Genomic DNA, 56,228 nt, shown 5'->3' with positions numbered 1-56,228 from the left:
CTCGACACCGCCGAACCGCCCGCCGGCGTGCAAGCGTTCAAACAAGCCATCGCCGCCTGCGACGGCATCGTCATCTGCTCGCCCGAATACAACTTCGGCATGCCCGGTGTGTTGAAGAACGCGCTGGACTGGGCCTCGCGCCCGGCGTTCGCATCGCCGCTGAAAGGCAAACCCGTGCTGTTGATGACCGCTTCGCCCGCCTTCACGGGCGGTGTCCGGGCCCAGGCCAACCTGCGCGAAGCGCTGTCCGGCACCCTGGCGCGCGTGATTGCCCGTCCGCCGGTGGTGATCGGCGCGGTGCACAGCAAAATCGCCAACGGCCGCCTGGCCGACGCCGCCAGCCTCGACTTCGCGCTGGCCGCGGTGCAAGACCTGGCGGCGGAAGTCCAGCTGCTGCGCGGCGCGGCGGCCGCTTAAGCATACGGCGCCACCCGCTACCCACCACCTGTTTCATCATCACCTTATCGCGAGGAACCTATGCTACCCGAAGTCAACCTGCGTCCGCCCTTCAACATCACCCGCGCCAGCCACGTCGTTCTGCACGTGGCCGACCTGGCACGGAGCCGGGATTTTTATGTGAACATCGTCGGCCTGGTGGTCTCCGACGAAGCCGACGGCATCTGCTACCTGCGCGGCTTGTCCGAAGCCTGCCACCACAGCCTGGTGCTGGTCCAGACCACGGGCCAGGCCACCTGCAAGCGGATCGGCTTCCGCGTGTTTCTCGAGGAAGACCTGGACCTGGCCTACGCTTTCTTCCGGGCCGAAGGCTTGCCGGCCGAGTGGGCCGACGTGCCATACCAGGGCCGCACCCTGCATGTGGAAGATCCGTACGGCACCAAGCTCGAACTGTGCGCCACCATGGAGACCCGGCCGCGCATGCACCTTGAAATAGAAAAGTTCAAGGGCGCGCACGCGAGCCGCCTGGACCATTACCAGATCTTCTCGCCGGACACTTACGCTTCCTGCGCCTTCTACAGCCGTCTGGGCTTCCGCAATTCCGAGTACCTGGCCCATGGCGACCGCCTGCTGGGGGCGTTCATGTACCGCAAGGGCACTTGCCTGGACCTGGCCATCGTGGAAAACGACGGTCCGTGCCTGCACCACTTCGCCTATACGGTCTCGGAATCGCACCAGATCTTTACCGCCTGCGACCTGGCCGGCATCTATGGCTATTCTACGGCGGTCGAGCGCGGCCCGGGCCGCCACGGCCCCGGTGGCATGCTGTTTGTGTACCTGCGCGACCCCGACGGCCACCGCGTGGAATTGTTCAACAGCCATTACCAGACCATCGATATTGAAATTGAACCGGTGCGCTGGGATGCGGCCACGCTCAGCACCAATGTGCGCTGGGGCTTGCCGGCGCCGCGTCGCTGGTATTTCGAAGCGACCCCGTTTGACAATGCGGACCTGATCGCCACCCTCAACCAGCCCAATCCCGAAACCCTGGAAAGCTACGTGGCAAAGCTTTCCGCCCATTTCTAACCGTTCCAACCATTCCAACCATTCCAACCCACACACAAAGGACACCCCCATGGCACGCGTCAAATACCTGCAGCGCTCCGACTTTTCCGGCAGCCAGGACGCCCTGTTCGACCGCCTCGAACGCGAACGCAAGGTTCCCACGGCGAACATTTTCCGCGCCCTGGCCCATGCGCCCCTGATCCTGGACCAGTTCCTGTCGTACGCAAACGCGATCCGCGCATCGGAAATCAGCCCCAAGCTGCGCGAACTGGCCATCCTCACGGTCGGCCATTGCACCGACTCGGAGTATGAAGTCGCACACCACCAGTCGCACGCTTTAAAGGCCGGCGTCAGTCCGGAACAGTTGAAGGCCATCGGCCAGTTCGAACACTCGCCGCTGTTCGATGAAGAAGAACGCGCCGTGATGGCGCTGGCGCGCGAATCCACGCAGCGGGTCAACGTCAGCGACCACACCTGGAACCGGGTGGCCGCCTTCATGAACGAAAAGCAGCTGGTCGAGCTGGCGCTCAACGTCGCGTGGTACAACTCGGGCGTGCGCATCATGGGCTCGCTCGGCATCGAACTGGAAGCGTCCTACCGCTGAAGCGGGCCCCCCTGGAGGAGACCATCATGCAAAACAACAAAAACCATCAGCAACAGCGCCGTACTTTGCTGGCCAGCGGCGGCGCGCTGGCGCTGGCCGGTTGGCTGCCCGGCGCAGCCCGCGCGGCGGGAGCGCCGCTCCGGGTCGGCGCGACCCTGCCGCTGACCGGACCACTGGCCGCCGTCGGCGGCATCCACAAGATCGCCGCCGAAGTGTTCATCGAGCTGATCAACAAGCGTGGCGGCCTGCTGGGCCGCAAGGTTGAACTGGTGCTGCTGGACGACCAGTCGCAGCCGGCCAACGCCCGCACGCTGTACGAGCGGCTGGTCACGTCTGAAAAAGTCGATCTGCTGATGGGCCCGTATGGCACCGGGGCCATCATCGCGGCCATGGGCGTGGCGCAGCGCTTTGGCAAGCTGTTCATCCAAAGCAGCCTGGGCGACCCCAATCTGGCGCCATACGTCATGCAATTTCCGGCGTTGCCGCTCGGCCCGGACCCGCGCATCGCCGATACCGAAATCCTGCTGGACGCGTACGCCAGCACCGCAGCGCCGCCCAAGACCATTGCCTTCGTGACCAGCAAGTTCCCATCGGCGCTGGACCTGGCCAAGGGCGGCCAGGAAGTGGCGGCAAAACGCGGTCTGAAAACCATCCTGGCCCTGGAGTACGAATTCGGGACACGCGACTTCGGCGGCATCGCGGCGCGCATCAAGGACGCCAATCCGGACTTGCTGTGGTCCGGCGCCATCGGCCTGGAAGCAACCCAGTTGCTGGACGCGATGAAACGCATCGACTACCAGCCGCCGCGCCAGTTCCACCTGTTCCCGGCCCCGGGCCCCACCGTCGCCAACCAGAACGCCAACGGGCTGACCAGCCTGACCTGGTTCGAAGGCCATGCGCCGTTTTCCCAGTATCCCGGGGCGGCCGAGTTTATCGCGCTGTACACCGAGCGGGCCAAGGCGGCCGGCCTGCCATGGCCGCAAGTCGATTACCAGGCCGCGGCGGAATTCGCGGCGTGGCAAATCCTGGAAGCCGCCGCCACCGCGGTGGGCCGCCTCGACGAACCGGCCATGGCGGCCTGGCTGCGGAAGAACCAGGTGCAAACCGTACTGGGGCCGCGCACCTTTGACGGCAAGTTCAACAGCGGCACCGCCGCCACCAAGATCAAGCAAGTCCAGAACGGCAAATGGGTCACCGTCTGGCCGGCCAGTTTCCGGCCGCAGGGTGTCGCGTTCAACGCGCCCTGACCTGCACTGACTTCCCTTCGAAGCACCTTTTTCAAGAGAGACTATGATGGAAAAAATGATGGTTGCAGCCCGCCTGCACGCACTGGGCACCCCGATGTCGCTGGACACGATCCCGATTCCCAAACCCCGTCCCAACGACGTGCTGGTGAAAGTCAAGGCATGCGGCATCGTGCCGAACATGGCCAATGTGATTAACAACTGGCCAACCTGGTTCCCGCATCAGCCGCTGGCCAAATTCCCCGCGATTTTCGGCCTGGACGCCACCGGCGTGATCGAGGAAGTGGGCGAAGCGGTGATCAACGCCAAGCCCGGCGACCGCGTCTATGTCAGTCCGCTGCGCTCGTGCGGCTCGTGCCGCGCCTGCCGGGCCGGCAACCGCAGCCACTGCCAGTACTACACGCTGAACGGCTATTTCAGTACCAGCCGCGACGGCCAGCGCATCTTTGACCTGTATCCCTATGGCGGCTTCAGCGAATACATGACGGCGCCGGAGTATTCGCTGGTCAACCTCCCGGACAACCTGAGTTTCGAACAGGCGGGCCGCTTCGGCTACCTGGGCACGTCATATGGCGCGCTGAAGAACGCCAATGCCGGTCCGGGCCAGGTGGCGCTGATCGATGGCATTACCGGCACCCTGGGCGTGGCGGCCACCGTACTGGGACTGGCGATGGGACTGTCGCGCATCCTGGGCACCGGCCGCGACGAGCGCCTGCTGCAGCGGATCAAGGCGCTGGCGCCGGACCGGATCGAAGTCATGCGCCTGGGCGAAGGGTCCAGCGGCGAATGGGCCAAGTCCTTGACCGGCGGCGAAGGCGCGGATTTCGCCATCAGCGCGCTGGGCGCCAAGGCGCCGGCCGCGACCATGCTCGATTCCATGAAAGGGGTGCGCCGTGGCGGCCGGGTGGTCAATGTTGGCGGGGTGGCGGAAGATTTGCCGATCGACGTCAAATGGCTGATGGATGAACAGATCCAGCTGATTGGTTCGAACTGGTTCACCACGGCGCAAGGCCAGGAAATGGCGGAAATGGTGCGCACCGGCACCATCGACCTGTCCTACCTGGAACACCGCAAATTCGCGCTGGCCGACGTCAATGAAGCGATTTCCGGCTTGAAGGACCGCGACGGCGGTTTCAGCAACTATGTTGTGATTCCTTAAGCATTACGCCGCCCTGCCCGCCGCCCGCGGCCGCGTCATGCGGCCGCGGGCGTTTCCGCTGTACGGCTGTCAGCGGTACTGGCAGCTGTCCAGCCCAGCGCGCGCCGGATGGCGTCCGGTTCCGGCAGCGGCTGCCGGCTCGCCACGCGCTCCAACAGCCAGCGCCGCACCTGCTCCTTGCCCGGCCTGACGGCCCGCATCGCCGCATACTCCGCCTGGTTCCCCGTTTCCATGTCAACCTCCTTCGACGCGGTGCCGCCACCGCAAACGCAACGGCCTCCCGGACCGATCCTCCCGCACAGCCAGCCGCGTGGGACGAACCGGCCCCGGGAGGCCGTGGTCATGCTGGCGGGTCCGGTCAGAACGCGTGCATGATGCCGATTTCCACCCCGCTGGACGTGGCGCCCGCCACCGCCGCCGGCGGCGTGCCGACTTTGAAGGTGGCCTTGCCGCTGTTACTCAAGTGCGAATACGTGCCGTACAGCGCGGTGCGCTTGGACAAGCTATACACATAGCCCAACGCGGCCTGGCTGGCGTCGTTGGCATCGGTGCCGGCGCCGGAAGCGTTGGCGCGCTGGTAACTGGCTTTCAACAGTCCAGGTCCCAGCGGCGCGGTAACGCCCAGCAGCCAGCTGGTTTGCTTCAGCGCGCCATATTGCGCGCCGTTGAACAGCACCATGACCTTGGCCACGCCCGCGTCATACGACAGCCCCGCGTTCATCAGCTTGAACGGGTTCGAGGTGGCGGTGCCGGTATGCGCATACGCCGCCGCCGCGTTCCACGGGCCGGACTGATAGCCAATACGGGCGCCGCCGTAGCGATTGCCGGCAATGCCTTCGCCCGGGGCCACCTGCACCTGCCCGTACCAGCCGCCAAGATTGCCGGGCAGGTTGTAGCTGACCGCGTTGTCAGTGCGCAGCAGTGTGGCGGCGCCGCTGCCCAGATTGGTCACCAGGTTGAAGCTGGCGCCCACCCCGACCGCGCTGAATGGATCGAACACGGCCAGGTTGTAAAACGTCGGGTTCAAGTCGCGGCCCAGGCGCAGTTCGCCGGCGCCGGTGTACAAGCTGACCGTGGACCGGCGATGCCACAGTTTGCCGGACGGATACATCGCGCCCGTGTCGGCCACCGGCGCCATTTCCAGCCACGCACCGGCGCGCAGGCCGCTGCCCAGGTCTTCTTCGACGCGGAAACCGAGGCGCGAATTCTGCATGCCATCGGTGGCCATTTGCGTGGCCGAGAGCCCCCCCGTGCTGACCGACTTCAGGCTGACGTCGACCAGGCCCCACATCGTGATGTTGGCTTGCTGGGCTTGGGCGGTGACGGCCAGCGTCGCCATGGCGGCCGCCCCGGCCGCTTTATAAAGAGTGGTGTTCAAGATGTCTCCGTATTTTTTTGTGATCGAAAAGTGCATCCCGGGAGCCGATCACCCTGCCCGGCATGGTATGCGAAGTTCTGCGCAACGCGGCAATTTCAGTGCTATCGTTAGCATTACTTTCAGCATAGAATTGTTTAAACCAGATGTCAACCGGGTTTATTTTCCCCATAAACTGCATTTATTGGTGCTTGCAAATGAAAAACCGCTGTGCTAACGTTAGTGCAAACAAGCGCAAAATAATTTCAACCCACACAAGCACGGAGACACCTCATGAAACAAACGGTATTACTGACCGACTACGCCTGGCCCGACGACAGCGTGGAACGCGGCATCCTGGAAGCGGCCGGCCTGCGGCTGGTCAGCGGGCCGGCCGACCCGGCCCCGGCCGACGCCATCGAGGCCCTGGTGCGCGAGCACAAGCCGGCCGCGATCATGACGTGCTGGGCGCGCGTCTCGGACCAGGCCATCGCCGCGGCGCCGGACCTGGCGGTGGTGGCGCGCATGGGCGTCGGACTCGACAACATCGCGGTCGATGCCGCCAGCGCGCGCAACATCCCGGTCACCAACGTGCCGGATTACTGTGTCGAGGAAGTCTCCGATCATGCGGTGGGCTTTGCGCTGGCATGGACCCGGGGCCTGGTGCATTTCGACCGCGAAGTGCGGGCCGGGCGCTGGGCGCCATCGGACGCCAGGCTGCGCCGCCTGAGGACACTGACCTGCGGCATGATCGGCTTTGGCCGCATTGCCCGCGCCACCGCCCGCAAGCTGAGCGCCTTCGGTTGCCGCCTGCTGGCGCACGATCCCTACCTGACCGCGGAGGCCGCCGAAGCGGCCGGGGTGCAGGCGCATGCGCTGGACGTGCTGCTGGCGCAAAGCGACATCGTCATCGTGCACGCGCCGCTGACCGAGTCCACCCATCACTTGATCGGCCAGGCGCAACTGGCATTGATGCCGGCGGGCGGCCTGCTGATCAATGTCAGCCGCGGCCCGATCGTCGACACCGATGCGGTGGTGGCGGCGCTGGCCAGCGGCCACCTGTCCGCCGCCGCGCTGGACGTGCTGGAATCCGAACCCGCGGTGCCCGCCGCGCTGCTGGCGCAGTCCGGCGCCATGTGCACGCCCCACGTGGCATTTTCATCCGACGCCTCGCTGCTGGAATTGCGCCGCCGCGCCGCCGAGGAAGTCGTGCGGGTGCTCAGCGGCGAAGCGCCGCAGTATCCTTGCAATCTGCGCCAGATGCGCAACACCAACCAATGACCCGCGCGCCCCGACCATCATGAACGCCAACAACACCTTGCCGCCGCAGGCGGCCTGCCCCGACCCGGCACTGAACACCTTCCTGCTGGCGCAGAGCCTGGCACGGCCGGAAGAACCCGCGCGCTGGCACGCGCTGACCGGCGGCGTCTCGTCCGACATCTGGCGCGTCGACCTGCCAGGCCGCACGCTGTGCGTCAAGCGCGCACTGGCCAAACTCAAAGTGGCCGCCGACTGGGAGGCGCCGGTGTCGCGCAACGCCTACGAATGGGCATGGATGCAGTTCGCGTCCTGGCACTGTCCTGACAACGTGCCGCGCCCCCTGGCGCACGACCCGCAGGCCGGCCTGTTTGCCATGTCGTTCCTGGAACCGGCACGGCACCCGGTCTGGAAGCAGCAATTGATGGATGGCCATATCGATCCGGCCATGGCCGCCGATGTGGGTCGCCTGCTGGGCGTGCTGCACGCGGCCAGCGCCAATGACGGCGAAATCGCGGCCGCCTTCGATACCGGCGACAACTTCCACGCGCTGCGCCTGCAGCCGTATCTGCTGGCCACGGCGCAGCGCCATCCGACGCTGGCGCCGCGCCTGGAATTGCTGGCGCGGCGCACCGCCGGCATCCGCGCCGCGCTGGTGCATGGCGATGTCAGCCCGAAAAATATCCTGGCCGGCCCCGCCGGCCCGGTACTGCTCGATGCCGAATGCGCCTGGTACGGCGATCCCGCTTTCGACCTGGCGTTTTGCCTGAACCACCTGTTGCTGAAGTGCCTGGTGCATCCGGCATGCACACCGGAACTGGTCGCCTCGTACAAAGCACTGACCGAGGCGTATTTCGAGCATGCCGACTGGGAGCCGCGCGCCGGGCTGGAGGCGCGCGCGGCGGAACTGCTGCCGGCGCTGCTGCTGGCGCGCGTGGATGGCAAATCGCCGGTCGAATACCTGCCCCATGACCACCAGCGCGACCTGGTGCGGGCACTGGCGATTCCCCTGTTGCGCAACCCGGCCGAACACCTGGCCCAGGTGGCGTGGGCCTGGCAAGCCGCCGTCGCCCCGCTGCACTGCTGACCGGAGCGCCCGCCATGCCCACCCCTGCTTCCTCCAACAGCGCCGGCGCCGAATATGTGCTGGATGAGACCGACACCATCATCTCAAAAGGCGACCTGCACGGCAAAATCACGTACGTCAACCGCGACTTCGTGAAGATCAGCGGCTATAGCGAAGCGGAGGTCATGGGCGGGCCGCAAAGCGTGCTGGCCCATCCCGACACGCCGCCCCAGGTGTTCGAAGACTTCATGCGCACCTTGAAGGCCAACAAGACCTGGACCGGCGTGACCAAGGGGCGGCGCAAAAACGGCGATTACTTCTGGGTCGAGATGATTGCCGCGCCCATCTTTGAAAATCGGCGACCGGTCGGCTGCATCACCATCCGTACCAGGCCGTCGGCGGAAAAAATCCGTGCGGCCGAACTTGCCTACCAGGCCATGCGCAACGGTGGCGCGCTGGCGATGGACCAGGGGCGCATCGTCCAGCGCTCGCCACTGCGCCACTGGCGCGGCTGGTCGCGGCTGACGCTGGCGGCCCGGATGAACTGCCTGTCGGCCCTGCTGGCGCTACTGTTCCTGGCGTTGCTGGCGGCGCTGCTGCCGTCGGCGGACAGCCTGCCCGGCTGGTTGCCGCCGGCCTGCCTGCTGGGGGCGATGCTATGCCCGCTGGCCCCGCTGCTGCTGGCGCGCGGCATGGCCCGCCCGCTGGCGCAACTGCGGGGACTCATCGACGACATGAGCGAGGGGAACCTGGCCACCGGCATCGCCGCCCACGGCGACGGTGAAATCGACCGGCTGCACCATTCGCTGCGCATGCTGCAAACCAACCTGAAACTGCTGGTGTCGCAGATCAAGGAAACCACGGAACTGGTCAACGGCGGCGCGCTGCGCATCGCCTCCGACAATACCGACTTGTCGCACCGCACGGATGCGCAGGCGCAATCGCTGCGGCGCGCCACCGGCTCGCTGGAACGGCTGACCGCCACCGTCAGCCAAAACGCCGCCGCCGCGCACGAAGCCAATGAACTGGCGCGCGCCACGACCGGCAGCGCCGCCAACGGCCAGCGCGCGGTCGGCGCCGTGATCCAGACCATGGGCGCCATCAAGGACAGTTCGCGCCGCATTGCCGACATCATCGGCGTCATCGACGGCATCGCGTTCCAGACCAATATCCTGGCGCTGAACGCGGCGGTGGAAGCGGCCCGCGCCGGCGAACAGGGTCGCGGTTTCGCCGTGGTGGCCAGTGAGGTGCGCAGCCTGGCCGGACGCTCGGCCGACGCGGCCCGCGAAATCAAGGCGCTGATCGGCGATTCGGTGCGGCAGGTCGAGGCTGGCAGCAGGCTGGTCGACGATGCCGGGGCGGCCATCGGCGACATTGTCGACACGGTGGCCCGTGTCACCACCTTCATGCGGGACATTGCCTGCGCCAGTGGCGAACAGAAAATCGGTATCGGCGAAGTCAACGACGCCGTGGTGGGCATGGACCGCATGACGCGCCAAAATGCGCAGCTGGTGGGGCATGCTGAAACGGAATCGGCCCGCATGCGGGAGCAGGCCGGCAAGCTGGCCGAACTGGTCAGCGCGTTCAAACTGCGGGTGGCCGGGCTGCCTGCGGCGCCGGCGCCGGCGGCGCGGCAACTGGAAATGCGGCAAGATGAACGTTAGCACAAAACACCCGGGGATACGCCGGACTGCGCGCCAGGCACAGTACACGCCATGCTATGATTTCGTCCATCCTCCCCCCAGAACCAGACGCGCTATCGTTAGTGCAAAAATCAGTGCAACCAGAAAGTCAACCGCTCCACATGATCACCATTAAAGACATTGCCGCCCGCCTGCAAGTTTCCCCTTCCACCGTGGGCCGCGCGCTGGCCGACGACCCCCGCATCAGCGCCGCCATGAAGCAAAAGGTGCAGGAAGTCGCGGGTGAAATGGGCTATGTCGCCAACCGCGCCGCGCGCATGATGCGTGGCGTGTCGAGCAATCTGGTGGGACTGGTGGTGCCGGACATCCGCAACAGTTTTTACTCCACCATTGCCCACGCGCTGTCGAAGTGCCTGGAGCAGGAAGGTTATCAATTGACGCTGTCCGAGACCGATGACGACCGCATGACGGAGCTGCGCCAGATCCGCGAACTTTCCAGCGCCAACGTGGCCGGCATCATCATCGTACCGAGCGCCAAGCCCCATGCGGAAACCATCCGCCTGCTGGGTGCCACGCCGCACATCCAGCTGTTGCGCAAGCACGCCGCGCTGGGCGAGCAATGGTTTGGCATCGACGATGCCCAGGCGATTTACCAGCCAACCCGGCATTTGATTGAACTGGGTCACCAGCGCATCGCCTACATTGGCAGCCTGGCCGAATTGCCGACCGGCGCGGCGCGCCTGAAAGGTTTCCGCGACGCGCTGGCCGGCGCGGGCGGCGTCTGCGCCGGCATCGAGGAACTGGGGCCGCCCGGCTCGCGGGAATTCGCCCAGGATGCGCTGCGGCGCGTGCTGACCTTGCCGGCGCCCCCCACCGCCGTGGTCACCGGTTCCGTGCTGCATACCTTCGGCGTGCTGGAAGAGTTGCTCGACAGTGGCATCAGCGTGCCCAAACAGTTGTCGGTGGCCGGCTTCAGCGACGAACCGGCGTTCCGCTGGTGGGGGCCGGGACTGACCACGGTGGCGCTGCCGGTGTCGGAACTGGCGACCGCCTGCGGACTCTGGTTTGTGCACCGCATGAAGCAAAAATCCGCCAATAGCGCGCCCTACAGCGCCATTTCGCCGCCCACGCTGATCGTGCGCGGCAGTACGCAGCCGCCCCCGCCGGCGGCGTGAACCCCGCAGTTTTAATGAACCGGCGGGCGCCCTTGCCGGCGCGCGCCATTGCTTGCATCGGATCGCCATGCTCCCCGTTCTCGTCCATATCTCCCGCGCCGGCGAGGCGCCCTTTCCCGCCTTGTTGCTCCGTGAGCGCGCACTGGCGCTGACCTACTGGGGCCACGCGCCGCTGCGCGATGCGCATGCCATGGCCGCGCTGCTGCGGGAGTGGCCATCGTATGCCGAGGCGCTGCGGCAATTGTGCACCAGCCCGGCCACCGCCGAAGCCATCGAGCGCGATGGCGAGGCCATCGCCGGATACCAGCTCCACGCGCCGGCGGCGCCCGGGCAAGTGTATTGCACCATTGGCAATTACCGGACCCAGTTGCTGCAAGCGGCGCTCGATGGCGGCGATGGCCCCAACGGGCCGCAGGCCGCCACGCGGCTAGCCGCGGCGGAAGCGGCGATCGCCATCCGGAGGCGCGATGGCGCGCCCTACATCTGCATGAAGGGCAGCGCCTGCGTGGCAGGCCCGCATGATGACCTGCCGGTGCCGGAGGAACTCGGCACGCTGGACTGGGAAGTCGAAATCGGTGTCGTCATCGGGCGCACCGCGTGGCGCATCGAGCGCGCCGCCGCGCTGGACCATGTGGCAGGTTATTGCGTGGTCAACGACGTGACACTGCGCGGCAAGGTATTCCGAGCCGATCCGTCCATCATGGGCACCGACTGGCTGCAATCCAAAGCGCGCCCGGGCTGGCTGCCGACCGGTCCCTGGCTGGCGCCGGCCTGGAACATCGCCGATCCCGGCACGCTGGACCTGAGCCTGCGGCTGAACGGGGAATTGATGCAAAGCGGGAATGCCGGCGACATGCTGTTCGACATCGCCGGGCAAATCGCCTACCTGTCGCAGCACACGCGGCTCGAGCCCGGCGACTTGCTGTGCACCGGCTCGCCCGCCGGCTTTGGCAGCCATTACGGCCGCTACCTGCGCCCGGGCGACGTGGTCGAAGCCGGCGTGGACGGACTCGGCGTGCAACGGGTGCGTTGCGTGCCATAAGCCGCGCGGCAGGCGCTCAGCCCAGGCCCATGGCCGCGCTGTATTCACCCGCCTGCCGGCCCAGCCATTGGCGAAACGCCGTCAACGCCGGATTGCCGGCCTTGCCTTCCGGATAAATCAGGTAATACGAGCGCTCGTTCAGGTACTGGTGGCTGACCGCTTGCACCAGCACACCACGCCGCAATTCATCTTCCAGCAGAAAACGGGGAATCAGCGCCACTCCCATCCCATGGATGGCAGCCTCGGCCAGCATGGAAAACAATTCGAAGCGCGGTCCCGACATGTCGCCCGCCACTTGCATGCCGCGCGAAGCGAACCAGTCGCGCCAGGCATAGGGACGGGTGCTGAGCTGCAACAGCGTGGCGCGGCGCCAGTCGACGCGGCCCAGCGCGGGGCTGCACACGGCCACCAGGTTTTCCCGCATCAGGAACAGGCTGTCGGTGCCGGGCCAGGAGTCCGCACCGGCATAGATGGCAGCGTCAAACTGCGTTTCATCGAACAGGAACGGCCGGGTGCGCGCGCTCAGGTTGACCGTGATGTCGGGATGTTGAGCGGCGAACGCCGGCATGCGCGGCAACAGCCATTTGGTCGCAAAGGTCGGCACCACGCCCAGCTCCAGCGTTCCACCCTGCCCGCCCTTCGCCATCAGCGCCAGCGTATCGCGTTCCACCTCATCCAGCCGGGCGCTGATCTGCCGGCTATAAATCAAGCCCGCCTCGGTCAACGTCACACCGCGCCGCCCGCGCCGGAAAAGCTTTAAATCCAGGAACTCCTCCAGCACGGCAATCTGCCGGCAAATCGCGCTTTGCGTCACCGCCAGTTCGTCCGCCGCCTTGGTGAAACTTTGGTGGCGTGCCGCCGACTCGAACGCCGACAGCGCGGCGGTGGAAGGAATTTTTCGGCGCATCGGCATGTCCTGTTTTATAAGTGCGTTTTACGCACAATTCGGTGAAAACAAATCGTTTGTCTCGGAATGGGCCTAATTGTACATTAGGGACACAACTAACCAAGAGGAATACGAAATGAGCTCAAAGCATAATTACGCCGCCTTTCAGTGGGATGATCCTTTGCTGCTGGAACAGCAGCTGACAGACGAGGAGCGCATGGTGCGCGATTCCGCGCGGGCCTATTGCCAGGACCGGCTGCAACCGCGCGTGCTGGAAGCGTTCCGCCACGAGCAGACCGACAGCGCCATCTTCCGCGAAATGGGAGAGCTGGGCTTGCTGGGCGTGACGATCCCGGAAACGCATGGCGGGGCCGGTTTCAACGCGGTCTGCTACGGCCTGGTGGCGCGCGAAGTGGAGCGGGTCGATTCCGGCTACCGCTCCATGATGAGCGTGCAATCATCGCTGGTGATGGTGCCCATCAATGAGTTCGGCAACGAAGCCACCAAACAGAAATACCTGCCCAAGCTGGCCAGCGGAGAATGGATAGGCTGCTTTGGCTTGACCGAACCGAATCACGGTTCCGACCCTGGCGGCATGCTGACCCGCGCGCGCAAAGTCCCGGGCGGCTATGAGCTCAGCGGCAGCAAGATGTGGATCACCAACAGCCCGATCGCCGATGTCTTCGTGGTCTGGGCCAAGGATGACGACGGCGCCATCCGCGGCTTCGTGCTGGAAAAAGGCTGGCGTGGCTTATCGGCGCCGGCGATCCACGGCAAGGTCGGACTGCGCGCATCGATCACCGGCGAAATCGTGATGGACGCCGTATTTTGCCCGGAGGAGAACGCCTTCCCCGACGTGCGCGGCCTGAAGGGCCCATTCACCTGCCTGAACAGCGCGCGTTACGGCATCGCGTGGGGCGCCATGGGGGCGGCGGAGGATTGCTGGCACCGCGCGCGCCAGTATGTACTGGACCGCAAACAGTTTGGCAAGCCACTGGCGGCCAATCAGCTGATCCAGAAAAAACTGGCGGACATGCAGACCGAGATCACACTGGCGCTGCAGGGCTGCCTGCGCCTGGGCCGCATGAAGGACGAAGGCACGGCGGCGGTGGAAATCACGTCCATCATGAAGCGCAATTCCTGCGGCAAGGCGCTGGACATCGCCCGTCTTGCGCGGGACATGCTGGGTGGCAACGGCATCAGCGATGAATTCGGCGTCGCCCGTCACCTGGTCAACCTCGAAGTGGTCAACACCTACGAGGGGACGCACGACGTGCACGCGCTGATCCTGGGGCGCGCCATCACCGGCATCGCGGCGTTCTGATGGAAGCCACCGCACCAACCTCCCACGGCGCCTTGCGCGGCCTGCGGGTGCTGGACCTGTCGCGGGTACTGGCCGGCCCCTGGGCCGGCCAGTTGCTGGCCGATCTCGGCGCCGACGTGGTCAAGGTCGAACGGCCCGGCGCGGGCGATGACACCCGCGCCTGGGGCCCGCCATGGCTGGCCGGCGCCGACGGCCAGGCCACCAGCGAATCGGCCTACTACCTGAGCGCCAACCGCAACAAGCGCTCGGTCACCATCGACCTGAGCCGCCCCGAAGGACAGCAACTGGTGCGGCGACTGGCGGCCAGGGCCGACATCCTGATCGAGAACTACAAGCTCGGCGGCTTGCGCCAATACGGGCTCGATTACGACAGCCTGCGCGAACTGAACCCGGGCCTGATCTATTGCTCGATCACGGGATTCGGCCAGACCGGCCCCTACGCGGCCCGCGCCGGCTATGACTTCCTGATCCAGGGCATGGGCGGTTTGATGAGCCTTACCGGACGCGAAGACGGCGCCGAGGGCGCCGGTCCGATGAAGGCGGGCGTGGCGCTGACCGATATCCTCACCGGGCTGTATGCCAGCAATGCGATATTGGCCGCGCTGGCGCACCGCGCCGGCACGGGCCGGGGACAGCATATTGACCTGGCGCTGCTCGATGTGCAGGTGGCCTGCCTGGCCAACCAGGCATCCAACTACCTGGTGGGCGGCACGCCACCGGTGCGCATGGGCAACGCACATCCAAATATCGTGCCCTACCAGGACTTTCCCACCGCCGACGGCCACATGATTATCGCGGCAGGCAACGATGGCCAGTTCGCCAGCCTGTGCGGTGTGCTGGGGCAGCCTGGCTGGGCTGGCGACGTGCGCTTTTCCAGCAATCCACAGCGGGTGCGCCACCGCGATGAATTGATTGCCTTGATACGGGCGCAAACAGTGGGCCGCGCGACTGCGGAATGGGTGATGCTGATGGAAGTGGCGGGCGTGCCATGCGGCCCGATCAACAGCCTGGACGGGGTGTTCGCGGACCCGCAAGTGCAGGCGCGCGGCATGCGCATCGATTTGCCGCATCCCCAGGCTGGCACCGTGCCACTGGTTGCCAATCCAATCCGCATGTCGGACACACCGGTGCAATACCGCACGGCCCCGCCGGTATTGGGGCAGCACACGGAGGAAGTACTGGACGCCTGGCTGGCCCTGACGGTGCAGGAAATGGATGCGCTGCGCCATAGCGGCGTAGTCTGACGGCATGAACAAGGGGGAGTGACATGGCGCACCGGCATGCGGCGAGCGTTTCCGAATTCGAGTTGCTGCGTGTCGGTGGCGGCTTTCGCCGCATATCGAAAACGGAACTGGGACAGGAACAGCTTTGTGCCCGCTGCAACGAATCCTGGCCGATGGACCGGGAATTCTACAATGTCTCCGGTTTGTCGGTAGGCTACGAATGCAAGGCCTGCATCCAGGAACGCAAGCGCAAGTAGTATTCGGGGCGATTCCCGAGGCAACGGTTCCTGCCGGCGAGCGCCGGGGAATCACGCGGCACTGGCATGGGCGGCGACCAGCACTTGCACGCCGGCGTCCGCCAGCGCGGCGCCAATCGCGGCCGGCGGCGGCTGGTCCGTCACCAGCACATCGATCGCATCGAAGCTGCACAGGCGGTGCATGAATGCCTTGCTGAATTTGGCAACGTCTGCCACCACGATCACCTGGCTGGCCTGGCGCATCATGGCTTGCTTGAGGGCCGCCTCATCGTCCGACGGACAGGTCAAGCCTTGCGGATCGATGGCGCAGGCGCCAAGCACCAGTTTGTCGAACTGGAACTGGGCCACGCCCAACCGGGTTTGCGCCCCTTCCAGGCTGCGCTGCCACGCATTGAAGCGGCCGCCCAGCACGTGCAACTCGACGCCGTCCTGCTGGCCGAACGCCTCGGCCACGTCGATGGAATTGGTCACCACGGACAGTGGCGTCGCGGTGACCGCGCGCGCCACTTCCAGCACCGTGGTGGAAGTATCGAACAGCACCCGCTCGCCATTACGCAACAGCGCGGCCGCCACCGCGCCGATGGCCTGCTTGGCCGCCGACGCGCCGGTGCGCTGGGCATACTGTTCCACTTGCCGTCCCTGCGGCGGCAACACCGCGCCGCCGCGCACGCGCAATACCCGGCCATCCGCATCGAGCCGCACCACGTCGCGCCGGGCTGTGTCGCGCGTGACGCCGAACAGCGTGCAAATCTCTTCGATGCCGATGCGGTAATGCTGGACCAGGTGCGCGCAGATCGCGTCGAGCCGCGCGGACTGGGACAGTGCCCCATCGCCGCTCATGACCGCCCCGCCCTGTTCCCGGACTCCGCCAGGTAGGCGCGCAGCACGGAAGTCACCAGTTCATGGTCTTCCTGCTGCGGCAAGCCGGACACGGTCACGGCGCCAATCACGCCCGTGCCGCGCAAGACCAACGGGAAGGCCCCGCCATGCGCGGCGAAATCGGCCGCATCGGCGCCGCTGTCGGCCTCGAAGGTCTTGCCCTTGCTCCGGTATTGCGTGCCCACGTGCCAGGAGCTGCGGCCATAGCGCTGCACCACGTTATTCTTGCGGCGCACCCAGTTGGCGTTGTCCGGCGTGGTCCCCGCCATCGCATGGTGAAACAGTTGCTGGCCGTTGCGGCTGATGTCCACCGTGACCGCCTTGCCGGTTTCACGGGCGCGCCCGACCAGTTGCAAACCCAGCGCCAGCGCGTCGGCGTTGGAAAATGCGGTGAACTGCAATTCCTCTTCTTCGCGCGCCAGTGCCGCCAGCACGCTGCTGTAATCCATCTGCATGCCGGCTTCCTTACGCGAAATCGACGGTGCGGCGTTCACGGTGGCTGCGATAGGCGCACTCGATGACCCGCACCACGGCCACCGCATCGGCCGCCGCCACCGGTAACGGCGCGCCTTCGGCGATGGCTTGCCAGACGCCGTGGTAATACGCTTCGTACGCGCCGGGAATGGTCTCGACCGTACGGCAAGTTCCGTCGGCGCCGGTCACTGTGGCGTGGTTGGCCGGGACATCATGACCCCAGCCAGGATCGCCCGGTCGGGCGCCCTGCTTCAGCGCGTCCTCCTGGGTGTCGACGCCATACTTGATAAAGCTGCCCAGCGCGCCATGCACCTGGTAGCGCGGGCCGGGTGCGCGCACCAGCGCGCCCGCATGCAGCACCGCGCGGCACTGGCCGAAATCCAGCACCAGCTCGAAGGCGTCTTCGGTCTGCGCCCCTTCGCGCTGGATCGACACATGCGCCGTCACGGCCTTGGGCAAGCCAAACAGCACCAATGCCTGGTCGATCAGGTGCGAACCCAGGTCCCATAACACGCCGGACCCGGGCTGCGCCTGCTCCTTCCAGCGCGCCTTTACCTGCGGCGCGTAGCGGTCAAAATGCGCGCGGCAGGTATGAATGGCGCCCAGCTCGCCGGATTGCACCGTGCGGCGCAAGGTCAGGAAATCGCCATCCCAGCGGCGGTTCTGGTACACGCTCAGCAGCAAGCCCTTGTCGCGCGCCAACGCCACCAGTTCATCGCCTTCGCTGGATGACAGCACGAACGGCTTGTCCACCACCACGTGCTTACCCGCCAATAGCGCGGCCTTGGCCAGCGCATAGTGGCTGGCGTTCGGCGTGCACACCACCACCAGCGCAATCGCCGGATCGTCCAGCATCGCTTGTGGCGTGTCGTCGAGCGATACGCCCGGATAGGCCAGGCCGACCTCTTCCCGATTGGCGCTGCGGCTGGCAATCCGGGCCAGCTTCAGGCCGGGGGTGGCGGCAATCATGGGCGCGTGGAAGATGGCGCCGCCGAGGCCATAACCGATCAAACCTACTGCATATCGCTGCATATCATCATCCATTTAATCCATATGACTTAACAATTATAAGCGATTTGAATTATTCAACAGGATTCGTCCCACATCTCGTGGAAAAGCTCTACAAACCCCACGGCGATTCCACTAGACTGGGGCCGCCATGCAAACACTCCACATCCTGATCCCCCTGCCCGCTACGGACTTCGATCCCACCGAAGCCGCCCTGTCGTGGCAAATCCTGCGCGACGCCGGCCACACCGTTCATTTCGCCACGCCGGACGGCCAACGCGCCCATGCCGATCCCGTGATGCTCAGTGGCCGGGGCCTCGACCCCTGGGGCTGGATCCCGGGGTTGAACCAGCTGCGCCTGATCGGCCTCGTGCTGCGCGCCGACCGCTTCGGGCGCCGGGCTTACCGCGCCATGGAACAGGACCCGCGCTTCCTGCGGCCGAAACGCTATGACCAGTTGCGGGCCGGCGACTATAACGGCCTGCTGCTGCCCGGCGGCCACGCGCCGGGCATGAAGGCTTACCTGGAAAACCAAGCGCTGCAAGCGTTTGTTGCCGATTATTTTGACCACACCGATGCACAGGGACGGCACAAACCGGTCGCCGCCGTATGCCACGGCGTCGTACTGGCCGCGCGTTCGATCTCAAGGAAGACCGGGAAGTCGGTGCTGCATGGGCGTAAAACCACCGCGCTGACGTGGAAGCTGGAAAAGAGTGCGTGGGATGTGACCCGGTTTTGCGCCCGTTTCTGGGACCCCGGCTATTACCGCACCTACCGCGAAGCCAAAGGCGAACCGGCCGGTTACCGGGGCGTGGAACAGGAAATCAAACGGGCGCTGGCCAGCGCATCGGACTTTCTCGATGTGCCGCGCGACGCGCCCGGCCACTTCCTGAAAACCTGTGGCCTGGCGCGCGACCGCATCGGCGACGACCGGCCGGCGTGGGTGGTCCGGGACGGCAACTACCTGTCCGCCCGCTGGCCCGGCGATGTGCACAGCTTTGCCGCGCAATTCGCCGGGATGCTACGGGAACAGGCCGGGTAATTACTCGACCCAGGAAAACCCGTCGCGCGCCAGCAGCGCAAACGCTTCCGACGGCCCCCAGGTCCCGGCCGCATAGGGATACGGCTTTTCAGCCAGAGTGTCCCAGCCGTTGATGATCGGCTCGACCCATTCCCACGCGGCTTCCAGTTCATCACGCCGCATGAAGTGGGTCAGGCGTCCGCGCACCACGTCGATCAACAGCCGCTCGTACGCTTCCGCGCGGCGCTGGGAAAACGCCGACTGTAAATCGAGGTTCAGCGCCACCTGCTGCATCTTCATGCCACTGCCCGGCTGCTTGGCCATCAACTGCAGCTTGATCGCTTCTTCCGGCTGCAGTTCGATCACCAGCCGGTTGGCCACGCCGCCCGGGCTTTCCGGGAACAGCGGGAACGGTGGATTGGCGAATTCAATGACGATTTTCGATGAGCGGCGCGCCATGCGTTTGCCGGTGCGCAGGTAAAACGGCACCTTGGACCAGCGCCACGTGTCAATATACGTGCGCAGTCCGACAAAGGTTTCGGTATGGCTGTCGGCAGGCACATTGCGCTCTTCCAGATAACCCGGCACTTCCTGGTTGCCGCTCACGCCGCGCACATATTGTCCGCGCACGGTATCGCGCGCGATGCCGGCCAGGCTGAAACGGCGCAGCGAGCGCAGCACCTTGAGCTTTTCATCGCGCACCGCGTCCGGCGCCAGCGACGCCGGCGGCTCCATCGCCACGATGCACAGCAATTGCAGCAAGTGGTTTTGCACCATGTCGCGCATGGCGCCGGCACTGTCGTAGAAGCCGGCGCGGCTACCGACACCGACTTCCTCGGCCACCGTGATCTGGACGCTGGAAATATTCGGCGCGCGCCACAGCGGTTCCAGGATCGAGTTACCGAAGCGCAGCACCATCAGGTTTTGCACGGTTTCCTTGCCCAGGTAATGATCAATGCGGTAAATCTGCGATTCCGCGAAGTGCTTGCCGACGGCTTCATTGATTTCCACCGCGGAAGCCAGGTCGCGCCCCAGCGGTTTTTCCAGCACCACGCGGGCATTGCGGTCCACCAGGCCGGCGCTGGCCAGCTTGTCGCAAATGGTGGTGAACAGCGAGGGCGCGGTGGCCAGGTAAAACACCCGCTCGGCCCCGGCGCGCGACGTTTGCGCCAGCGCCGCCAAGTCATCCTGCTGCACGTCGAGGCGGACAAATTCCAGCAGTGGCAGGAAACTGCGCCAGGCGTCATCGGTGAAATTGCCATCGCTGATGAAGGAGCGCGAGTGTTCTTCCACGAACGCCAGGTAGGCGTCGCGGTCGAAGTCCTGGCGTCCGGTGGAAATGATGCGGGTGGCGGGCGGCAAGTTGCCATGCAAGTGCGCCATGTACAGCGCGGGCAGCAGCTTGCGCATGGCCAGGTCGCCCATGCCGCCGAAGATGATCATGTCGAGGGGCAGGCTGGTGTCGGTATGGGAAGTTGAAGTCATGTCGGTGAAGCTTGAAGTTGAAGCGGTGGCGGGACTGCCATCGATACGCGGGAGACAGGCCTGGTAAGGGTCCTGCCCCCGTAATATAACGCGATTGATTAAAGGCGATCGGGATGGGAAATTTTTAACAGCCGGTTGCTCAAGCCCTCGGCCGTGTAATCGATGGCGTTGCGCCGGCCGCTCGGCCCCTTTTGATGCGCGTCGTTCCATTTGTCCTCGTACATGGCGTCCTGCTGCGCGCGGCCGACCTTGGTCCTGGGATCGGTTTTCTGCAGCGGGCAGCGCCAGACGGCCTGGGCGACGACTTCCAGGTCGGTCGCGGACAGGCTGGCACGCGGCACATAGACCGCCCTGCTGTGATGGAAGCAGGTGCCATCCCCGTTGTACTCATGCGATACCGGCTTGCCGCAATGGCAGCCGCCGCCGCATTCGTTCTTGATCACGTAGCCGGCGTCGGTCTTGACCGCGCTGCGGCCCTGGTTCCAGTCCTTGCCATGGACTTGTGTAATGTGCCCGTACTCGTTGGTAGCGGGATTCTTGAAATAGACGGACGGCAGCGAGTCCACCGGTCCTGTGATCCCGGTGATATTCGCAACGGTGTAAAGGTCATCTCTGTAACCCATTGGTTCAGCTCCTCGAAATGCGGTTGATCGTTGCCCGGCGCCGGCGGACGGCAAATGCGATATTGACGGCAAGCACTATTTTTCGGCGCCGGATTATCATGCGCCGCAGTTGCATGAAGTGTCAACATTTCCATGGATGAGGCGTTGATGGCGCTCCCCACAGGGAGGCCATGCCGGCGGCCGTGCCTGAACTGAATTTGACGTATGTGCGATTGAGGCTGGACGGCGGGCGCCACGCCGCCTAGGCTGGGGTCCCACCATCCACTGGCAACCATTCTTGGGAGGCACCATGGAACACCTTACTCCGGCAGCGCGCGCCGACGTGCTCGACATCATGCAACACGGCCGCGACATGACACTCGCGACCATTCGGCCCGACGGCTATCCCCAGGCGACAACGGTCAGCTATATCCACGACGGCCCAACCCTCTACACCGTCATCGGACTGGGCAGCCAGAAAGCCGCGAACATCCAGCACAACAACAAGGTTTCCGCCACCATCACGCTCGCCTATGACGATTGGCGCCACATCCGTGGCATTTCCCTCGGCGGCACCGCCGAATTCGTGCAAGGCGCCGAAGAGATGGAACGCATCGGACAGGCAATGCTGCGAAAGTTCCCGGAACTGGTACAGTTCAGTCAGGCCACCGGCGCGCCGCCCTGGCCCGGCCTGCTGTTCCTGTGCATCCGTCCGACGGTTTTTTCCGTGCTGGACTACAGCGTAAGCTTTGGGCATACCGAGCTGTACGACATGGCGCCGGAAGCATGAACCGCTGCGCTTAACCTGGGAATCATTATGGAAACCGATCCACCGCCACCACTGCCGGTCGACCATTTGCGCTTTCATCGCCAGCATGAGCATTTGTCCAAGGCGTTCGGCGGCGACGTCTTCGGCCTGCGGGCGGAAGCGTTTGCGCGCTTCTTCGGCACGCCGCTGTTCCTGGTCTTGCAGAGTGTGATTGTCGTGCTGTGGATCGTTGCCAATGTGCTGGGATTCGCGCATTTCGACCTCTACCCGTTCATCCTGCTGAACCTGGCGTTCAGCCTCCAGGCAGCCTATGCGGCGCCGCTGATCCTGCTGGCGCAAACCCGCCAGGCCGAGCGCGACAAGGCGCATGCGGATGCCGACGCCAAGCACCGCGAAGCGATCGCGCTCGAGTCCGACCGGCAATCGGCACAGATGCTGGCGCTGCTGCGGCAGAACACGGAACTGACTGAACTGACCAGGTCGATGGCGGCGCGAATCGAAACGCTGACGGTCGAATTGCATGCGCATCTACTGCAGGACCGCACGCGGCCGGGCTGCCGGTCCTAGGACGGATCATTCTTGCGGCGCGCAGGCGCTTGCACGGCGCCGGTGCGGGAAGAGGACCTGCATTGGATATGGCGGCGGAACTGGCCCGGCGTCACGGCATAGGTTTGGCGAAACTGTGCCGTGAAGTGGCTCTGGCTGGCGAATCCGCACTCGGCCATAATATTTGCGATCGGCATGGTTGTCGCGCCCAGGAATCTGCGCGCCTGTTCCAGCCGCGCTGTTTGCACGTATTGATGCACGGTCACCCCCATGGCTTCGGCAAACAGGCGCCTGAAATGCCGGACGCTGACATCGGCCAGCCCGGCCAGTTTTTCAAGCGACAAATCCTGCGCCAGATTCCCCGCGATATAGGGCAAGACCTTTTGCAGGCGGTTGAAGTGCACGTGCCTGGCGGCGAACCCGGCCTGCGCCGGCGCCGCCAGGCTGCGATGGATTTTTTCCAGCATCACCTGGACCAGGGTTTCGATGTAGGCGGCATCGGCGGCCCCTCCCCGCTGCAATTCGTCGAGTATTTCCAGGGCGGCCGCGCTGGCCAGCGTATTGGCAAAGGGGATCGGCCGGGCTTCGGTGCGGCTTACATCAAGCAGGCGCGCAGCTATCCCGGACGAGGTGTCCAGGAAATAGAACAGCCCGACGTCGGCGGTGCCGCTGTAATGCCAATGGGTGCCGCAACCGGCCGGAACCAGGACGCCCTGGGTCGGCAAATTTTGCGAGCGCCATTGGCTGGACTCCCCTTCCTGCACTTTCGCCCCGCCAAACTGCATGGCCATGGAGAGAATCGGCAGCGCCCGTGAACGCCGGTCCGCACCATCGAGCAGGAAGCGCTGGCAGTACAGCGGCGTGACGATTCCCGCCCGGCCTTCCGCGATGGGAACGCTGCGCATTTCCTTTTGCAGGCGTTTCCATAATTCCATCGGCAACTCCCCGTGGCCAATAAATGACAAATATGCGGCCATCCTACGACAAATGGCCATGCGCTGGTAGAACAAAATTCTCCGGGTGGAAAGCAGTGCCGGCGTCCCCGGCCCTTTCCACGGTTCCTTAAACAACCCGGAGAGACCTGTATGAACTACGACACGCGCGCCCAGGCCGCGGCATCGGATGGCCGGAAGATGGCGCCCTCCTGGGCCCGGTTCTTATTCAAATGGACGAATTATGTGATTTTCGATGTGGGCGGCGGGCGGCGCTACTTTCAACTCGACCACATGATCAATGCGCAAAAGGTCGTGACAGTGTTCCTGATCTTCGGCTTGATGCACTACTACGGCAATTTCAGCATCGCCGCCTGGATCTACCTGGGGCTGCATGGCGTGTATGGCTACACCTGGCTGATCAAGGACCTGTCTTTTCCCAATGGCGCCTTTGGCAAGCGCACCACGCTCGGTGCGGCGGTCGCGTTCTATGGCGTGCTGGGACCGGCCTACTGGTGCCTGCCGTGGCTGTTCATCGCACGCCATGTGGCGCCGCCGGCGCCGGTGCTGTGCGCGGCGGTCATCCTCCACACGCTGGGCGTGGCCTGGATGGTCGCGGCGGACCTGCAAAAGAACTGCATGTTGCGCTACCAGCAAGGCTTGATCACCAACGGTGTCTTCACCTATACGCGCAATCCCAATTATCTCGGCGAAATCATGATCTATTGGAGCTACGCCCTGCTGGTGAGCCACTGGATCGGCTGGGCCGTGATGGCGTGGCAGCTGGTCTTCCTGTTCCTGCCGCGCATGCTGGTCAAGGACGCCTCCATCTCGCGCCATCCCGGTTTTGCCGACTATGAAAAACGCACCGGCTTGCTCATCCCGTGGCGCCTGCTCACGGGCCAGGCGCTGTTCGACAAGCGCGCCGGCTGACGCGCATCCCGACTTACCCAACCATATGGAGACACGCATGCATTTCCAATCTTTGCCAATGAGCGGCGCGGAAGCGCCACTGAGTGAAATGGAACAAATTATCCAGGACAATGTGCATCACTTCGCAGCGACGGTGATGCGACCGGCGGGCGCCTTGCTCGACCGGCTGTCCCCGGAAGACGTGGTGGCGCCCGGTTCGGTGCTGTGGGACGTGTTGAAAAAATCCGAAGCGCTGGGCTTGAGCATGCGTGCCCTGGCCGAGCTGCCGCCGTTGGAACGCGTCAAGCTGTTTGCCATTGCATCGGAAGAGCTGGCATGGGGCGATGCCGGACTGGCCGGCACCATGCTGGTCAATCATTTCCCGGTCCTGTTTTCCATGTTGGCCGGAAACGCCGCGATGGCGCAGCTGTGCGAAGGGAAACGCGGATGCTGGGGCATCACCGAGCCGGACCATGGCTCCGACATGCTCGACGCCAAAGGCGCCTTGGCCGCACCGGGATCGCGCTATGGCCGCCCGGGGTGCGTCGCCAGGATCGCCGGCGACAAGATCATCGTGCATGGGCAAAAAGCAGCGTGGGTTTCCAACGGACTGTCCGCCGAGGTCTGCGCGCTGTTTTGCCACCTCGAGGAAAACGGCGTCACCCGTCCCGGCATCGCCGTGATTGTGCCGCTGGACCTGCCCGGCGTCAGCCGTGGCAAGGCGCTCAACAAGATCGGTTTCCGTGCCTTGAACCAGGGCGAGCTGTACTTCGACCAGGTCGAAGTGCCGCTCGGCCATCTGCTGGCCGGCCCGGATCGCTACCAGGACTTCGCGTATCGCGCCCTGTGCGAAGCCAATCCCCATGTGGCGGGGCTGGCGGTGGGGCTGGGCCGTGCCGCCTTCGAGCATGCCGTGGCTTACGCGCATCAACGCAAGCAAGGCGGCGTTCCCATCATTCAGCACACCGGCGTGCGGGCGCGCTTATTCGACATGTTCCGCAAGATCGAGGCGGCCCGGGCGCTCACGCGGCGCGTCATGGCCTTCAATGCGACGGCGCCGCGCCCGTCCTTGCTCGCTTCGGCCTCGGCCAAGGTGACGGCGACCCAGGCCGCCTTTGAGGTCGCATCGGAAGCGCTGCAGATTTTCGGCGGCAATGGCCTGACGCTTGAATATCCGATGGAAAAACTCTTCCGCGATGCCCGTGCCGGCCTGATTGCCGATGGTTTGAACGAGGTGCTGGCGATGGAGGGCGGAACGGACCTGGTCAATCCCGACCTGTTGCAGGCGTCTTAGCAAGGCCAGCGCTGTCGCCGCGATGACCTGTCCGGCGTCCGGTCAGGCCACAGGAACGGCTCAGACGCTGAAGCTGGAAATATCGACCGGGGCGATGTCGTGCCGTTGGCAGTGGTCGAGGTAGCGCTGCATGACGGTTTTCCAGTTTTCCACTGCCAGCACGTTGCCGGCATCGTCGATCAAGTTCCAGTCGCCTTGCACGATGTTGAGCGTGACGACCTCGTCCTCGCCGACGCCGATCGGCGTGTGCTGGGTGCCGGCGGTTTCAAACACGAAACTGCCGGGAACCGCCGTCCAGTCATGTTCCTTGTATTTCCATTCGCCGGAAATGGTGTAGACCTGCACGGTGCCGGAGTGGTGGTGGCGCGGCAGCTCGACATCGGCGGGCGCCTTGAGGAGGGTGGTCCATTCGCCACGGATCGGATCGACCTTGATGGCCTTGATGAACACCTTGTCCGAGTAAGGCAGGAACGGGGCCCATGGCAGGGCTGCGACGTCGATCAGGGCGGTATCGATTTTTTCAAAAAACATCATGCTGGTCTCCTGGTTATGAGGCTGAGGCGCGGTTGCGCTGCTAGCCGGCGGTGCTATTATGCTGGGCTGGAAATCAGAATATTTGTGATTTCCCCGCAAAATATTTGTGATTTCCCCGCATTTTTAAGCCACCCATGCCGCTCTACGAACCGACCGTTCCCGCACGCTATACCCTGCCGCTGTTCCAGCTGCTGCGCGACCAACAGCCGGACTGGCTCGACAGCGCCCTGGCGGCGGGCGGCATCGACGAAGCCGCGCTGCGCGAGCAGGACGCCACGCTGACGATGGGGCAATTCGATGTCCTGTGGGGAGAAATCCTGCGCCACAGCGGACGCAGCGACCTCGCCTTCCAGCTGGGACGCCATATCCGGCTCGACATGCACGGGCCGCTGAGCCAGGCCATGGTGCGCAGCGCCACGGTCGATCAAATGCTGCGCCTGTCGAGCCGCTACTTCCGCCTGATCACGCCGAGCTTCGCCATGCAATACCGGCGCCATCCAGGGTATGGCGAATTGATCTGGCGGCCGGCGGCCGGGATGTCGGCCGCCGCCCTGCGCGCCTTCGAGGAAATCCACGTGGTGTCGCTGCGCATCCAGCTGCAACAATTGCTCGGCGAGCGCCTGGCGCCCTATGACAGCTACCTGTCGATGCCGCCACCGCCGCACCTGGCGCTGTACCGGGAAATGCGCCCGTTGCGCGCGCATTTCGCATCGGGCGCGGCGCTGCCGGAAGTGCGCACGGTGTTCGACAGCCAGTTGCTCGACATGCCGCTGGCGGTGGCCGGCGGCGCCACGCCACCCGGCCACCGGGAACTCGAGCGGCTGCAGGGCCGCTTCGGCAAGGCGCGCGCCTGGAGCGCGTGGGTGCGGCTGATGCTGCGCGAAGCCGAACATTGCCAGCCGACGCTGGCGCAACTGGCCGAATTGCTGAACATGAGCAGCCATACGCTGGCGCGCCGGCTGGTGCGGGAAGGCTGCGACTACCGCGTGCTGTCCAACGACATCCGGCACCAGCGCGCCTGCGAGATGCTGGCGGAAACCGGTTCCGGCATTGCCCACATTGCCTGGCGCCTGGGCTATACCGACACCGGCAATTTCAGCCATGCGTTCCGCAAGCAAAGCGGCATGACACCCAGCGCCTACCGCCGCGCGCACCGCCGCCACGATTGAGGTCCGCATGGGCCGCGCACCAGGCGGCTTGCATGACCACCAACCTACACACTGAGCGCAACGACCGCAGCCACCGCATGGACGCGATGGCCCGCCCTGGCGGTATTCAGATGCTGTCAGCGCGGCCGCGCCGGTGACCGCCAAGATGACGCCGGCGGCGCGCGCTCCATGCCATGCCCACACCGGCCAGCAGCATCAGCGCGGCCGTCGATGGCTCCGGCACCACTGTCACCTGGCTGAGCGCGCTCTGGTTGGCCAACTGGTAGATCGCACCCGGACCGGCGCCAGGCTGCAGCGAGATGACGCCCAGGTCTCCATCGCCGCCCAGATAGCCGGCCTCGTCGAACAGCGCCCAGCCAAACGTGGTGCCGGCGTCGCCCGCGGCCAGTGCGAAGCTGACGTCGAACGAAAACACGCCGCCCAGGGTGATGGCCTGGACCCAGTCGCTGCCGCCGTTGCCATTGTCAAACACCAGCGGCCCGGGGGCGCTACCGGTCACGGTGCCGGTCACGCTGGCGGCGCCCGCCAGCGCACCGGTGAGATTGTCCACCGTCGCCGTAGCCGGCGCGGCGTCGGCCAGGCCCATGAAGTACAGGCCCAGGTAAGCGGGACCGTTGCCCAGCGAGGCGGTGTCGATGCTGACACTGTACAGGGGCGCGGCCCAGGCCTGGGCCGCGCCGGACAGCAGGCAGACGGCCAGGATGGTCCGGGCCAACAGGGATTGCAGGGATTGCAAATAATGCATGGGGGTCTCCTTAATATTTAACGCTGATCAGCTTGCGGGTGTAGCTGATGGGTAATTTGGATGGATTGCTGAACGTCGTGCTCAACGTGACAGACTGTCCCGGCGCCAAGGCGGCCGACGGCAGCGTGATGTAAGGCACGCCATCCTTGACGCCGCTGGCGTTGTCCAGGGTGACGCCAGCCGGCAACCCTTGCAGATGGAAATGCAGCGGGCCATCGATCTTCTTCGGCGTGGCGTTGGTGATGGTGACCGTGCCGCTGTACTTTTGCGTAAAGCGGTTCACTGTCAGGCCCGATGCCAGCATCTTCACGCTGGCGCTGACGTCGACCGGCGCCAGCAAGTCGTAGCGGGTGCCGTGGAAGCGGAACTCGCCGTACGACGAAATGCCGGGATAGGCCGGATCGGTTGGCGGTCCCGCGTGGTCAACCCGCACCAGGAAGTAGCGGAAGCGTTCGCTCTCCAGGCCCGGCAGCACCGGAATCACTTCCATCTCGAAGTTGCGGGCGCTGGTGTCGGTGGTTTCCCGGCTGGTCAGCAGGGTCCACGTGGCGTTGTCGTTGGAACCGTAGACATTGATGCCTTGCGAGCGGTTGGCGAACATGAAGCGCGCCTGGATGCCAAAGGCCTGCACCGACACGCGGTAATTTTCGCCGAAGTCGATGGTGGCCGGGGCGCGCAAATCGCCCGAATAACTGTTGTAGTCGCCGTCGACCAGGATAGTCGCGCGGTTGACGTCGAGCCCCACCGCCGTCACCATTTTCTTGCTCCAGTCCAGGCTGCCGTCGAACGGCACCCGCGGGTTCACCAGTTCCAGCTTCGCCACCACCGCCTGCACCGATTTCAGCAAGCCGGGGAATTCGGCGTCCGTCACGGTGGACACGGTCTGTTGCAATGGCGCCAGTTCCGCCTTGAAAGTGGCCAGTGACGGCGTGGTGTAGATGGCGGACACGTCATAGCCGCCCTGGGCGGCTTCGAACGCGGCCTGGCGCGAAGGCTGGACGCTCAACCTGGCCGTCATGGTGTTGAGCGAGACGCCGTCGGTGGCGCTGATGACGATGTCATGGACGCCGCCCTGCGCGGCCGTCGGCGTCCAGGTAAAAGTCCCGGTCGACGGATCGAGCGCCGCGCCTTCCGGCAGTTCGATGGCCTGGTAAGTGACGGTGTCGCCGGGATTGGCGTCGGTCGCGGTGTAGGTCGCCTGGTATGGCACGTCCTGCACGATCAGTTCCGTCACGGGGAACACCGGCATCGCGAATTTGGGCGGCGTCAACTGCGATTGCGCGGCCGGGTTCAGGAAGTCCACGTCCACCGTCGCGCCCTCCGGGCCGGTGAATTTGAAATAAATGATATTGGCGCCCAGCGGCCGGCCGTTGACGGCGGCGGTGGCCGTGTCGGGAACGAAGTAGCGCCATTGGCCGGCCGTGTCCGGCACGGTCAGCACGCTCCACGGACTGGCGTCTTCGGTGGCGCTGGCGGCCAGCCGGGTGACGCCGCTGGTGCGCACCATCAGGCCCATCGGGGCGAACTTGCTGCGGTCGGGATACCCGACGTCGTGGAACACCATGGTGGCGCCGGCCGGCGTAATCCTGGCGTGGCCATAGGTGCGCTGGGCATCGCTTTCGGTGCGCCAGTCGCCGTTCAGGAAAATCGCCTTGCGTTCGGTTTCCAGCACGGTGCTGGCCGGCGGGGGCGCCACGCCCGTCAGCGCTTGCGGCAGGGTCAGGAAGGCTTCCGCTCCCATGTCCTTGTTGCCCGGGGTCGCATTGCTCCAGCGGGTCACGAAGTCGTTCGCATGCGCATAGGCGGTCGCCAGGTAGGGTGCCACGGCGTCGACATCGACGCCCTCTTCGTATTTGTACACATTGTAGAGTTCTGGAATGCCGCCGACCTCGTACAGGCGGCCGCGATAGGCTTGCGACATGGTGGACGTGCCGCCGTTGGTGTCGGCCCATGGCGCGTTATAGCCCAGCATGAACTGGGCGTAGGCATTCGCGCCCATCAACAACCGGTTGCCGCCGAACTGGTACACGCTGACCGCATCGCCCGAGGCCGACGGCACGCCGGTGTAAGGATCGACCCGGGTGCCCTGCGCCGTCACCATGCGCAGCAGGCCGGTCAGGTTGTCGACGTTGTCGCCGCCATGGGCCTGGTCGCGCGCCATTTCCTGGATCTGGTAGAACGGGTAGCCAACCTTGTTAAGCGGGTTGTCCGTTTCGATCAGCGGAATCAGCGGCAGGATGGCGCCGTTGATGTCTTGCCGGGTGGAGCTGGCGTTGACGGTCATCCATTCGACGGTTTCATCGTAGCGCGCCTTGTTGTCCGTGAAAATCGCCCCCGCCATGCGGCCCACCAGCGAATACACGTGCTGGTTCATGAAGCGCTCCTTGCTGGCGAAGAAGGTACGCTCCATCGGGTCGATCAGGTTGTCTTTCAGCTTTTGGGTGTCGGTGTCGGTCCACACCAGCGGATAGGCGGCATAGCCTGGATCGCCCGGCGTGTAGCGCAGGATTTCAGCGGCCATCAGCATGCGGTACAGCGGCACCCCCGTATGGATATGCGCGTCGGGATAATACGCGTAGCCATTGGGATTCATGTTGCTCCACGTGCGCAGGATGCGCATGGCGTTGCGGCGGTATTCGTTGCGACCGGTAATGTAATACAGGATGGCCTGCGTCAGCGCACCCTGCGAATCATTGATGATGCGGGTTTGCGCCGTGTTGCCGTTGAAGTTGGGGGTATTGGGCGTGTCGACCTTGCTGGCGTCGCGGTTGGTCGGCAGCAGGTTGATGTTGGCGTAGTTGCAGCAAACCGTGCTCAGGGTGTTGTAATAGCTCTGGTACGGCTGCACGTCGGCGCGCACTTGCTGGCGCGCGTAGTTGAGTTGGTCCAGCGTGAAGCCCAGCGCGGGGTGTTTCAGGCCGGACGCGCCGAGCATGGCTTGCGCCTCGGGCGTGGCCACGAAATCGACCGCCTGCGCCGGCACGCCGGTGCAAGTCCAGAATGCCGCGGCGACCGCCGCGACGCCGGCCTTGATGCGGGCGTGTCCGGTCCTCCGCCCGTGATGCGAATTGAAATGGTTGTGCATGGATTGTCCTTGTCGTTTTTAACCAGGTCGTTCATATCGACCACGGTGTCTCCTCCAAGGGGCCGTGTTATCGATATCAGTGACAAATATAGCACGCACCAGCAACCATCACGTAGCAATTTGTTATCGATATCCTGGAACTGTTGTAAATATCGTCACGTCAATCCACCAGCCGCCACAAAACGATCGCGGCGGAACGCCGTGGCATCGCTTCACGGCGCGCCCGATTGCAGTACAATCGCGGGGCCATGACACAGCTGCAACGCATGACCGCCTCCCTGCAACGCCGACGCCACCCAACCGCGACACGCGGATCGTTGATGGCGTGGCTGGTCGCGGCCGTCTTCATGCTGCAGCTGCTCGCGGCGACGCAACACCACCATGATGCGTCGGCCAGCACGCCGCACTGCGTCGCTTGCGCCCTCCACGCGCAGCCCCATGCGGCCCCGCCCGATGCGGTGCTCGCGGTAGCGCCCTTCGTCTGGGCATGCCTGCACAGCGTGTCCCGCGCGAGTGTTGCGCAGGTGCTTGCCGCTTGCGCCAGCTTCCTGCGGCCACCGTCGCACGCCCCTCCTTCCTTCCCGCCGACGCATTAATACGCGGCGCCGCGAGGCGCGGCCCGGGCGTGTCCGCACGCCTCGGACCAACACGACTATTTGCAGGCGGGAGCGCCGGAACGCCCTGTGCACCACGCGCACAGGCGCGGCCGCGCCGCGTCCCGGCCTGCCGTTGAAGGATTGAAGCAATGAAAAAAAACACCACCATGCGGTGCCTGGCCCTGCTCGCCGGTACCATCCCTTTTGCCACGCCGGCGGAACCTGTTTCCGACCGTGTCGTCATCAGCGGCCAGCGTGCCGCCTATCGCGGCTTGGCTGTCGCCGGGGCGACCAAGACCGACGCGCTGCCCCTGGACTTGCCGCAGAGCGTGCGCACCCTCGGCGCGGACCTGCTGCAGGACGCCGGGATCACGGACCTGGCCGGCGCGCTGGAGCTGGCCAGCGGTATTACGCGCCAAAGCAACCTGGGCGGACTGTGGGACAGCTACGCGATGCGGGGTTTCACCGGGGATCCCAACTTCGGCTCCGATTACATGGTCAACGGCTTCAGCTCCAGCCGTGGTTACAACGGCATGCGCGATATTGCCGGCACCCAGTCGGTTGAAATCCTGAAGGGCCCGGCATCGGCGCTGTACGGCCGGGGCGAACCCGGCGGCACGGTCAATATCCTGACCAGGAAGCCGCGCTTCGCGCCACAGTACGGCATCGACCTGTCGCTGGCATCCCACGGGACACTGCGCATTGCCTTTGATTTGACCGGTCCGTTGTCGGACACCGTCGCGTACCGCATCAACCTGGCCAACCAGGAGGGCGGCAGCTTCCGCGACACGGTGCACACTGAACGTTCCTACCTGTCGCCGTCATTCGTCTGGCTCGCGGGGCGGGACACCACCGTGTCCTACGAGATTGAAGCCATGCGTCAGCGCGCGCCCTTCGATCGGGGTATCCCCGCCATTGGCGGCAAGCTGGGCGGCGTGCCGCCATCGCGCTTCCTGGGCGAACCGGCCGACGGGCCGGTGACGATCGCGTCATTGGGCCACCAATTGTTCATCCAGCACGGCCTGACGGACGCCTGGTCGCTGCAAGCCGGCGCCGCGTATCGCGACAGCTCGCTGCGGGGCTATTCGAGCGAGGCGAACGACTTGCTGGCCGATGGCCGCACGCTGCGGCGCCAGCGGCGGCAGCGCGATTTTTCCGCCACCGACCGCTCGGCGCGCGTCGAACTGCTGGGCGCCATCGCCCCATGGGGCGTGAAGCACGAACTACTGTTCGGCGCCGACACCTACCGCTTCGACGATAGCCGGGTGCAGATGCGCCGCAATCCAGGCGCCACGGCGCCGTATGCGATCGACATTGTTGTCCCGGTATATGGCGCCCCCGCCGCCCCGCTGGCCCTGTCGATCGACACGCTGGAACACCAGCGGGCCGATGCGCTATACGGGCAAGACCAGGTGACGCTCGCTCCCGGCTGGAAGGCGCTGGCCGGCGTGCGCATGGACCGCTACCGCCAGACCGTGGCCAACCGCCGCACGGCGGCCATCAACCGGCAGCTGCTGAGCGCCACCAGTCCGCGCGCCGGCATCGTCTACCAGCCGGCTGCCACGGTGTCGCTGTACGCGACGGCTGCCCGCGGCTTCCGGCCCAACAGCGGCATCAGTATCGACAACACGGCCTTCCCGGCGGAAGCCAGCCGCTCGTACGAGCTGGGCGCCAAACTGGAGACGCCGGGCGGGCTCGCCGGCACGCTGGCGCTGTACCGGATCGACAAGAAAAACGTGCTGACCACCAATCCCCTGAACACGGACTATTCAATCAACGCCGGCGAAGTCGCCAGCAAAGGCCTGGAAATCGACCTGTCGGGCCAGCTCCGGCCCGGTCTCAGGATGTCGGCCGCCTACGCCTGGACGGATGCCCGCGTGACCCGCGGCGACAACACCATCCGCGCCGGCAGCCGCTTGCCCAACGTGCCGCGTCACAGCGGCAACCTGTTGCTGGTCGCCGGCAACGACCAGGCATGGTTCGGCGCCGGCCTGGCCCACATCGGCGAGCGCTTCGGCGACGTGGCCACATCCAGCGACTTCCGGCTGCCAGCCTATACGACTGCCCGGTTGCTGGCCGGGTATGCGCCAGGCCAGCGCTGGCGCCTCGCGCTGAATCTGGACAACCTGTTCAACCGGCGCTATTACGCCAGTTCCTACAGCCAGCTCTGGGTTGCGCCCGGCAGTACCCGCACGGCGGCGGCGACCCTGTCCTATCGTTACTAAGGCGGCGACGATGAATCATTCCGGCAAGCGTATCGCATCGATCGACGTCATGCGTGGCCTCGTGATGCTCCTGATGACGGTGGACCATGTGCGCGAGACCTTCTTCCTGCAATACCAGGTCAGCGATCCGATGGACCTGGCGGCAACCAGTCCCGGGCTGTTTTTTACGCGTCTCGCGGCGCACTTCTGCGCGCCAATGTTCGTGTTCCTGACCGGCCTGTCGGCATGGCTGTATGCGCACCCGCCGGCCGGACCGCGCAATGCGACCGGCTTTCTGCTCAAGCGGGGCATGCTGCTGGTCGGGCTCGAGATCGTGGCCGTCAACTTCGCCTGGACCGGTACGCTGGCGCCCGGCGTGGTTTATTTGCAGGTGATCTGGGCCATCGGCCTGGCGATGCTGGCCCTGGCGCTGCTGCACCGCCTGCCGCCGGCGCTGCTGGCAATGCTGGGTGTCCTGGTCGTGGCGGGCCACAACGCGCTCGACACCGTGTCGTTCGGCGCGGGCACGGCCGCATCGGCGGCCTGGACGATTCTGGAACAGCGCGGCTTCCTGCTGACCGATCCCATCCGCATCAAGGTCAGTTATCCGGTGCTGGCATGGATCGGCGTGATCCTGCTGGGGTATGCCTGCGGCCCCGTGTATGCCCGGGCCACGGCGCCCGCCCTGCGCCGGCGCCGGCTTGCGGCCGCGGGCGCCGGCAGCCTGGCGCTGCTCGCCCTGCTGCGCAGCGCCAACCTCTACGGTGAACCGGCGCCCTGGGCGGTGCAGGCCGATGTGCTGCACAGCGTGATGTCTTTCCTGAACTTCACGAAATATCCGCCCTCGCTCGGCTTTCTCCTGCTGACGCTTGGATTTGGCTTGCTGGTGCTCTCGCGGCTCGACCACGCTGATGGAACGGCCACCCGGGTGGCGGCCGTCTTCGGCGCTGCGCCGCTGTTCTATTACCTGCTGCACCTGTATGCATTGCTCGCACTGCGGAAGATCGCCGCCTTCCTGTTCGATGTGCCACGCGCGGACCTCGGCCATTTGTGGCAAGTGTGGGCGATCGCGATCCTGCTTGCCGCCGCGCTCTATTGGCCCACGAAACGCTTTGGCCGCCACAAGCGGGAAAGCGGCAAGGCATGGGTCAGGTACTTTTGAGCTTCGCCCCGGGCAACGTGTCCAGCGCGGCCAGCAACTGGCCGAATTCCGCTGTTTTCACCAGATGCAGGTCGAATCCGATGGCGGCCGCCATGTCTTTCACCGCCACGCCGGCCATCGAACTGAATGCGATCAGCGCGAAATCACGCGGCCCCTTGTCGCGCAAGGCGACCGCCACCTCGAATCCGCTCATGCCCGGCATGCTCAAATCCAGGAACACCACGTCCGGGCCGAACTCTTCGATTGCCAGCAATCCCTGGGCGCCACTGTATGCCGCTCTGGCCTGATGTCCATTCTGCGCAAACACTTCCACCAGCAAGTCCGCCACATCCCGGCTATCGTCCACCACCAGGACGCGGCGCGATAATGCGCGCTGCGACATATTGCCTCCGGTCCGCCCCGCCGCCATGTCTGTCGGCCAGGCAGTCCATCTTAGGGCGGATCGCTCGTGCCGCATGTAGGCGCTTGCACGCAGGCGCTGTAGGAAGGGGGCTTGCAGCGGTGTGCACCTGCGGTTTGTTGGCAGGCTCATCAGGCAGCCTCGTCACCATGCAACACATAGCGGTTGCGGCCGCGCCGCTTGGCGCAATACATGGCGCTGTCGCTCAGGCGCAGCAGCGTCTCCCCGTCCCGCGCGTCCAGCGGGGCATAGGCGATGCCGATACTGGCGGACACACTGGCGTTGGCGCCACCCGCCAGCACGACAGGCGCGGCAATCGCGGTCAGCGCCCTGCCGGCAATTTCCCGCGCCTCGCCCGGGTCCGGCAAGTCCACCAGCAACAGCACAAATTCATCGCCGCCCAGCCGCGCCACGGTATCGTGGGCGCGCACGACCTGCCGCAGCCGTGCCGCCACGGCCACCAGCACCTCGTCGCCGGCCTCATGTCCCTGGCTGTCGTTGACGGCTTTGAAGCCATCCAGGTCAAGCGAACAGACTGCCAGCAAGGCGCCGTCACGGGCCTGCCCGGCAATGGCGTGCTGCAAGCGGTCATGCAGCAGGCGCCGGTTCGGCAAATGGGTCAGCGGATCGCGGAAAGCCAGCGCTTCGATCTCATCCTGGCGTATCCGCTGCTCGGTCACATCGGTGAACAGCGAGACATAATGGCTCAATTGGCCATCCGGGCCATCGACGCGGCTGATCGACAGGTAGGCCGCGAACAGCGCCCCGTCGCGGCGCCGGTCCCAGATCTGCCCTTCCCAGTTGCCGCCACGGTCCAGCGCGTCCCACATGCGGGCGTAAAACGCCGCATCCTGCCGCCCCGATTGCAGGATACGCGGACTACGGCCCAGCAACTCATCGCGCTGATAACCACTCATGGCCAGGAACGCGCGGTTGACCTCGATAATGCGCAGGTCGGCGCCGACGATCAGGATGCCTTCCGAGGTGGCGCTGAACACACTGGCCGCCAATTGCCGGTCACGCCTGGCGCGTTCATACGCCATCTGCATGCGGTTGAACTGCAAGGCCAGTTGCGCGAACTCGCGCGGACCGCCGACCTCGGCGCGCACGCCGGGCACGCCCCGCTCCGCCTGACCGGCCGCGTTGGACAGGGCTTGCAGCGCGCGCAGCGCGTCGCGATGCAGGCGCCAGGCCAGCATCGCCCCGGCCAGCAGCGCGCCGGCGACCAGCGCCCCGGCCCATCCCAGGCCACCGAACACTTCAGCCAGCATGGCCCGCTCATGCACGCCGACCACCACGGCCCAGCCGGTTGCCGCCGAGCGGCTGTAGGCAGCGAATACCGGCACGCCCTCCAGTGTCGCTGTCGCCAGCATGCCTTCGGGCGCGAGCGCCAGCGCCGCCCGCACTTCTGGCACGGCCGGCTTGCCGCGATACAACTCCGGCGCGGCGCTGCGGGCGATCACCAGGCCACTGCGGTCCAGCAATCCCGCCACGCGCCCGGCGCCCGGCAGCAGGCGCGCAAAATCGCTGTCGAGCGATACGGCGGGTATGCCCTGCACCAGCACCCGCGGCGCGCGGCCTGGCCGAAACAGCGGCAGCAGCACCGCCACTTGGGGCTTTCCCGATACGGCGCCAATGAACAAACCCGATACCACGGGCTTTCCCGTTGCCAGCGCCTGCCGCAGCGCGTCCGCCGCGCCGCTGCGCGGCAGCACACTGCCCGGCGGCCGCAGCGTATTCATCAACTGCTGTCCACCGGCATCGGCCAGGATGAGGGGGGCGCCTTCAGGCGCGACAGCAACCGCTTCGCGCTGAAAAGCGCCCAGCGCGTCCGCCGCCAGCGAAGGCGACGTGGCCAGCGCTTCCAGCCGCGCCAGCCGGGTCGCGATCTCGCCATCGAACAACTGCGACATGGCGCGCGCTGAACGCAACGCTTCCTGCTCGGCCTGCGCCCGGCCGCCCAGGTACAACGTGGCAATGAAGATGCAGCCGGTGGCCAGTCCCGGCAACAAGGCCAGGCACAGCAGCCAGCCCAACCGACTGTAACGCTCCGGCGCACGGACCAGGCCCCTCACTGCATGCCGCACCGCCCGTAATACTGTTCTCATCGACACCTCCCTCCTGCCGTCGACAACTATTGTCATCCATCTTGCAAGGCACTGGAAGCCGCATGGTCCGCCCCTGTGGCAGTACGCCGCGATATTTATTTCAAGCCGGAGGAATTTGATCTACATCAAAGAATTTGCTCGCACTTCGCACAACACTGGCGAACACAACTTCATCTCCCGCGCAGGATTGCGCACAAAGGAATTCATCATGCCCCACCCGCACCACGCTTCACCGTTCCTGCTGGGAATCGCCGCCATCGACCACGCCCACGCCGATCTGCTGGACTTGCTGGCGCGCCTGCGCCACCTGACTGAGGGCGAGTTTCCGGAAGGTTGCGCCACCCTGGCGGCATGCCTGAAGCGCGATTTTGCGGAAGAAGAACAATTGATGGAAGCGGCCGGCTATTACGCGCTGGAAGTGCACCGGGCGGAGCACCTGAAGGTACTGGAGCGGCTGCAACATGCCATTGCCGCGTTCGAAGGCGGCGACCCCGCGCCGCTGCGCGGCACGGTACTGGACCTGTCCGACTGGCTCGAAGCGCACATCGTCACCATGGATATGGCGCTGGCGGTGGCGTTAACAGTGGCCACGAACGGGCCTGCGCCAGCCCACGTGCGCGATTGTTCCTGCGCCTGACCGTCCTCCCGGCACTTCCGGCCACGCCGCCACCGCCAACCAGGGTTCCCTCATGGTATTGAACAGCCGCAGCCGCTTCATCTCCCGCGCGATCGCGCTCTACGTCGCCACCGCCACAGCCTGGATCCTGCTGTCGGACGACTTGCTGCGGTTCGCCACCGACGCCGGCGCGGGCACCGCACTGGCCACCGCGAAAGGCATATTCTTTGTTTGCGCCTCGGCGGTCGCCCTGTATTTTGCCTTGGGCGCGGTACCCGCGCCGCACACCGCCACGGCGCGGATCGAGGCGGCGCCCCCCACACCGGCCGCGCGCCCGCTGCATCGCCTGCTGCCTTATGGCTGTGCCGCCGCCGTGATGCTGACCACCATCGCCATGTGGCGCCACCTGCCCGGCGCGGCCGGCATGGAGTACACCACGCTGGTGCTGCTGATGCCCGGGATTATCGGTTGCGCGGCGTTCGGCGGTTTCGGCCCGGGGCTGCTGTCCACCGGGATGGCGGCGCTGGCCGCCGCGGGCGCCGGAGCCGTCGCCCGCCAGGACACCCACGCGCTGCAGTTGGCCTTCCTGGTGCTCAGTGGTGTGCTGGTCAGCGCGCTATGCGCCAGGCTGCGCACAGCGCTGCGGGAAACCGAATTACAACGCGGCATGCTCGACAGCGTCGTCTCCGGCACCTCCGACGCGATCTTCGTCAAGGACAGCGCGGGACGCTATGTGTTCGTCAATACCGCCGCCGCCCGCTACCTGGGGCGTTCGGCAAGCGACATTATCGGCCGCGACGACACCGAACTGCTGCCGGCCGATGCCGCCGCCCAGTTGCACGCCCGCGACGGCGCCGTGATGGCGGAGTGCAAGCTGCACACCGTGGAAGAACAATTGACCATGCCCGAGGGCGGCGCCCTGGTTTTTCTCACCACCAAGGGCCCGGTGACCGACAGCGCCGGGCAGGTGCTTGGCCTGTTCGGTATCGCGCATGACATTACAGAACGCAAGCGCGCCGAACACGCCCTGCATGTCAGCCAGGAGCGGCTGCAAACGGTGATCGACGCCACGTGCGACGGTGTCTGGGACTGGAACCTGCGCGACGATACGCTGTTCCAAACCGCCAGCATCAGCCGCCTGACAGGCATTGCCCCCGGCACTGATGCACTGGACCGGCTGATCAGTTCGGTTCATCCGGACGATGCCGCCCCCCTGCGCGAACATCTGTACAACCACCGCTGCGGCCTGCTGCCGGACGTGGATATCGACTTCCGCATCGTTCACACCAGCGGCGCTGTCGCCTGGGTCAAGGCCCGCGGCAAAGTCGTGGAAAGGCAGGCTGACGGTACGGCGCTGCGCATGGCGGGAACCATTTCCGATATCACGGAACGCAAGCAATTCGAGCTGATGCAGCGTGAAGCCGCCACCGTCTTCGCCAGCAGCCACGAAGGCATCATGGTGGTGGACGCGTCGCTGCACATTGCCCGGGTGAATCCCGCCTTCGAACGCATCACCGGCTATACCGCCGTCGAGGTCATCGGCGGCCATCCTGCCCTGCTGGCATCGGGGCGCCATACCAAGGCGTTTTACCGGGAGCTGTGGCAGGCGGTGCTGAACAATGGTTTTTGGCGCGGAGAAATCTGGAACAAACGCAAAAATGGACAGGTCTATCCCGAATTACTCACGATCACCGCCGTGCGCGACCAGAACGACGCCATCGAACATTATATTGGCGTGTTTTCCGATATCAGCCACATCAAGGCGCACCAGGCCGAGCTCGATCACGTCGCCAATTTCGATCCGCTGACCGGCTTGCCCAACCGCCGGCTGCTGGCCGACCGCCTGGACCATGCGATCCAGCGCACCAACCGCACCGGCAGTTCGCTGGCGGTCTGCCTGCTCGACCTGGACGGATTCAAGGACATCAACCAGCGCTGGGGCCAGGCCGCCGGCGACCGGCTGCTGGTGCAGATCGCGCGGGCGCTGTCGGCCGTGATCCGGGCCGACGATACCCTGGCGCGCCTCGGTGGCGACGAATTCGTGCTGCTGATGTCCAATGCCGGCACGCCCGGGGAATGCGCGCAAGCGCTGGACCGCGTGCTGGCCGCCATCCGGGCGCCGCTCGACCTGGGTTGCACGATGGCCCGCATATCGGCCAGCATCGGCGTGGCGCGCTACCCGGATGACAATGGCGACGCCGATGCGCTGCTGCGGCATGCCGACCAGGCCATGTACCAGGCGAAGGAAAACGGGCGCGACCGCTACCAGCTGTTCGATCCGGAAAGCGACCGCCTGGCGCAGCAGCACCACCTGGCCCTGCAGGGCCTGCGCCTGGCGCACCAGCGCGGCGAGTTCACGCTGCATTACCAGCCCAAGGTGGACTTGCGCAGCGACGCGGTGGCGGGCGCGGAAGCGTTGATCCGCTGGCAGCATCCGGTACGCGGCCTGGTGCCCCCCGGGGAATTCCTGGGGCACCTGACGGGCACCCCGCTGGAGCTCGAGGTCGGCGCGTGGGTCATCGACACCGCCTTGGCGCAGATGGCGGCATGGCATGCCGGCGGCCTGCACCTGCCCGTCAGTGTCAATGTCAGCGCCGGCCAGTTGCTGGCGCCCGGTTTCAGTACCGCGCTGGCCGCGGCGCTGGCCCGCCAGCCCACGATCAGCGCCTGCGACCTGCAACTGGAAATCCTGGAAAGCACGGCCATCGAAGACATGGAACAAGCCATGCTGGTGTTGGCCGCCTGCCGCGACCTCGGCGTGCAGTTCGCGCTGGACGACTTCGGCACCGGGTATTCGTCACTGACTTACCTGCGCAAGCTGCCGGTCGACACCCTGAAGGTGGACCAGAGCTTCGTGCGCACCATGCTGGAGGACCGCAACGACTATGGCATCGTGTCCGGCGTCATCCGCCTGGCCCATGCACTGGGGCGCGATGTGGTGGCCGAAGGCGTCGAAACGGCAGCCCACTGCGACGCGCTGCGCGCACTGGGCTGCGAAGCGGCGCAAGGCTACGGCATTGCCCGTCCGATGGCGCCGGAGCGGCTGGTGGAATGGTGCGCCGCGCGCCAAACGGCGCCGGCATCGATGGCGGTTGCGTGCAACGTTACAACCAGGGACTCCGGGGCGGCGCATTGCGCGGCAGCCCGACCGGTTGCCGCAGGATGACACAGGCGCCCCCCTCCAGTCCCATGGCCCGCGCCAGCACGGCGCGCTCCGGCGGCACTTGCATGTTGGTGGCCAGGTTTTCGGCGGCGCAAAACACGCTGACGTTCTGTGCCATGAATCCGGCATCGAGCGCCGCCTGCCAGAGCCGGTCCGGCGCCGGCACGCCGGTCATGCGCGCCAGGTCGGCCACATAAATCAGCTCCAGTGGCGCTGCGGGCCCGTCATGCCCGCCAGCGCCGCGCAAGTCGGCGTCGCCGCACCGGATCAGCACCATGCCGGCGGCGTCGAACCGGTACAAGCCGGTGGCCATGGCGACATACAAATCGATGGCCGCGCCGCCGCAGACCGATGGCGCGGTCCGCAACGCGGCGCCGTCACGGTTGCAGCCGCATGCGGTCCACAGCAGGCGCGACAAGCGGTACTGCGGCACCGGCTCCGGCGCAAATGCATGCTGGGAGTGGCGCAGCAACAGGATATCGCGCAGCGCGATGCCCAGTGCACTGAAGTCCGCGTCCAATTCGAGCGCTTCGCGGCCGATCAGCGGCATGTCGGAACGGTGTTCATATCGGTTATCCATGGTCAGGCTCCTTTGGCAATACGCGGCGCCACTAGCGTGCGGCGCACAACTGCCGGGCCGCATCTGCCAGCGCCGGCAACACATCGATACAATTGGACGGGTGCGGCACGGTGTTGCAGCTGACGATGCGGGCCGGGCCTGCCGCGCGCAGCACGTCCAGCGCGGCGCCGCCAAACAGCGCGTGCACCACCACGCAGACGGGCGGCGGCAATGCCGCGTCCCGCAACAGTCGTACCGCCGCGGCCAGCGTACAGCCGCTCGAAGCGATATCGTCGATCAGCACCGGGACGCAATCCTGTACGGCGCGCCAGTCCGGCACATCCGCGCTGACCGCCACGTCGTTGTCGCCGTGACGCTCCTTGCGCAGCACCACGTACGGACAATGCGCCAGGCGCGCCACCTGGCTCACCCATTGCGCGCTTTCCTGGTCGGGACCGACGAGCACGGGACGCGCCACATTGGCAGTCACCCATTGCGCGATGGCCGGCGCGGACTGCACTGCCCGCGCCGGAATACTGTAGGGCTGCGACAGGCTGGCGTAGCGATGCAAATGCGGGTCGGCCGTCACCAGCCAGTCTGCACAGCCCGAAAGCAACCGCCCCACGTGCAGCGCCGTCACGCCCTGGCCAGGCGCAAAGCGGGCGTCCTGCCGCATATACGGCAGGTAAGGCAGCACCAGGCCGACACTGGCCGCCCCCAGTTCCCGCGCCACGCAGGCGGCCAAGTACAGTGCAAACAACCTGGCATCCGGCGTCTGGCCTCCATCCTGTGCCAGCGCCGCCACCAGCACCACATCGCGCCCGGCGACATCGGCCTCGAACCGCGGGCAGCATTCCCCATCGGGAAAGCGGTGCAACTGCAATCCAGCGGGCTCGCCGGGCAAAGCGGCGGCCAGTCCGGCGATCCAGCCTTGCGCACCGGGCAAGGCAAACAGCAATGGCTTCATGGCGCCTCCACGATCGTAAACAAATGGTCCTGCTGTTCGGCATAAGCCATGGCGTAGGCCAACTCCCCCGGCGATTCCGCATGCAGGGTCAGCAGCGGCTGCCCCACTTCCACCCGGGTTCCCAATGGCGCGTGGAACACCAGCCCGGCGGCAGGCGCCTTGGGCGCCCCGGCCAGCTTGGCGGCGCGCGCCAGGGCCCGGTTGTCCACCGCCACCACCCAGCCCGCGTGCGCGGCGCACAGCACTTGCGTGTGGCGGGCGCGCGGCGGCGTGCGCAGCCCGCCCTGGGCGTCGCAGATATCCTGGAACTTGCGCCATGCCGCGCCGCCGTCCAGCGCACCGGACGCCATGGCCAGGCCGCCGCCAGGCGGCGCCCGGCCGCCCAGTTCCAGCAGGTAGCCTGCCAGCAGCAACCCGCGTTTGCGCAGATCGACCGGCGCCCCCGGCTGGTTTTGCAGCACGGCCAGCGCGTCACACGCCTCCAGTGCCGGCCCGATGCCGCGCCCGACCGGCTGTTCGCCATCCGTCATTTCGATACTGACTGTCATGCCCAGTTGCCGGCCCACCTCCACCAGCCGCTGCCCCAGCCGCCCCGCCGCCTCCGGCGAACGCACCTTGGCGGTGCGCCCGACCGGGATGTCGATCAGCACATGGGTCGAGCCCGCCGCGGCCTTCTTGGACAGGATCGACGCCACCAGCAAGCCATCGCTGTCCAGTCCCAGTGGCCGCTCGACCCGGATCAGCAAATCATCCACCGGACTTAACTGCATGGCGCCGCCCCAGGCGATGCAGCCGCCCTCCCGCTCCACCACGCGCCGCATCGCCGCCAGGTCCAGCGCCACCGGCGCCAGCGTTTCCATCACGTCGGCCGTGCCGGCCGGCGACGTGATGGCGCGCGACGAGGTCTTGGGAATCAGCAGGCCGCAGGCGGCCACGATCGGCACCACCAGCAAGGTCGTGCGGTTTCCCGGCAAGCCGCCCACGCAGTGCTTGTCCGCCACCAGCGGCGCCTCCCAGTGCAGGCGCTGCCCCGCAGCGATCATGGCCGCGGTCAGCGCATGGGTTTCAGCGGCATCGAGCCGGTTGCCGGAACAGGCCGTGATCATGGCGGCCAGTTCAATTTCCGAATAGCGACCCGCCGCAATGTCGGACACGATGGCTCCGGCCACGTCACGCCCCAGCGGGCGGCCGAAAATCTTGGCCTGGATGGCGCCGAACGACAGCAAGGGTGGTGCGTGCACCGCCACCATGGCGTCGCCATCGGCGCCGTCCAGCGCGCGCCAGGCCGCTTCCGACACGCCGATCTCATCAAGCGCCAGGAGCGGGGCGTGCACCACGTTGAGCGTGGCGACAATCGTCCGGGTTGGCGCATCCTGGCGGTGGATTTCCAGCCGCGATTGCGCCTCGAAACCCTCGGACCGCACAATCGGCGCATCGGACCGCAGGTACACCACGCACTGCTGGTAGGTGTCGATGCCCAGCCGGCGCAGGCGCAGGCCGGCGGCGCCGGCGAAGTTGCGGTTCATGACGGTTCCTTTCGACGGCCGCCGCGGCAACCGGACTGGCTACCCCTGCGCCGCTAGCCCACACAATACCGCCGGGGAATATACAAGTCAGGCACACGATTTGACCAAGATCAAATTGCCGCCAGAAACAGCCGGCGCAACGGATACCACATGACGATTTGATTTAAATCATGGAATTCATTATTCAACCCGCCCAAACTGCTATGCAGCATGTCAGACATCAAGGTAGTGGAAGCGCAATCTGCCATGCCGTCAGGCCGCATCACTTTATTTCAACGCAACGAGGGAGTTCACCATGTCCTATCGCACGATTTTGGTCCACGCGGATAATGCCGAGAATGCCGCCGCACGCTTTCAGTTGGCGGCCGGCTTGGCGCTGCAAGAGAGCGCACACCTGGTCGGCGTCGCGATGACGGGCGTTCCCAGGCAGATGTCATCCGTCAATATGTTCGAAGGCAGCGGCCTGATCATCGCGGACTGTGTGCGCCATGCGTCGGAACGCACAAACCAGGCGCTCGCCCGGTTTAGCGACGTCACGGCCAGGGCCGGCATGCCGGCCAGCGAAACACGCCTGCACAATGACGATGAATACACCGGGCTGTGCCTGCAGGCGCGTTATGCCGATTTGGTGGTGTTGGGTCAACCCAATCCCGACGACCATGGCGAGGGTGGCCTGCTGCTCGATTTGCCGGCGCACGTGATCCTGCACTCCGGCAGGCCGGCGCTGCTGGTGCCCTATGCGGGCCGGTTCCCGTCCTGCGGCAAGCGTCCGCTGATCGCCTGGGACGGCAGCCTGGAAGCGGTGCGCGCCATCACGGCGGCGCTGCCGCTGCTGCGCCGCGCGGAGCAGGTCACCGTGGCCATGTTCAACGCCGAGGTGGGCAGCGACGCGCACGGCGAGGAACCGGGCGCCGACATCGCCTTGTATCTCGCGCGGCATGGCGTCAAGGTCGAAGTCATGCGTTCGCCGACACCGATCGACGCTGGCAACGCCATCCTGTCGCTGGCCGCCACCATTGGCGCCGACCTGCTGGTCATGGGCTGTTATGGCCACAGCCGCCTGCGCGAAAAAATCCTCGGCGGCGCCACCCGCACCGTGCTCGCCACCATGACCCTGCCGGTGCTGATGGCGCACTAACCGTCGCGCCCGCGCATGCGGCCGGCCTGCGATTGAACCTGGGGAGAATGCCATGCAATACAAGACTATCCTGCTGCACGCCGACAATGCGCGCAGCGCCGCGGCCCGCCTGGAGCTGGCCACGCAACTGGCGGAGCAACAGCAAGCGCACCTGGTGTGCGCCGCCATGACCGGTATTTCACGCTTCGTTTACCGTGGCAAGGACGGCGGGGCGCGCGATTTCATCCGCCCGGACCTTGCCGAGCGCGCGCGGCAAAGCGCACAGGTGACGCTCGACCGCCACGCCGCCCTGGCCGAACGGCTGGGCGTACAGTCATGCGAACACCGGCTGGTCGATGACGACGCCTATGGCGGGCTCACGCTGCAGTCGCGTTATGCCGACCTGCTCGTCGTCGGCCAGGCCGACCGCGACGATCCGGCCACCGGCGCGCTGCTGCAAGACTTGCCCGAGTATGTCATCCTCAACAGCTGCCGGCCGGTACTGGTGGTCCCGTTCGCCGGCGCCTTCCAGCCGGCCGGCAAACCGGTTCTGGTGGCCTGGGATGGCAGCAGCCAAGCCACGCGCGCCATCACGGGCGCCCTTCCCTTGCTGGTCAATACTGCCGGCGTGACGGTGGCGCTGTTTGATGCGGCGAGCGGGGCCGATGAACATGGCGACGAACCGGGCGCCGATATCGCGCTCTACCTGGCCCGCCATGGCGTCCATGTCAACGTGGTCCGGCAGGCCACCGATGGCGACGTGGGCGAGGCCTTGCTGGCCCTGGCCGACAGCATCGGCGCAGGCCTGCTGGTGATGGGGGCCTACGGACATGCACGCTACCGGGAAATCCTGCTGGGTGGGGTCACCCGCACCGTACTCAATACCATGACCGTACCGGTGCTGCTGGCGCACTGAAATCCTACCGGGTCCATGTTGGTGTCAATCGGTCTTGTCCCCTGCCGCCGCCCGGCGAAGTCCACCTGGGCGCTGCGGGAAACCCATCATCCACGGACAATCCATATTGAGGGGCAGCATGGAACACCTTACTCCGGCAGCGCGCACCAACGTGCTCGGCATCATGCTGGTGCCGAGGCTATACCGACACCGGCAATTTCAGCATGCGTTCCGCCAGCAAGGCGGCATGACGCCCTGCGCCGATCCCCGGCGCCATCATACCAACTCCACTTCGGCGCCATAGGCTGGCGTCTCGGCGTTCCAACCCAGCTTCTCGCCGATCTGGCGGCGCAGCGCTTCAGCCGCATCCGGTTCGCCGTGCGTCAGGAACAGGCGCCGGGGCGGCGCCGCAAAGCCGCCCAGCCAGGCCAGCAGCTCGCCCTGGTCAGCATGCGCCGACAAATTGTCGATCTGGACCACGTTGGCCAGCACGGGCACATATTCGCCATGGATTTTAATACTCGGCGCACCGCCGACCATGGCGGCGCCGCGCGTGCCGCCCGCCTGAAACCCCGCAAACAGGATGGTGTTGCGGCGGTCCGGCGCAAACGCTTTCAGGTGATGCAGCACGCGCCCGCCGGTGGCCATGCCGCTGGCGGCGATGATCACCATCGGCACCCGCCGCTGATTGAGGGCGATGGATTCGGCAGGGCTGTTGACGATCGTGGCCGCGTGGCACATCGCGTCGCACTGCGCCGGCGTCAGATGGTGGTCGTGGCGGTGGCGTCGGTAGAGCGCGGTGACGTCGGCGGCCATCGGGCTGTTCAGGAAGACCGGCACGGGAGGGATATCGCCACTGGCCTTTAACAGATGCATGTAATACAGCAGGTTCTGGGCCCGCCCGACCGCGAATGACGGAATCACGGTCACGCCGCCACGCGCGGCGGTTTCGCGGATGGTGCGCGCCAGCAGGCGGGCCGGATCTTCAGGATCGTGCAGGCGGTCGCCATAGGTGGACTCCATCACCAGGTAGTCACTGCGTTCGACTGTCTCCGGCGGCGCCATCAGCACATCGTGCTGACGTCCCAGGTCGCCGGAAAATGTCACGCTGACGCCGTCCGCTTCGACCGTGATGCCGGCCGCCCCCAGGATGTGCCCGGCGCGCCGCAGGCGCGCATGGAAAGCATGCCCCACTGCGAAGCGGCGGCCGAAGTCCACCGGCGTCAGCAGTTCCAGCGCGGCTAGCGCGTCGGCCTCGGTATACAGCGGCAGCGCCGGCTGATGTTTGCTGTACGCGTGCCGGTTCGCATGCGCCGCCTCTTCCTCCAGCAACCGTCCGCAGTCCGGCAACAAGATGCGGCACAAGTCGCGCGTGGCTTGGGTGCAATAGATGGGACCACGGAAACCGTCCCGCACCAGCAGCGGCAGTGCGCCACTGTGATCGAGATGCGCATGAGTCAGCAACACCGCGGACAATTGCGCCGGCGATACAGGCAGTGCTTCACGGTTGCGTAAGCGCAGGGCTTTATAGCCCTGGAACAAGCCGCAATCGACCAGGATCATGTCGGCGCCACTGCGCAGCAGGTAGCGCGATCCGGTTACCGTGCCGGTGGCGCCCAGGAAGGTCAGTTTCATGGCAATTCCTTTCCACGGGTGCAGCGGCAACCGGATTGGCCGCCCTGCTCCGCTCACACCCACAATACCGCCGGGGAACACACAAGTCAGCCAGGCAATTTGACCTGGATCAAATTATGGGGAGAAACAAATTGAACGGTGGTTGGCGGAGCACGATTTGACGTCATGCGCCACCCGCCGCGCTACACGGCGCGGCGGGCGGCCATCACGCGTTTGACCGTCTCGTAGCCAAGCAGGCTGACCATGCCCAGCCCGAACATCGTCGCCAGTCCGGCCAGCGGCAACTGGCCAAACCGGAACGCCGCCGCCAGGGCCGGCACATACAGCACCAGCAGCAGCAACGCCACCACCACACCCGCCACCACGGGCGGCACCAGGTTCCCTGTCTGGAACTCCTCCAGCACGCTGCGCCGGTGCGACAGGTTCGACAGGATCAGGGCCAGGTTGGCAAACACCAGCAAGGCAAAGCCGGCGGCCCGCGCCTGCGGTTCCGGCCACGCCGCCATGGCCGCCACATAGCCGCAGCCCACCACCACCAGCGCGATCGCCCCTTTCCACAGCGCCCCCAGCACCGTCAACCGGTCCAGCAGCGGCGCCGACGGCTTGCGCGGCGGTTGGCGCATGGCCTCGGCGTCGGACGCCGCATTTTCGAACGCCAGCGAACAGGCCGGATCGATAATCAATTCCAGCACGGCGATATGCATCGGATACAGCAAGACCGGCCAGCCAAACAACGCCGGCAGCAGCCCCATGCCGGCAATAGGCACGTGCACCGACAGCACGTAGGACATCGCGTTGCGCATATTGGCAAAGATGCGCCGCCCCAGGCGGATGCCGCGCACGATCGACGCGAAATGATCATCCATCAGCACCAGCGCCGCCGCCTCGCGGGCCACGTCGGCGCCGCGTCCGCCCATGGCAATGCCGACGTGCGCCGCCTTCAGCGCCGGCGCATCGTTGACGCCGTCGCCCGTCATCGCCACGATCTCGCCATTGGCCTTCAAGGCTTGCACGATGCGCAGCTTTTGCGCCGGCTTGATGCGGGCGCAAACCGTGGCCTGCGCCAGCCGGCTGCGTAATGCCGGTTCATCGAGGCCATCGACCTCGTCACCGGTCAGCACCTGGCCGCAGGCCAGGCCGGCGCGGCGGGCGATGCTGGCCGCCGTCACCGCATAATCGCCGGTGATCATCATGACGCGGATGCCGGCCTGGCGGCACTGTTCCAGCGCGGCGGGTACTTCCTTGCGCAAGGGGTCGGCCAATCCCATCAGCCCCAGGTAGTGGAAGTTGAAACCCTCCTGCCGCTCCGGCAGGCTGGCCGCCTCATGCCGCGCCCGGGCGACGGCCAGCACCCGCAAGCCCTGTTCAGCCATGCGGTCCGCCGCGGCCCGCATGGCCGCCAATTCGTCGCGTCCCAGCCGGCACAGCGCGCCGATCGCTTCCGGCGCGCCCTTGGCGGCCACGGTCGCCGTACCCGGCCCGCCATCGGCCCACACCAGCGACATGGCAGCCAGCCCGGGGGACAGCGGATAGACGCGCAATGGTTCCCCCTGCGCGCTCGTGCCGGCCAGCGCATGAAACGCGGTTTCCATCGGATCGAACGGGCACGGCTGGCTCGCCAGCGACGCATGGCGCGCCAGTTGCACAAACGCCGCAGGCATCGCCCCTTCCGCCACCTGCAACACCACGCCATCGGCGTGCATCTGCTCGACGCGCATCCGGTTTTCTGTCAAGGTGCCGGTCTTGTCCGTGCACAGCACCGTGATCGACCCGAGCGCCTCGATGGCCGACAGGCGCCGCGTCAAGACCTGGCCGCGCGCCATGCGCCACGCGCCAATGGCGGGGAACACAGTCAAAATGACGGGAAACTCTTCCGGCAGCAGCGACATCGACAGCGCAATGCCAGCCAGGATGGCCGACATCCAGGCGCCATCCCGCAAGCCATACAGCACGGTGACCAGCAGGCTCAGGACCAGGCCAACGCCCGCCATCAGCGGGATCAGGCGCGCCACTTCGCGCTGCAGGGGTGAACGTTCACTGTCGAGCCGCTGCAGGCTGCGCCCGATCTTGCCCAACTCGGTGCCGGCGCCGGTCGCCGTCACGCGCGCAATGCCGTCGCCTTGCAAGACCAGGGTGCCGGACCACAGGTAAGGCAAGTCGTCGCCGCCCGGCGCGCCATGCTCCGCCGGCGCGGCGCCGGCCTGCTTGGCGACGGCGCAGGATTCCCCGGTCAGCAGGGATTCGTCGACGCGCAAGCCATTGGCGCGCAACAGCACCGCGTCGGCCGCCACCCGGTCGCCCTCGGCCACCACCAATAAGTCGCCGCGCACCACGTCGCCGCCCGCAATGCGGACCGGCTGCCCGTCCCGCAGCACCAGCGCGCGCGGGCTGCCCAGTTCGCGCAAAGCCTGCAACGCGCGCTCGGTCTTGCCCTCCTGGAACAGCGTCAAGCCGACCGTCATGCCGACCATCAACAGCAACAGCAAGCCTTCGTGCAGGTCGCCGAGCGCAAGGTACAGGCTGGCGGCGCCGATCAGCAACAAGAACATCGGTTCGCGCACCGTGCGCAGGACGAGGGCGCCCCACCGGCTGCGCGGCGCGGGCAGGCTGTTCGGTCCCTCGTCAGCCAGGCGGCGCGCCGCCTCTTCCGTCGATAATCCGGTCAGTTCCGGCGATTCCATGGTCAGCTCCCGGCCCGTTGAAGTTGCCACCATAGTCATCCGCACAGTGGAAATTGTTGACCGGGATCAAATTGCTTCGAATAACCGAGAAAAATCAACGCATGCGCCAGCACGTCATTCATTTTCCGTACGCTGCCCGGCAACGGACTCGCGCTGCGCGGCAATCTCTTCCCGCAGCAAGCCTATCTGGTGCTGCAGCAACCGCATGTCGGCATGCAGTTCGCGCCGGATCCGTTTCTCATCCTCTCCCACCAGCAAGGCGGCAATACTGGCCGTGACCAGTGACAATACCGCATAGCCCAGCAGAACGATAAAACCGGCAAAGACACGCGAGGCCGGCGTGGAAGGAACGATGTCGCCGTAGCCGACGGTTGCGCCAGTGGTAAAGGCCAGCCACAGGCCATCGCCCAAACTATGGACATGCGGCTCCAGCCAATAAAATCCCGCCCCGGCGACGAGCAGCATGCCCAGCGACGCTATGCTGGTCCGCAACAGCGGCCGTGGCGCCACATGCCGCATTGCCAGCGAAACCAGGCGAATGAAGATTACCACGCATACCAGCAAACGCAACAACCATTCCGTATCACTCCATGGCGGCGCCGATGGCCAGATGGAAGTGGTGATGGCAACCAGTAAAAGGCAGTCGATCCGGCGCCAATGCCGCACCTGATGCCGCTCGTGGCAGAGGGCTGGCATTGACAAATGGGCGGTGCAAAGCGCCCCCGCCAGGCCGTACAGCAGTTGCCCCGCTATCCGATAGGACGGCGTGGTCCCATCAAGCACGAGGTAGAAACCGGGTATCGTCAGCAGTAACGCTGCCGGCAGCAGTGACTGCGTCATCTTGCGCCAATCAAGGGACGTCATGGCTTTGATCGCTTTCAATTCCAGCGCCGCGCCGACCGTGCTCCAGCGCATCAGTCTGCGGTCGAATACGGCCGCGACATGGTATCGAGTAGCAACATATTCCAGCCCAACAACTCCCGGATGCGCTCGCGGCTGTGCTCCTGGCTGCGCGGCACCTGCACTTCACGCATTTTGGCCTGGTGCATCGTGCCAGGCACTTCCTGTTTTTCTTGCTTGGGATCCATGATCGCCCCCTCTATCGCTGAACCATGACAACAGTATGGCTGCCAGGCATGCGTTCAGGCAGAGGGTAATCCGGACACACCGTGTAGTGGGACATGGCGAATCTGTTGTCAGGGATCACCTACAAGATCACCGCCACATGCTGGCCCAAACCAAAAAGGCCGGCCATTTGCCCACGTCAGTTGCGAAGTAATTTGACATGGATCAATCATTTTTCCGATCCCCCCTCTAACATGATGACATGCATCGAATTGGCCGCATATTGGAGGGAGTTCACCATGCCCTACAAAACGGTACTGGTCCATGACATGGCACTACACTTGGCACGCCTCGGCATCGAAAATCGGTTTGCTCAACCGGAAAATGGCCGCGTTACATGCCGTCGATGCCGCCCTTGCCACAATGAAGGGAAAATAATGAGTAGCAGCGACAATTTGATCGGTTTGGCCGCGGCGCTCGGCAGCGGCCTGCTGATCGGCATCGAACGCGAACGGCGCAAGGGCGCCACGCCGGCCCCTGCACTGGCCGGCGTACGCAGCTTTGCGCTGGTGGCGCTGAGCGGCGCGCTGGCGCAGTCGATCGACATCGCGCTGACGCTGCTGACGGCGCTGCTGGTGGCGGCGATGTGTGTGATCACTTTCTGGCGCGACGACGCTACCGCACCGGGCATGGTCACCGAACTGGCGCTGTTCCTGAGCTTTCTGCTGGGGGTGAACGCCATCGCCAATCCGGCAGTGTCGGCCGGCGTTGCGGTACTGGTGGCCTCGATGCTGAATCTGCGCGCGCCGCTGCACCATTTTGTACGCGTCACGCTCAAGAGCGGCGAGCTGCGCGACGGGCTGATCCTGGCCAGCGCCGCGCTGGTGGTGTGGCCGCTGCTGCCGGACAACACCAATGGCTGGCTGCTGGGGGCCAACCCGCGCCGCATGTGGGGGCTGGTCGTGGTATTGCTGACGCTACAGGCCGGCGCACATATCGCCATGCGCATGACCGGGCCAAAGATGGGACTGGCATTGACCGGATTGGCGTCCGGCTTCGTCTCCAGTGTGGCCACCACCGCCAACATGGGGCACCGTTGCCGGGAGGATCCGGCACTGCTGGGCATCTGCGCCGCAGCCGCGCTGTTGTCCAACATTGCCACCTACGTCCTGCTACTGGTCGTTACGCTGACCATCGCCCCAGCCCAGCTGGCAGGCTTGGCGCCGACCATCGCCAGCGCCCTGCTGGCGACCATTGTGGTATCGGCCATGTCGCTGCGCGCCGCGCCGCCGACGGCGCGGCGCAGTCAACGCAATGGCCGCGTCTTCAGTATCCGGCAGACGCTGTTGTTCGCCCTGATCCTGAGCGGCGCCACCGCCCTGATCGCCTATGCGCATACCTATCTGGGCGCGGCGGCGGCCATGCTGGGCGCCTTGCTGGTCGGCTTGGTGGACTTTCACGCGGCAGCCAGCTCCATTCTGTCGCTGGCTGACAGTGGCGCGCTGGAGCCGGCGGCGATGCGCCACATCCTGTTGTTTGCGCTGGCTGCCAACACACTGAGCAAGCTGATCGCGGCCGGCGCAAGTGGTGGCCTGCCGTTCCTGTACCGGGTCGGCTGGAGACTGTCATTGATATTGCTGGCGGCCTGCCTGCCTTCGTTGCTGGCCTGACGGAGTGCATGCGCCCGCGCCGCCGCGCCAACGTCCGGGCACCTGCCGTGTATCCGCCGGATTCCAGTCGTGGCTTCCCGGCACGGTGAAAACACTCACATCCGCATTGTCAATGCCACTTACACTGCGATTGGCAACGAGTTGATATACATCAAAGTTTTTGCGGAAGCGGTCCGCCACACTATTGACCAGTGGCGCGTCTTTCCGCGCAAAGCGCGCTCGCGAACCGCTCTTCATCCCTTCACAGGAGCTTGCCATGTACAAACATATTCTGCTGCCCACTGATGGTTCGCCAGCCTCGGCCGCGGCACTTCAATCCGCTCTGCAATTTGCCAAGGAAGCAGGCGCCCACGTCACCGCGCTGCACGTTCAGCCGGATTTCCACTTGTTCAGCTACCAGGCTGAAATGCTGGAAGATTCCCGCGAGGCGTTCATGCGCGATACCGCGGCCCATGGCGCGAAAGTGCTGGCGGAACTGGAGGCGGCGGCACAGGCGCTGGGGGTGCCATGCAAGACCATGGCCAGCCGCTCCGACCAGCCGCACTATAAAATCGTCGAGGCTGCACAGGCGCAAGGTTGTGATTTGATCGCCATGGCGACCCATGGCTTGACGGGGCTGAAAGGATTGCTGCTGGGTAGTGAGACACACAAAGTGTTGCTGCATAGCGCGATCCCGGTGCTGGTCTTTCCCGCAAAACAGGTGACGCCATGAAACGCAACCTTGGGGGCGCGGACCGCCTGTTGCGCTGCATTTTGGGTGCGGGACTGTTGGGCGCCACCTGGTCGGGCGCGATCGGTGCTTGGGGTTGGGTGGGACTGGTGCCGCTTGTCACTGCCGCGTTTGCCTTTTGTCCCGCCTATCTGCCATTCGGCTTCAACTCCACCAACGCCGGCAACGGGGCAACCAAATCATGAACCACGGCGTCCCGTGATGACCATCTCCGCGCCCCCTCCCCGCTGGCCACGCTACGGCGCGGCCAGCGCCTTGCTGGCGGCCGCCGCAGCCCTGCTGTGGTGGTATGAGGGGCCGCTGACGGTCCATGTGGCGCAAGCCGAGCGTGGCACCGTGGTGGACGCGGTTTATGCGACCGGCAGTGTGGAACCCGCCGTCATGATGCCGATCGCGCCGCGCGTCGGCGGCCGTCTTGCCGAGCGCCATGTCGACGAAGGGGCCGAGGTGCGCAAAGGCCAGGTCCTGGCGCGCCTGGACGATGCCGACCTGGCCGGCACGGTTGACGAACAACGGGCGCGCGCCGACTATGCCCGCAGCCAGCACACCCGCAGCGCCGCCCTGGCCGACCGTGGCTTTGTTTCCACTGGTGAAGTCGAGCGCACCCGCAGCGAGCTGGCCGCCGCTGAAGCGGCCTTGCGCCGCGTCCAGGCACAGCGCGGCTATATGGCGCTGACCGCGCCGGCCGACGGCACCATCATCCGCCGCGACGGCGAAGTCGGGCAGTATATCGGCCCCGGACAGGCCATCTTTGTGCTGGCCTGCTGCGCGCCACTGCGCGTGACCACCGAAATCGACGAGGAAGACATCAACCGCGTGCGCATCGGGCAGCAGGTACTGCTGAAAGCCGGCGCCGTTCCTGGCCGGGTGTTCGACGGCACCGTGAGCGAAGTGACACCCAAGGGAGATCCGGTGGCGCGCAGCTACCGGGTCCGGGTCAAGCTTGACGCCCCCGACCCGCTGCGCTCCGGAATGACCGTGGACGCCAACCTGATTGTCAGCCGGCGGCAAGGCGCCGTACTGTTGCCAAACGCGGCGATCCGGGACAACGCGGTCTGGCTGGTGGCCGATGGCCGCCTGCGCCGGCGCGAGATCAAAATCGGCCTGCGCAACGGCGGACGCAGCGAGATCGTGCGTGGCATGACCGGCAATGAGCTGGTGGTGCAACTGCCCGACGACACCTTGCGTGAAGGCCGGCGGGTGCGGCCGGTCTATCGTTAGCCCGCCGCCGGAGATGCGCCATGCCTGTCCAACTGGAGATCGCCCTGACCCATTTGCTGCGGCACCGGCGTTCCACGCTGGTGTCGCTGACCGGCATTGCGCTGGGCGTGGCGTTTTTCCTTGCCGTGTCGGCGCTGATGCGCGGCTCGGAAAAGGATTTTCTGCGGCGCCTGGTCGACAACAGCCCGCACATCACCGTCTACGACCAGTACCGAGCGCCGCATGTACAGCCGGCCCAATTGCGCTGGCCCGGCGCGCTGGTGGCCATCAGCAACGTCAAGCCGCAAGCGGAGAGCCGGGGCATCCGAGGCTACCGTGGCAAGCTTGAGGACATCGAAGCCCTGCCGGGTTTGCGCGTGGCGCCCTTGCTGCATGGCTCAGCCGTGTTGACGTTTGCCGGACAGCAGCATGGCGTCAGCCTGTCCGGTGTGGTCCCGCAGCGCATGAAAGCCGTATCGACGATCGAGCAGCACATGGTGGCGGGGTCGCTGGACGAACTGGCCGCCACGCCGAACGGCTTGATTATCGGCCAGGGCCTGGCCGACAAGTTCGGGCTGCGCATGGGCGGCACCATCAATGTGGTCTCGACGGAAGCGGGTAGCCGAACCATGAAGGTGGTCGGGATCTTCCGCACCGGCAATGCGGCATATGACGAACTCGAAACCTTCACCTTGCTCAAGCGCGCCCAGGTGCTATTGCAACGGCCGAATCGCGTCAATCGCTTCATCATCCAGTTGACCGATCCCCACCGCGCGCGCGAAAT

General features: G+C 65.7%; 52 protein-coding genes (2 of these 52 cut by a window edge). 31 read left to right on the top strand and 21 right to left on the bottom strand.

What is annotated here, in order from left to right:
* The 5 genes in view from AC1RRC_RS25700 to AC1RRC_RS25680 are tightly spaced (at most 60 nt apart) and all read left to right on the top strand, a layout consistent with a single transcriptional unit that may run on beyond the window.
* Positions 1-417, top strand: partial view of an NADPH-dependent FMN reductase gene (locus AC1RRC_RS25700; RefSeq protein WP_493058446.1) — the 3' portion only. 150 nt of this gene lie to the left of the window's left edge; the window shows 417 of its 567 coding nt (coding positions 151-567); the start codon falls outside the window, past its left edge; the stop codon is at positions 415-417.
* Between the two features lie 60 nt (positions 418-477).
* A complete protein-coding gene (locus tag AC1RRC_RS25695; RefSeq protein ID WP_493058445.1) occupies positions 478-1,482 on the top strand; it encodes a VOC family protein in 1,005 nt (334 codons plus the stop codon).
* 49 nt (positions 1,483-1,531) lie between these two features.
* Positions 1,532-2,065 (top strand): carboxymuconolactone decarboxylase family protein, encoded by a 534-nt coding sequence (locus tag AC1RRC_RS25690; RefSeq protein WP_493058444.1) that lies wholly within the window; start codon positions 1,532-1,534, stop codon positions 2,063-2,065.
* A gap of 26 nt (positions 2,066-2,091) precedes the next feature.
* On the top strand, positions 2,092-3,312 hold the full coding sequence (locus tag AC1RRC_RS25685; RefSeq protein WP_493058443.1) for an amino acid ABC transporter substrate-binding protein: 1,221 nt from the start codon (positions 2,092-2,094) through the stop codon (positions 3,310-3,312).
* 55 nt (positions 3,313-3,367) lie between these two features.
* Positions 3,368-4,468 (top strand): alcohol dehydrogenase catalytic domain-containing protein, encoded by a 1,101-nt coding sequence (locus AC1RRC_RS25680; RefSeq protein WP_493058442.1) that lies wholly within the window; start codon positions 3,368-3,370, stop codon positions 4,466-4,468.
* Between the two features lie 35 nt (positions 4,469-4,503).
* On the opposite strand, the gene AC1RRC_RS25675 is transcribed toward AC1RRC_RS25680, so the two are convergent.
* Positions 4,504-4,701 (bottom strand): hypothetical protein, encoded by a 198-nt coding sequence (locus AC1RRC_RS25675; protein WP_493058441.1) that lies wholly within the window; start codon positions 4,699-4,701, stop codon positions 4,504-4,506.
* 125 nt (positions 4,702-4,826) lie between these two features.
* Positions 4,827-5,846: a porin gene (locus AC1RRC_RS25670; protein ID WP_493058440.1), complete on the bottom strand. Its 1,020-nt coding sequence runs from the start codon at positions 5,844-5,846 to the stop codon at positions 4,827-4,829.
* A 270-nt stretch (positions 5,847-6,116) separates the two neighbouring features.
* On the opposite strand from AC1RRC_RS25670, the gene AC1RRC_RS25665 reads away from it, so the two are divergent.
* The 5 genes from AC1RRC_RS25665 (at position 6,117) to AC1RRC_RS25645 (ending at position 12,005) form a co-directional block, all read left to right on the top strand.
* Positions 6,117-7,103 carry a C-terminal binding protein gene (locus AC1RRC_RS25665; RefSeq protein WP_493058439.1) on the top strand — a complete coding sequence of 329 codons (987 nt, stop codon included), beginning with the start codon at positions 6,117-6,119 and terminating at the stop codon, positions 7,101-7,103.
* A gap of 19 nt (positions 7,104-7,122) precedes the next feature.
* Positions 7,123-8,166 (top strand): phosphotransferase family protein, encoded by a 1,044-nt coding sequence (locus AC1RRC_RS25660; RefSeq protein ID WP_493058438.1) that lies wholly within the window; start codon positions 7,123-7,125, stop codon positions 8,164-8,166.
* A gap of 14 nt (positions 8,167-8,180) precedes the next feature.
* Positions 8,181-9,809, top strand: a complete 1,629-nt coding sequence (locus AC1RRC_RS25655) for a methyl-accepting chemotaxis protein (RefSeq protein WP_493058437.1) — start codon at positions 8,181-8,183, stop codon at positions 9,807-9,809.
* 140 nt (positions 9,810-9,949) lie between these two features.
* A complete protein-coding gene (locus AC1RRC_RS25650) occupies positions 9,950-10,963 on the top strand; it encodes a LacI family DNA-binding transcriptional regulator (protein ID WP_493058436.1) in 1,014 nt (337 codons plus the stop codon).
* A gap of 67 nt (positions 10,964-11,030) precedes the next feature.
* The gene (locus AC1RRC_RS25645; protein WP_493058435.1) at positions 11,031-12,005 is read left to right on the top strand and encodes a fumarylacetoacetate hydrolase family protein; all 975 of its coding nucleotides are present in this window, start codon (positions 11,031-11,033) and stop codon (positions 12,003-12,005) included.
* 16 nt (positions 12,006-12,021) lie between these two features.
* Here the strand turns inward: AC1RRC_RS25645 and AC1RRC_RS25640 are convergent, their stop codons facing one another.
* Positions 12,022-12,912 (bottom strand): LysR family transcriptional regulator, encoded by an 891-nt coding sequence (locus tag AC1RRC_RS25640; RefSeq protein ID WP_493058434.1) that lies wholly within the window; start codon positions 12,910-12,912, stop codon positions 12,022-12,024.
* A gap of 115 nt (positions 12,913-13,027) precedes the next feature.
* On the opposite strand from AC1RRC_RS25640, the gene AC1RRC_RS25635 reads away from it, so the two are divergent.
* Genes AC1RRC_RS25635 through AC1RRC_RS25625 form a run of 3 tightly spaced genes read left to right on the top strand, consistent with a single transcriptional unit; the run spans position 13,028 to position 15,695 of the window.
* Positions 13,028-14,215, top strand: a complete 1,188-nt coding sequence (locus AC1RRC_RS25635) for an acyl-CoA dehydrogenase (RefSeq protein WP_493058433.1) — start codon at positions 13,028-13,030, stop codon at positions 14,213-14,215.
* Positions 14,215-15,459, top strand: coding sequence for a CaiB/BaiF CoA transferase family protein (locus AC1RRC_RS25630; protein WP_493058432.1), 1,245 nt, complete (start codon positions 14,215-14,217; stop codon positions 15,457-15,459). The genes AC1RRC_RS25635 and AC1RRC_RS25630 overlap by 1 nt, the downstream gene beginning before the upstream one ends.
* A 23-nt stretch (positions 15,460-15,482) precedes the next feature.
* A complete protein-coding gene (locus AC1RRC_RS25625; protein WP_493058431.1) occupies positions 15,483-15,695 on the top strand; it encodes a hypothetical protein in 213 nt (70 codons plus the stop codon).
* Positions 15,696-15,746: 51 nt separating this feature from the next.
* On the opposite strand, the gene AC1RRC_RS25620 is transcribed toward AC1RRC_RS25625, so the two are convergent.
* Genes AC1RRC_RS25620 through AC1RRC_RS25610 form a run of 3 tightly spaced genes read right to left on the bottom strand, consistent with a single transcriptional unit; the run spans position 15,747 to position 18,080 of the window.
* On the bottom strand, positions 15,747-16,535 hold the full coding sequence (locus AC1RRC_RS25620; RefSeq protein WP_493058430.1) for a DeoR/GlpR family DNA-binding transcription regulator: 789 nt from the start codon (positions 16,533-16,535) through the stop codon (positions 15,747-15,749).
* The gene (locus AC1RRC_RS25615) at positions 16,532-17,068 is read right to left on the bottom strand and encodes a heme-degrading domain-containing protein (protein ID WP_493058429.1); all 537 of its coding nucleotides are present in this window, start codon (positions 17,066-17,068) and stop codon (positions 16,532-16,534) included. The genes AC1RRC_RS25620 and AC1RRC_RS25615 overlap by 4 nt, the downstream gene beginning before the upstream one ends.
* Complete coding sequence (locus AC1RRC_RS25610; RefSeq protein ID WP_493058428.1) at positions 17,040-18,080, bottom strand: oxidoreductase; 1,041 nt, start codon at positions 18,078-18,080, stop codon at positions 17,040-17,042. Before AC1RRC_RS25610 ends, AC1RRC_RS25615 begins: the two co-directional genes overlap by 29 nt.
* 127 nt (positions 18,081-18,207) lie before the next feature.
* Between AC1RRC_RS25610 and AC1RRC_RS25605 the strand changes: the two genes are divergently transcribed.
* A complete protein-coding gene (locus AC1RRC_RS25605; protein ID WP_493058427.1) occupies positions 18,208-19,098 on the top strand; it encodes a type 1 glutamine amidotransferase domain-containing protein in 891 nt (296 codons plus the stop codon).
* Here the strand turns inward: AC1RRC_RS25605 and zwf are convergent, their stop codons facing one another.
* Both zwf and AC1RRC_RS25595 read right to left on the bottom strand, forming a co-directional pair.
* Positions 19,099-20,562, bottom strand: a complete 1,464-nt coding sequence (gene zwf, locus AC1RRC_RS25600; RefSeq protein ID WP_493058426.1) for a glucose-6-phosphate dehydrogenase — start codon at positions 20,560-20,562, stop codon at positions 19,099-19,101.
* A gap of 98 nt (positions 20,563-20,660) precedes the next feature.
* Positions 20,661-21,185, bottom strand: a complete 525-nt coding sequence (locus AC1RRC_RS25595; RefSeq protein ID WP_493058425.1) for a hypothetical protein — start codon at positions 21,183-21,185, stop codon at positions 20,661-20,663.
* A gap of 289 nt (positions 21,186-21,474) precedes the next feature.
* On the opposite strand from AC1RRC_RS25595, the gene AC1RRC_RS25590 reads away from it, so the two are divergent.
* Together AC1RRC_RS25590 and AC1RRC_RS25585 are read left to right on the top strand one after the other, a co-directional pair.
* On the top strand, positions 21,475-21,954 hold the full coding sequence (locus tag AC1RRC_RS25590) for a pyridoxamine 5'-phosphate oxidase family protein (RefSeq protein ID WP_493058424.1): 480 nt from the start codon (positions 21,475-21,477) through the stop codon (positions 21,952-21,954).
* A gap of 27 nt (positions 21,955-21,981) precedes the next feature.
* Positions 21,982-22,500: a DUF1003 domain-containing protein gene (locus tag AC1RRC_RS25585; protein WP_493058423.1), complete on the top strand. Its 519-nt coding sequence runs from the start codon at positions 21,982-21,984 to the stop codon at positions 22,498-22,500.
* Here AC1RRC_RS25585 and AC1RRC_RS25580 read toward each other — a convergent pair.
* On the bottom strand, positions 22,497-23,414 hold the full coding sequence (locus AC1RRC_RS25580; RefSeq protein ID WP_493058422.1) for a helix-turn-helix domain-containing protein: 918 nt from the start codon (positions 23,412-23,414) through the stop codon (positions 22,497-22,499). The two genes, AC1RRC_RS25585 and AC1RRC_RS25580, sit on opposite strands and share 4 nt — an antisense overlap.
* 150 nt (positions 23,415-23,564) lie before the next feature.
* Here AC1RRC_RS25580 and AC1RRC_RS25575 point away from each other — a divergent pair, with 150 nt between their 5' ends.
* Together AC1RRC_RS25575 and AC1RRC_RS25570 are read left to right on the top strand one after the other, a co-directional pair.
* On the top strand, positions 23,565-24,344 hold the full coding sequence (locus AC1RRC_RS25575) for a DUF1295 domain-containing protein (RefSeq protein ID WP_493058421.1): 780 nt from the start codon (positions 23,565-23,567) through the stop codon (positions 24,342-24,344).
* 37 nt (positions 24,345-24,381) lie between these two features.
* Complete coding sequence (locus AC1RRC_RS25570) at positions 24,382-25,617, top strand: acyl-CoA dehydrogenase family protein (protein WP_493058420.1); 1,236 nt, start codon at positions 24,382-24,384, stop codon at positions 25,615-25,617.
* Positions 25,618-25,677: 60 nt separating this feature from the next.
* Here AC1RRC_RS25570 and AC1RRC_RS25565 read toward each other — a convergent pair whose 3' ends face one another.
* Positions 25,678-26,151: a 2,4'-dihydroxyacetophenone dioxygenase family protein gene (locus tag AC1RRC_RS25565; RefSeq protein ID WP_493058419.1), complete on the bottom strand. Its 474-nt coding sequence runs from the start codon at positions 26,149-26,151 to the stop codon at positions 25,678-25,680.
* Between the two features lie 134 nt (positions 26,152-26,285).
* On the opposite strand from AC1RRC_RS25565, the gene AC1RRC_RS25560 reads away from it, so the two are divergent.
* A complete protein-coding gene (locus AC1RRC_RS25560) occupies positions 26,286-27,320 on the top strand; it encodes an AraC family transcriptional regulator (RefSeq protein ID WP_493058418.1) in 1,035 nt (344 codons plus the stop codon).
* Between the two features lie 106 nt (positions 27,321-27,426).
* Here the strand turns inward: AC1RRC_RS25560 and AC1RRC_RS25555 are convergent, their stop codons facing one another.
* Positions 27,427-28,065: an NF038129 family PEP-CTERM protein gene (locus AC1RRC_RS25555; protein ID WP_493058417.1), complete on the bottom strand. Its 639-nt coding sequence runs from the start codon at positions 28,063-28,065 to the stop codon at positions 27,427-27,429.
* Between the two features lie 10 nt (positions 28,066-28,075).
* Positions 28,076-31,150 (bottom strand): putative Ig domain-containing protein, encoded by a 3,075-nt coding sequence (locus AC1RRC_RS25550; RefSeq protein WP_493058416.1) that lies wholly within the window; start codon positions 31,148-31,150, stop codon positions 28,076-28,078.
* Between the two features lie 248 nt (positions 31,151-31,398).
* Here AC1RRC_RS25550 and AC1RRC_RS25545 point away from each other — a divergent pair, with 248 nt between their 5' ends.
* The 3 genes from AC1RRC_RS25545 to AC1RRC_RS25535 all read left to right on the top strand — a co-directional run bounded on the left by AC1RRC_RS25545 (position 31,399) and on the right by AC1RRC_RS25535 (position 35,112).
* A complete protein-coding gene (locus AC1RRC_RS25545; RefSeq protein ID WP_493058415.1) occupies positions 31,399-31,746 on the top strand; it encodes a hypothetical protein in 348 nt (115 codons plus the stop codon).
* 149 nt (positions 31,747-31,895) lie between these two features.
* Positions 31,896-33,971: a TonB-dependent siderophore receptor gene (locus AC1RRC_RS25540; RefSeq protein ID WP_493058414.1), complete on the top strand. Its 2,076-nt coding sequence runs from the start codon at positions 31,896-31,898 to the stop codon at positions 33,969-33,971.
* A gap of 10 nt (positions 33,972-33,981) precedes the next feature.
* The gene (locus AC1RRC_RS25535; RefSeq protein ID WP_493058413.1) at positions 33,982-35,112 is read left to right on the top strand and encodes an acetyltransferase domain-containing protein; all 1,131 of its coding nucleotides are present in this window, start codon (positions 33,982-33,984) and stop codon (positions 35,110-35,112) included.
* On the opposite strand, the gene AC1RRC_RS25530 is transcribed toward AC1RRC_RS25535, so the two are convergent.
* Together AC1RRC_RS25530 and AC1RRC_RS25525 are read right to left on the bottom strand one after the other, a co-directional pair.
* Positions 35,099-35,494, bottom strand: a complete 396-nt coding sequence (locus AC1RRC_RS25530) for a response regulator (protein ID WP_493058412.1) — start codon at positions 35,492-35,494, stop codon at positions 35,099-35,101. The two genes, AC1RRC_RS25535 and AC1RRC_RS25530, sit on opposite strands and share 14 nt — an antisense overlap.
* Positions 35,495-35,643: 149 nt before the next feature.
* Positions 35,644-37,620, bottom strand: coding sequence for a diguanylate cyclase domain-containing protein (locus AC1RRC_RS25525; RefSeq protein WP_493058410.1), 1,977 nt, complete (start codon positions 37,618-37,620; stop codon positions 35,644-35,646).
* A 208-nt stretch (positions 37,621-37,828) separates the two neighbouring features.
* Between AC1RRC_RS25525 and AC1RRC_RS25520 the strand changes: the two genes are divergently transcribed.
* The gene (locus AC1RRC_RS25520; protein ID WP_493058408.1) at positions 37,829-38,257 is read left to right on the top strand and encodes a bacteriohemerythrin; all 429 of its coding nucleotides are present in this window, start codon (positions 37,829-37,831) and stop codon (positions 38,255-38,257) included.
* Between the two features lie 52 nt (positions 38,258-38,309).
* The gene (locus AC1RRC_RS25515) at positions 38,310-41,402 is read left to right on the top strand and encodes a sensor domain-containing protein (protein ID WP_493058406.1); all 3,093 of its coding nucleotides are present in this window, start codon (positions 38,310-38,312) and stop codon (positions 41,400-41,402) included.
* Here AC1RRC_RS25515 and AC1RRC_RS25510 read toward each other — a convergent pair.
* From AC1RRC_RS25510 to AC1RRC_RS25500, 3 genes are read right to left on the bottom strand one after another with little or no spacing between them, the layout of a single operon-like run.
* Positions 41,341-41,979 carry a nitroreductase family protein gene (locus AC1RRC_RS25510; RefSeq protein ID WP_493058404.1) on the bottom strand — a complete coding sequence of 213 codons (639 nt, stop codon included), beginning with the start codon at positions 41,977-41,979 and terminating at the stop codon, positions 41,341-41,343. The genes AC1RRC_RS25515 and AC1RRC_RS25510 overlap by 62 nt on opposite strands.
* A 31-nt stretch (positions 41,980-42,010) precedes the next feature.
* Positions 42,011-42,925: a ribose-phosphate diphosphokinase gene (locus AC1RRC_RS25505; RefSeq protein ID WP_493058402.1), complete on the bottom strand. Its 915-nt coding sequence runs from the start codon at positions 42,923-42,925 to the stop codon at positions 42,011-42,013.
* Positions 42,922-44,451, bottom strand: a complete 1,530-nt coding sequence (locus AC1RRC_RS25500) for a thymidine phosphorylase family protein (RefSeq protein ID WP_493058400.1) — start codon at positions 44,449-44,451, stop codon at positions 42,922-42,924. Before AC1RRC_RS25500 ends, AC1RRC_RS25505 begins: the two co-directional genes overlap by 4 nt.
* Before the next feature lie 295 nt (positions 44,452-44,746).
* Here AC1RRC_RS25500 and AC1RRC_RS25495 point away from each other — a divergent pair, with 295 nt between their 5' ends.
* Positions 44,747-45,589, top strand: a complete 843-nt coding sequence (locus tag AC1RRC_RS25495; protein ID WP_493058396.1) for a universal stress protein — start codon at positions 44,747-44,749, stop codon at positions 45,587-45,589.
* Positions 45,590-45,641: 52 nt separating this feature from the next.
* The gene (locus AC1RRC_RS25490) at positions 45,642-46,484 is read left to right on the top strand and encodes a universal stress protein (RefSeq protein ID WP_493058394.1); all 843 of its coding nucleotides are present in this window, start codon (positions 45,642-45,644) and stop codon (positions 46,482-46,484) included.
* A gap of 255 nt (positions 46,485-46,739) precedes the next feature.
* Here the strand turns inward: AC1RRC_RS25490 and AC1RRC_RS25485 are convergent, their stop codons facing one another.
* From AC1RRC_RS25485 to AC1RRC_RS25470, 4 genes are all read right to left on the bottom strand, one after another.
* Positions 46,740-48,098: an MBL fold metallo-hydrolase RNA specificity domain-containing protein gene (locus tag AC1RRC_RS25485; protein WP_493058392.1), complete on the bottom strand. Its 1,359-nt coding sequence runs from the start codon at positions 48,096-48,098 to the stop codon at positions 46,740-46,742.
* Between the two features lie 182 nt (positions 48,099-48,280).
* Positions 48,281-50,779: a cation-translocating P-type ATPase gene (locus AC1RRC_RS25480; RefSeq protein ID WP_493058390.1), complete on the bottom strand. Its 2,499-nt coding sequence runs from the start codon at positions 50,777-50,779 to the stop codon at positions 48,281-48,283.
* Between the two features lie 114 nt (positions 50,780-50,893).
* Positions 50,894-51,694 (bottom strand): potassium channel family protein, encoded by an 801-nt coding sequence (locus tag AC1RRC_RS25475; RefSeq protein WP_493058388.1) that lies wholly within the window; start codon positions 51,692-51,694, stop codon positions 50,894-50,896.
* Positions 51,694-51,867, bottom strand: a complete 174-nt coding sequence (locus tag AC1RRC_RS25470; protein WP_493058386.1) for a hypothetical protein — start codon at positions 51,865-51,867, stop codon at positions 51,694-51,696. Before AC1RRC_RS25470 ends, AC1RRC_RS25475 begins: the two co-directional genes overlap by 1 nt.
* A 414-nt stretch (positions 51,868-52,281) precedes the next feature.
* Between AC1RRC_RS25470 and AC1RRC_RS25465 the strand changes: the two genes are divergently transcribed.
* The 5 genes from AC1RRC_RS25465 to AC1RRC_RS25445 all read left to right on the top strand — a co-directional run.
* Positions 52,282-53,514 (top strand): MgtC/SapB family protein, encoded by a 1,233-nt coding sequence (locus AC1RRC_RS25465; protein WP_493058384.1) that lies wholly within the window; start codon positions 52,282-52,284, stop codon positions 53,512-53,514.
* A gap of 256 nt (positions 53,515-53,770) precedes the next feature.
* Positions 53,771-54,226, top strand: a complete 456-nt coding sequence (locus AC1RRC_RS25460) for a universal stress protein (protein ID WP_493058382.1) — start codon at positions 53,771-53,773, stop codon at positions 54,224-54,226.
* Positions 54,223-54,429, top strand: a complete 207-nt coding sequence (locus AC1RRC_RS25455) for a YgaP family membrane protein (RefSeq protein ID WP_493058380.1) — start codon at positions 54,223-54,225, stop codon at positions 54,427-54,429. The genes AC1RRC_RS25460 and AC1RRC_RS25455 overlap by 4 nt, the downstream gene beginning before the upstream one ends.
* A gap of 16 nt (positions 54,430-54,445) precedes the next feature.
* Entirely contained in the window at positions 54,446-55,465 is a 1,020-nt protein-coding gene (locus AC1RRC_RS25450; protein WP_493058378.1) for an efflux RND transporter periplasmic adaptor subunit, read from the top strand.
* Positions 55,466-55,485: 20 nt separating this feature from the next.
* Positions 55,486-56,228 carry the 5' portion of an ABC transporter permease gene (locus AC1RRC_RS25445; RefSeq protein ID WP_493058376.1) on the top strand. Its footprint extends 502 nt past the window's final position, so the window shows 743 of its 1,245 coding nt (coding positions 1-743); the start codon lies at positions 55,486-55,488; the stop codon falls past the right edge of the window.

It is taken from the genome of Pseudoduganella sp. GW821-FHT12E03 (genome assembly GCF_058807115.1).
The sequence above is the reverse complement of the archived record's forward strand: the minus strand, read 5'-3'. Positions and strand labels throughout refer to the sequence as shown.

Coding starts and splice junctions, on each gene's coding strand:
- AC1RRC_RS25460 (WP_493058382.1), top strand. CDS start 53,771: ATGTACAAACATATTCTGCTGCCCACTGATGGTTCGCCAGCCTCGGCC.
- AC1RRC_RS25595 (WP_493058425.1), bottom strand. CDS start 21,185: ATGGGTTACAGAGATGACCTTTACACCGTTGCGAATATCACCGGGATC.
- AC1RRC_RS25650 (WP_493058436.1), top strand. CDS start 9,950: ATGATCACCATTAAAGACATTGCCGCCCGCCTGCAAGTTTCCCCTTCC.
- AC1RRC_RS25570 (WP_493058420.1), top strand. CDS start 24,382: ATGCATTTCCAATCTTTGCCAATGAGCGGCGCGGAAGCGCCACTGAGT.
- AC1RRC_RS25455 (WP_493058380.1), top strand. CDS start 54,223: ATGAAACGCAACCTTGGGGGCGCGGACCGCCTGTTGCGCTGCATTTTG.
- AC1RRC_RS25685 (WP_493058443.1), top strand. CDS start 2,092: ATGCAAAACAACAAAAACCATCAGCAACAGCGCCGTACTTTGCTGGCC.
- AC1RRC_RS25550 (WP_493058416.1), bottom strand. CDS start 31,150: ATGCACAACCATTTCAATTCGCATCACGGGCGGAGGACCGGACACGCC.
- AC1RRC_RS25575 (WP_493058421.1), top strand. CDS start 23,565: ATGAACTACGACACGCGCGCCCAGGCCGCGGCATCGGATGGCCGGAAG.
- AC1RRC_RS25475 (WP_493058388.1), bottom strand. CDS start 51,694: ATGCGCTGGAGCACGGTCGGCGCGGCGCTGGAATTGAAAGCGATCAAA.
- AC1RRC_RS25485 (WP_493058392.1), bottom strand. CDS start 48,098: ATGAAACTGACCTTCCTGGGCGCCACCGGCACGGTAACCGGATCGCGC.
- AC1RRC_RS25620 (WP_493058430.1), bottom strand. CDS start 16,535: ATGAGCGGCGATGGGGCACTGTCCCAGTCCGCGCGGCTCGACGCGATC.
- AC1RRC_RS25545 (WP_493058415.1), top strand. CDS start 31,399: ATGACACAGCTGCAACGCATGACCGCCTCCCTGCAACGCCGACGCCAC.
- AC1RRC_RS25510 (WP_493058404.1), bottom strand. CDS start 41,979: ATGGATAACCGATATGAACACCGTTCCGACATGCCGCTGATCGGCCGC.
- AC1RRC_RS25525 (WP_493058410.1), bottom strand. CDS start 37,620: ATGAGAACAGTATTACGGGCGGTGCGGCATGCAGTGAGGGGCCTGGTC.
- AC1RRC_RS25635 (WP_493058433.1), top strand. CDS start 13,028: ATGAGCTCAAAGCATAATTACGCCGCCTTTCAGTGGGATGATCCTTTG.
- AC1RRC_RS25630 (WP_493058432.1), top strand. CDS start 14,215: ATGGAAGCCACCGCACCAACCTCCCACGGCGCCTTGCGCGGCCTGCGG.
- AC1RRC_RS25690 (WP_493058444.1), top strand. CDS start 1,532: ATGGCACGCGTCAAATACCTGCAGCGCTCCGACTTTTCCGGCAGCCAG.
- AC1RRC_RS25665 (WP_493058439.1), top strand. CDS start 6,117: ATGAAACAAACGGTATTACTGACCGACTACGCCTGGCCCGACGACAGC.
- AC1RRC_RS25680 (WP_493058442.1), top strand. CDS start 3,368: ATGATGGTTGCAGCCCGCCTGCACGCACTGGGCACCCCGATGTCGCTG.
- AC1RRC_RS25580 (WP_493058422.1), bottom strand. CDS start 23,414: ATGGAATTATGGAAACGCCTGCAAAAGGAAATGCGCAGCGTTCCCATC.
- AC1RRC_RS25490 (WP_493058394.1), top strand. CDS start 45,642: ATGCAATACAAGACTATCCTGCTGCACGCCGACAATGCGCGCAGCGCC.
- AC1RRC_RS25515 (WP_493058406.1), top strand. CDS start 38,310: ATGGTATTGAACAGCCGCAGCCGCTTCATCTCCCGCGCGATCGCGCTC.
- AC1RRC_RS25450 (WP_493058378.1), top strand. CDS start 54,446: ATGACCATCTCCGCGCCCCCTCCCCGCTGGCCACGCTACGGCGCGGCC.
- AC1RRC_RS25610 (WP_493058428.1), bottom strand. CDS start 18,080: ATGCAGCGATATGCAGTAGGTTTGATCGGTTATGGCCTCGGCGGCGCC.
- AC1RRC_RS25590 (WP_493058424.1), top strand. CDS start 21,475: ATGGAACACCTTACTCCGGCAGCGCGCGCCGACGTGCTCGACATCATG.
- AC1RRC_RS25695 (WP_493058445.1), top strand. CDS start 478: ATGCTACCCGAAGTCAACCTGCGTCCGCCCTTCAACATCACCCGCGCC.
- zwf (WP_493058426.1), bottom strand. CDS start 20,562: ATGACTTCAACTTCCCATACCGACACCAGCCTGCCCCTCGACATGATC.
- AC1RRC_RS25660 (WP_493058438.1), top strand. CDS start 7,123: ATGAACGCCAACAACACCTTGCCGCCGCAGGCGGCCTGCCCCGACCCG.
- AC1RRC_RS25605 (WP_493058427.1), top strand. CDS start 18,208: ATGCAAACACTCCACATCCTGATCCCCCTGCCCGCTACGGACTTCGAT.
- AC1RRC_RS25645 (WP_493058435.1), top strand. CDS start 11,031: ATGCTCCCCGTTCTCGTCCATATCTCCCGCGCCGGCGAGGCGCCCTTT.
- AC1RRC_RS25655 (WP_493058437.1), top strand. CDS start 8,181: ATGCCCACCCCTGCTTCCTCCAACAGCGCCGGCGCCGAATATGTGCTG.
- AC1RRC_RS25520 (WP_493058408.1), top strand. CDS start 37,829: ATGCCCCACCCGCACCACGCTTCACCGTTCCTGCTGGGAATCGCCGCC.
- AC1RRC_RS25555 (WP_493058417.1), bottom strand. CDS start 28,065: ATGCATTATTTGCAATCCCTGCAATCCCTGTTGGCCCGGACCATCCTG.
- AC1RRC_RS25540 (WP_493058414.1), top strand. CDS start 31,896: ATGAAAAAAAACACCACCATGCGGTGCCTGGCCCTGCTCGCCGGTACC.
- AC1RRC_RS25565 (WP_493058419.1), bottom strand. CDS start 26,151: ATGATGTTTTTTGAAAAAATCGATACCGCCCTGATCGACGTCGCAGCC.
- AC1RRC_RS25535 (WP_493058413.1), top strand. CDS start 33,982: ATGAATCATTCCGGCAAGCGTATCGCATCGATCGACGTCATGCGTGGC.
- AC1RRC_RS25530 (WP_493058412.1), bottom strand. CDS start 35,494: ATGTCGCAGCGCGCATTATCGCGCCGCGTCCTGGTGGTGGACGATAGC.
- AC1RRC_RS25495 (WP_493058396.1), top strand. CDS start 44,747: ATGTCCTATCGCACGATTTTGGTCCACGCGGATAATGCCGAGAATGCC.
- AC1RRC_RS25675 (WP_493058441.1), bottom strand. CDS start 4,701: ATGGAAACGGGGAACCAGGCGGAGTATGCGGCGATGCGGGCCGTCAGG.
- AC1RRC_RS25465 (WP_493058384.1), top strand. CDS start 52,282: ATGAGTAGCAGCGACAATTTGATCGGTTTGGCCGCGGCGCTCGGCAGC.
- AC1RRC_RS25640 (WP_493058434.1), bottom strand. CDS start 12,912: ATGCGCCGAAAAATTCCTTCCACCGCCGCGCTGTCGGCGTTCGAGTCG.
- AC1RRC_RS25625 (WP_493058431.1), top strand. CDS start 15,483: ATGGCGCACCGGCATGCGGCGAGCGTTTCCGAATTCGAGTTGCTGCGT.
- AC1RRC_RS25560 (WP_493058418.1), top strand. CDS start 26,286: ATGCCGCTCTACGAACCGACCGTTCCCGCACGCTATACCCTGCCGCTG.
- AC1RRC_RS25480 (WP_493058390.1), bottom strand. CDS start 50,779: ATGGAATCGCCGGAACTGACCGGATTATCGACGGAAGAGGCGGCGCGC.
- AC1RRC_RS25585 (WP_493058423.1), top strand. CDS start 21,982: ATGGAAACCGATCCACCGCCACCACTGCCGGTCGACCATTTGCGCTTT.
- AC1RRC_RS25500 (WP_493058400.1), bottom strand. CDS start 44,451: ATGAACCGCAACTTCGCCGGCGCCGCCGGCCTGCGCCTGCGCCGGCTG.
- AC1RRC_RS25505 (WP_493058402.1), bottom strand. CDS start 42,925: ATGAAGCCATTGCTGTTTGCCTTGCCCGGTGCGCAAGGCTGGATCGCC.
- AC1RRC_RS25470 (WP_493058386.1), bottom strand. CDS start 51,867: ATGGATCCCAAGCAAGAAAAACAGGAAGTGCCTGGCACGATGCACCAG.